The organism is Shewanella sp. M-Br, from assembly GCF_036245925.1.
Classification (GTDB): Bacteria; Pseudomonadota; Gammaproteobacteria; order Enterobacterales; family Shewanellaceae; genus Shewanella; species Shewanella oncorhynchi.
In genome coordinates this window covers 1-57,671 of record NZ_BJBV01000023.1, presented here as the reverse complement: position 1 = coordinate 57,671, position 57,671 = coordinate 1, and the positions used below count along the sequence as shown (strand labels likewise).

Annotated in this window: 45 protein-coding genes, 2 pseudogenes and 1 riboswitch; of the genes and pseudogenes, 17 read left to right on the top strand and 30 right to left on the bottom strand. The window is 41.5% G+C overall.

Annotation, left to right across the window (positions count from 1 at the left end):
• Window positions 1-203 precede the first annotated feature (203 nt).
• Window positions 204-800, bottom strand: coding sequence for a thymidine kinase (locus AAA952_RS17835; RefSeq protein WP_028761119.1), 597 nt, complete (start codon window positions 798-800; stop codon window positions 204-206).
• A 541-nt stretch (window positions 801-1,341) separates the two neighbouring features.
• Between AAA952_RS17835 and AAA952_RS17830 the strand changes: the two genes are divergently transcribed.
• Both AAA952_RS17830 and AAA952_RS17825 read left to right on the top strand, forming a co-directional pair.
• Window positions 1,342-3,423: a multiheme c-type cytochrome gene (locus tag AAA952_RS17830; protein ID WP_338258729.1), complete on the top strand. Its 2,082-nt coding sequence runs from the start codon at window positions 1,342-1,344 to the stop codon at window positions 3,421-3,423.
• Window positions 3,424-3,627: 204 nt separating this feature from the next.
• The gene (locus AAA952_RS17825) at window positions 3,628-5,778 is read left to right on the top strand and encodes a M3 family metallopeptidase (protein ID WP_338258728.1); all 2,151 of its coding nucleotides are present in this window, start codon (window positions 3,628-3,630) and stop codon (window positions 5,776-5,778) included.
• Window positions 5,779-5,921: 143 nt separating this feature from the next.
• Here AAA952_RS17825 and AAA952_RS17820 read toward each other — a convergent pair whose 3' ends face one another.
• The 3 genes from AAA952_RS17820 to AAA952_RS17810 form a co-directional block, all read right to left on the bottom strand.
• Entirely contained in the window at window positions 5,922-7,490 is a 1,569-nt protein-coding gene (locus AAA952_RS17820; protein ID WP_028761122.1) for a Na+/H+ antiporter NhaC family protein, read from the bottom strand.
• A 79-nt stretch (window positions 7,491-7,569) separates the two neighbouring features.
• Window positions 7,570-7,766: riboswitch (Lysine riboswitch) on the bottom strand.
• 95 nt (window positions 7,767-7,861) lie between these two features.
• Window positions 7,862-8,788 carry an electron transfer flavoprotein subunit alpha/FixB family protein gene (locus tag AAA952_RS17815; protein ID WP_028761123.1) on the bottom strand — a complete coding sequence of 309 codons (927 nt, stop codon included), beginning with the start codon at window positions 8,786-8,788 and terminating at the stop codon, window positions 7,862-7,864.
• Window positions 8,789-9,538 carry an electron transfer flavoprotein subunit beta/FixA family protein gene (locus AAA952_RS17810; protein ID WP_028761124.1) on the bottom strand — a complete coding sequence of 250 codons (750 nt, stop codon included), beginning with the start codon at window positions 9,536-9,538 and terminating at the stop codon, window positions 8,789-8,791. It abuts the gene before it with no gap.
• 310 nt (window positions 9,539-9,848) lie between these two features.
• Here AAA952_RS17810 and AAA952_RS17805 point away from each other — a divergent pair, with 310 nt between their 5' ends.
• From AAA952_RS17805 to AAA952_RS17775, 7 genes are all read left to right on the top strand, one after another.
• Window positions 9,849-10,241 (top strand): H-NS histone family protein, encoded by a 393-nt coding sequence (locus tag AAA952_RS17805; RefSeq protein ID WP_028761125.1) that lies wholly within the window; start codon window positions 9,849-9,851, stop codon window positions 10,239-10,241.
• Window positions 10,242-10,457: 216 nt separating this feature from the next.
• A complete protein-coding gene (locus AAA952_RS17800; RefSeq protein ID WP_263202364.1) occupies window positions 10,458-13,547 on the top strand; it encodes an amidohydrolase family protein in 3,090 nt (1,029 codons plus the stop codon).
• A complete protein-coding gene (locus AAA952_RS17795; protein WP_338258727.1) occupies window positions 13,547-14,893 on the top strand; it encodes an amidohydrolase family protein in 1,347 nt (448 codons plus the stop codon). Before AAA952_RS17800 ends, AAA952_RS17795 begins: the two co-directional genes overlap by 1 nt.
• A 78-nt stretch (window positions 14,894-14,971) precedes the next feature.
• Window positions 14,972-15,352 (top strand): Rcs stress response system protein RcsF, encoded by a 381-nt coding sequence (gene rcsF / locus AAA952_RS17790; protein WP_263173654.1) that lies wholly within the window; start codon window positions 14,972-14,974, stop codon window positions 15,350-15,352.
• 192 nt (window positions 15,353-15,544) lie between these two features.
• Window positions 15,545-16,279, top strand: a complete 735-nt coding sequence (gene tsaA, locus AAA952_RS17785) for a tRNA (N6-threonylcarbamoyladenosine(37)-N6)-methyltransferase TrmO (RefSeq protein ID WP_338258726.1) — start codon at window positions 15,545-15,547, stop codon at window positions 16,277-16,279.
• Entirely contained in the window at window positions 16,280-16,909 is a 630-nt protein-coding gene (locus AAA952_RS17780; RefSeq protein ID WP_338258725.1) for an acyltransferase, read from the top strand.
• Window positions 16,910-17,136: 227 nt separating this feature from the next.
• A complete protein-coding gene (locus AAA952_RS17775) occupies window positions 17,137-18,852 on the top strand; it encodes a proline--tRNA ligase (RefSeq protein ID WP_263148502.1) in 1,716 nt (571 codons plus the stop codon).
• A gap of 140 nt (window positions 18,853-18,992) precedes the next feature.
• Here AAA952_RS17775 and AAA952_RS17770 read toward each other — a convergent pair whose 3' ends face one another.
• Window positions 18,993-19,874: an AraC family transcriptional regulator gene (locus AAA952_RS17770; protein ID WP_219250975.1), complete on the bottom strand. Its 882-nt coding sequence runs from the start codon at window positions 19,872-19,874 to the stop codon at window positions 18,993-18,995.
• 187 nt (window positions 19,875-20,061) lie between these two features.
• On the opposite strand from AAA952_RS17770, the gene panB reads away from it, so the two are divergent.
• The 6 genes from panB to AAA952_RS17740 all read left to right on the top strand — a co-directional run bounded on the left by panB (window position 20,062) and on the right by AAA952_RS17740 (window position 26,602).
• Window positions 20,062-20,904 carry a 3-methyl-2-oxobutanoate hydroxymethyltransferase gene (panB, locus tag AAA952_RS17765; protein ID WP_219250903.1) on the top strand — a complete coding sequence of 281 codons (843 nt, stop codon included), beginning with the start codon at window positions 20,062-20,064 and terminating at the stop codon, window positions 20,902-20,904.
• 136 nt (window positions 20,905-21,040) lie between these two features.
• A complete protein-coding gene (locus AAA952_RS17760) occupies window positions 21,041-22,165 on the top strand; it encodes a patatin-like phospholipase family protein (RefSeq protein ID WP_028761134.1) in 1,125 nt (374 codons plus the stop codon).
• Between the two features lie 194 nt (window positions 22,166-22,359).
• The gene (locus AAA952_RS17755) at window positions 22,360-22,608 is read left to right on the top strand and encodes a hypothetical protein (protein ID WP_113940973.1); all 249 of its coding nucleotides are present in this window, start codon (window positions 22,360-22,362) and stop codon (window positions 22,606-22,608) included.
• Between the two features lie 142 nt (window positions 22,609-22,750).
• Complete coding sequence (locus AAA952_RS17750) at window positions 22,751-23,458, top strand: YjbF family lipoprotein (RefSeq protein ID WP_113940972.1); 708 nt, start codon at window positions 22,751-22,753, stop codon at window positions 23,456-23,458.
• A 10-nt stretch (window positions 23,459-23,468) separates the two neighbouring features.
• On the top strand, window positions 23,469-24,254 hold the full coding sequence (locus AAA952_RS17745) for a capsule biosynthesis GfcC family protein (RefSeq protein ID WP_113940971.1): 786 nt from the start codon (window positions 23,469-23,471) through the stop codon (window positions 24,252-24,254).
• Window positions 24,254-26,602, top strand: a complete 2,349-nt coding sequence (locus AAA952_RS17740) for a YjbH domain-containing protein (protein WP_330148320.1) — start codon at window positions 24,254-24,256, stop codon at window positions 26,600-26,602. The genes AAA952_RS17745 and AAA952_RS17740 overlap by 1 nt, the downstream gene beginning before the upstream one ends.
• Window positions 26,603-26,749: 147 nt before the next feature.
• On the opposite strand, the gene rfbC is transcribed toward AAA952_RS17740, so the two are convergent.
• The 4 genes from rfbC to AAA952_RS17720 all read right to left on the bottom strand — a co-directional run bounded on the left by rfbC (window position 26,750) and on the right by AAA952_RS17720 (window position 31,291).
• The gene (gene rfbC / locus AAA952_RS17735; RefSeq protein WP_338258724.1) at window positions 26,750-27,289 is read right to left on the bottom strand and encodes a dTDP-4-dehydrorhamnose 3,5-epimerase; all 540 of its coding nucleotides are present in this window, start codon (window positions 27,287-27,289) and stop codon (window positions 26,750-26,752) included.
• A complete protein-coding gene (gene rfbA / locus AAA952_RS17730) occupies window positions 27,279-28,166 on the bottom strand; it encodes a glucose-1-phosphate thymidylyltransferase RfbA (RefSeq protein WP_338258723.1) in 888 nt (295 codons plus the stop codon). Before rfbA ends, rfbC begins: the two co-directional genes overlap by 11 nt.
• Window positions 28,167-28,382: 216 nt before the next feature.
• The gene (locus tag AAA952_RS17725) at window positions 28,383-29,753 is read right to left on the bottom strand and encodes a GAF domain-containing sensor histidine kinase (protein WP_338258722.1); all 1,371 of its coding nucleotides are present in this window, start codon (window positions 29,751-29,753) and stop codon (window positions 28,383-28,385) included.
• On the bottom strand, window positions 29,750-31,291 hold the full coding sequence (locus tag AAA952_RS17720) for a DUF3369 domain-containing protein (RefSeq protein WP_263139279.1): 1,542 nt from the start codon (window positions 31,289-31,291) through the stop codon (window positions 29,750-29,752). The genes AAA952_RS17725 and AAA952_RS17720 overlap by 4 nt, the downstream gene beginning before the upstream one ends.
• Before the next feature lie 259 nt (window positions 31,292-31,550).
• Here AAA952_RS17720 and AAA952_RS17715 point away from each other — a divergent pair, with 259 nt between their 5' ends.
• Both AAA952_RS17715 and AAA952_RS17710 read left to right on the top strand, forming a co-directional pair.
• Window positions 31,551-32,003, top strand: coding sequence for a copper resistance protein NlpE (locus AAA952_RS17715; protein WP_113940966.1), 453 nt, complete (start codon window positions 31,551-31,553; stop codon window positions 32,001-32,003).
• Between the two features lie 198 nt (window positions 32,004-32,201).
• On the top strand, window positions 32,202-32,909 hold the full coding sequence (locus tag AAA952_RS17710; RefSeq protein WP_338258721.1) for a HutD/Ves family protein: 708 nt from the start codon (window positions 32,202-32,204) through the stop codon (window positions 32,907-32,909).
• A 26-nt stretch (window positions 32,910-32,935) separates the two neighbouring features.
• Here the strand turns inward: AAA952_RS17710 and rfbB are convergent, their stop codons facing one another.
• The 21 genes and pseudogenes from rfbB to AAA952_RS17605 form a co-directional block, all read right to left on the bottom strand.
• Window positions 32,936-33,967 carry a dTDP-glucose 4,6-dehydratase gene (gene rfbB / locus AAA952_RS17705; RefSeq protein ID WP_113940965.1) on the bottom strand — a complete coding sequence of 344 codons (1,032 nt, stop codon included), beginning with the start codon at window positions 33,965-33,967 and terminating at the stop codon, window positions 32,936-32,938.
• Between the two features lie 129 nt (window positions 33,968-34,096).
• Window positions 34,097-34,645, bottom strand: a pseudogene (gene glmM, locus AAA952_RS17700) (phosphoglucosamine mutase); the annotation flags it as partial.
• A gap of 114 nt (window positions 34,646-34,759) precedes the next feature.
• Window positions 34,760-36,700: a nucleoside-diphosphate sugar epimerase/dehydratase gene (locus AAA952_RS17695; protein ID WP_338258745.1), complete on the bottom strand. Its 1,941-nt coding sequence runs from the start codon at window positions 36,698-36,700 to the stop codon at window positions 34,760-34,762.
• A 376-nt stretch (window positions 36,701-37,076) separates the two neighbouring features.
• Window positions 37,077-38,243 carry a nucleotide sugar dehydrogenase gene (locus tag AAA952_RS17690; RefSeq protein WP_113940963.1) on the bottom strand — a complete coding sequence of 389 codons (1,167 nt, stop codon included), beginning with the start codon at window positions 38,241-38,243 and terminating at the stop codon, window positions 37,077-37,079.
• Between the two features lie 2 nt (window positions 38,244-38,245).
• Entirely contained in the window at window positions 38,246-38,842 is a 597-nt protein-coding gene (locus tag AAA952_RS17685) for a sugar transferase (RefSeq protein ID WP_113940962.1), read from the bottom strand.
• Window positions 38,835-39,995 (bottom strand): DegT/DnrJ/EryC1/StrS family aminotransferase, encoded by a 1,161-nt coding sequence (locus AAA952_RS17680; protein WP_113940961.1) that lies wholly within the window; start codon window positions 39,993-39,995, stop codon window positions 38,835-38,837. The genes AAA952_RS17685 and AAA952_RS17680 overlap by 8 nt, the downstream gene beginning before the upstream one ends.
• Window positions 39,996-40,008: 13 nt before the next feature.
• On the bottom strand, window positions 40,009-40,761 hold the full coding sequence (locus AAA952_RS17675; RefSeq protein WP_338258720.1) for a glycosyltransferase family 2 protein: 753 nt from the start codon (window positions 40,759-40,761) through the stop codon (window positions 40,009-40,011).
• A gap of 16 nt (window positions 40,762-40,777) precedes the next feature.
• Entirely contained in the window at window positions 40,778-41,824 is a 1,047-nt protein-coding gene (locus tag AAA952_RS17670; RefSeq protein WP_330148313.1) for an EpsG family protein, read from the bottom strand.
• A gap of 16 nt (window positions 41,825-41,840) precedes the next feature.
• The gene (locus tag AAA952_RS17665) at window positions 41,841-43,046 is read right to left on the bottom strand and encodes an oligosaccharide flippase family protein (protein ID WP_113940958.1); all 1,206 of its coding nucleotides are present in this window, start codon (window positions 43,044-43,046) and stop codon (window positions 41,841-41,843) included.
• Between the two features lie 16 nt (window positions 43,047-43,062).
• A complete protein-coding gene (locus tag AAA952_RS17660; RefSeq protein ID WP_338258719.1) occupies window positions 43,063-44,385 on the bottom strand; it encodes a hypothetical protein in 1,323 nt (440 codons plus the stop codon).
• A 62-nt stretch (window positions 44,386-44,447) separates the two neighbouring features.
• Window positions 44,448-45,194, bottom strand: a complete 747-nt coding sequence (hisF, locus tag AAA952_RS17655) for an imidazole glycerol phosphate synthase subunit HisF (protein WP_113940956.1) — start codon at window positions 45,192-45,194, stop codon at window positions 44,448-44,450.
• Window positions 45,188-45,802: an imidazole glycerol phosphate synthase subunit HisH gene (hisH, locus tag AAA952_RS17650; protein WP_113940955.1), complete on the bottom strand. Its 615-nt coding sequence runs from the start codon at window positions 45,800-45,802 to the stop codon at window positions 45,188-45,190. Before hisH ends, hisF begins: the two co-directional genes overlap by 7 nt.
• A 4-nt stretch (window positions 45,803-45,806) precedes the next feature.
• On the bottom strand, window positions 45,807-46,949 hold the full coding sequence (locus tag AAA952_RS17645) for an N-acetyl sugar amidotransferase (protein WP_113940954.1): 1,143 nt from the start codon (window positions 46,947-46,949) through the stop codon (window positions 45,807-45,809).
• Window positions 46,950-46,978: 29 nt separating this feature from the next.
• Window positions 46,979-48,034: a pseudaminic acid synthase gene (pseI, locus tag AAA952_RS17640; protein WP_113940953.1), complete on the bottom strand. Its 1,056-nt coding sequence runs from the start codon at window positions 48,032-48,034 to the stop codon at window positions 46,979-46,981.
• Window positions 48,035-48,041: 7 nt separating this feature from the next.
• Entirely contained in the window at window positions 48,042-49,544 is a 1,503-nt protein-coding gene (gene pseG / locus AAA952_RS17635; RefSeq protein ID WP_330148311.1) for a UDP-2,4-diacetamido-2,4,6-trideoxy-beta-L-altropyranose hydrolase, read from the bottom strand.
• Between the two features lie 24 nt (window positions 49,545-49,568).
• On the bottom strand, window positions 49,569-50,261 hold the full coding sequence (pseF, locus tag AAA952_RS17630) for a pseudaminic acid cytidylyltransferase (protein ID WP_113940951.1): 693 nt from the start codon (window positions 50,259-50,261) through the stop codon (window positions 49,569-49,571).
• 1 nt (window position 50,262) lies between these two features.
• The gene (pseC, locus tag AAA952_RS17625; protein WP_113940950.1) at window positions 50,263-51,423 is read right to left on the bottom strand and encodes a UDP-4-amino-4,6-dideoxy-N-acetyl-beta-L-altrosamine transaminase; all 1,161 of its coding nucleotides are present in this window, start codon (window positions 51,421-51,423) and stop codon (window positions 50,263-50,265) included.
• A 22-nt stretch (window positions 51,424-51,445) separates the two neighbouring features.
• Window positions 51,446-52,459: a UDP-N-acetylglucosamine 4,6-dehydratase (inverting) gene (gene pseB, locus AAA952_RS17620; RefSeq protein ID WP_113940949.1), complete on the bottom strand. Its 1,014-nt coding sequence runs from the start codon at window positions 52,457-52,459 to the stop codon at window positions 51,446-51,448.
• Window positions 52,460-52,643: 184 nt separating this feature from the next.
• Window positions 52,644-53,615, bottom strand: coding sequence for a Wzz/FepE/Etk N-terminal domain-containing protein (locus AAA952_RS17615; RefSeq protein ID WP_113940948.1), 972 nt, complete (start codon window positions 53,613-53,615; stop codon window positions 52,644-52,646).
• A 137-nt stretch (window positions 53,616-53,752) separates the two neighbouring features.
• A pseudogene (locus AAA952_RS17610) lies at window positions 53,753-54,253 on the bottom strand (four helix bundle protein).
• A gap of 198 nt (window positions 54,254-54,451) precedes the next feature.
• Window positions 54,452-57,190: an SLBB domain-containing protein gene (locus AAA952_RS17605; RefSeq protein WP_113940947.1), complete on the bottom strand. Its 2,739-nt coding sequence runs from the start codon at window positions 57,188-57,190 to the stop codon at window positions 54,452-54,454.
• Between the last annotated feature and the right edge of the window lie 481 nt (window positions 57,191-57,671).

Here is a 57,671-nt window from a genome sequence, read left to right as displayed (position 1 = left end):
AAAGAAGGGTGCCTGTGACCCACAACCGCCACTAATCAATACTAATGTTAAGCTGATAGTACATTTTGCCAAATATTAATTTGTTGATATCAAGGTATTTTCAGCGATTAAGGCAACAGACAGTATGACTTAAAAACAAAACGAGCTAATTTAAGTCGCACAAAAAGAATGAGTCGCTCAATAATCACACTATTAACGAAGCCTCATCCCACATATTCATGCGCATCCCAGATAAATTCACGAAAATGTTTGCGACAGACAGACTCGTAACTTTCATTACCACCAATCGCCACTTGCTCACCCTCGCGCATCACCTTGCCTTCACCATCAAGACGCACCACCATGTTAGCCTTACGTCCACAATGGCAAATAGTCTTCAACTCAACTAATTTATCGGCCCAAGCTAATAAATAATGACTGCCGCTAAAAAGTTCGCCTTGAAAGTCCGTTCTTAGGCCATAGCAGAGTACAGGAATATCAATATTATCGACCACATGCGTCAGCTGCTTAACCTGTTCTTTACTCAAAAACTGACACTCATCCACTAGCACACAGCTTAATGGCGTGGCTTGATGCACATCGCTAATCATTTGAGTCAAATCATCTTGGCTACTAAATACCTGTGCTTCGGTTTCAATGCCAATACGTGAGGCCACTTTACCTTTGCCATATCTGTCGTCTATGGAGGCTGTCATGACCAAAGTATTCATACCGCGTTCACGGTAGTTATAGGATGACTGTAATAGGGAAGTGGATTTACCCGCGTTCATTGCCGAATAATAAAAATACAATTGAGCCAAGACTTATACCCTTTAAAAACGTTAGCGCTTACGCGTCTGCTACCAGAGCCAAATTGAGCGCTAGTCTAACATTGCGCTTCACATCAGAACACTAGCAGCCGCTAAGCTTTTATCATGAAATTCTGCAATGACACCAACTTATCAATCATTTTAATCCCCAATCGCCTCCTGAAATATTTCGAGTCCACTTCATTTAATACTCTTCCCTGCAAAAAACATAAAAAACGCCCCGATGCCGTTCAATTGTTAATGAAAGCTTAACTGAAACTTAAATGTTGTTTCATAAGGAAAAATTAGTAAAAGTTAAATTTAAAAAGTGCGATCTACCTCCAAAGTAATAGGTATAAATGGGCTTGCGCTCAAAAAATAAACATAGCGTTAACAGTAATATTTCATTCGAGACAAAACGTGCTCAATTAAAAAAAGAAAAGTATTCGATAGCTTGCAAATTGAGACCAACGGTCAAAGCACTAATCTACCCTGCAAACTTTAGTGCTCCACTCCGTCCTTTATTCGCATATTGGATCAAATGGAGATTATGATGAGAATTTTCACCTCTAGAAAACTGGCATATTTAGTTGCCTTAGCACTAACTGGCGCCCTTGTTGGCTGTGGCGATGATGGTAAAGATGGTGTAGATGGAGCACCAGGAACGCCCGGTATCCCTGGAACACCCGGTGAGCCAGGAACACCGCCCCCTGTCACCAGTTCTACTATGACTAACGTCAAAGTGATCAACTATAGCTTTGGCGAAGGCAGTATCACTTACGAATTTGAAATTACAGATGAAAACAATAACCTAATCAACGGACTGTTAAATGCTCAAGCCAAAGTGGCGGCACTAACAGATAAAGGCTTCATCACTAACCGCACCGAAGCTGATAAAAATGGTGTTGCAGATAACGTCCATATTGGCGGTGAAGCAACTCAAGCAACCGTCGGCGCTGAATTGACCGCTTTAGCTGATGGTCATTACCAATTTAAAGTACCAATGAAAGGGGTTAATCCAAGCACTGAAGGTATCGTTTGGTTACGTGTCGGTGGTAATAATGGTATTGCGACCTCTAAACCTCTGGTCGTTAACAAACCTGAAGGCACCCATTCAACTACAACTGATAGTTGTTACTCTTGCCATATCGACTACTCAACAAGCCCTCGTCGTCATGCAAGCTATGTCGCTACTGGCATGGACAGCGAAGTCACCTTCGTGGAAGGCTGTTTAGTGTGTCACGGTTCAGTCAGCCGCGCAGTTGTCAATGCTGAAGGTTTCTCTACGGGTGGCTATGCGACAAACACCCTATCTAAAATTGGTCATATCAATCACCAAGATTTTACTAAAGACTTTTCAGTACAAAACTGTACATCTTGTCACGTTGAAGCACCTAAAAACATCAACGTAGCTGGACCCGGTTGTATTGATTGCCATGACAGTGGTGGCGTACCTGGGGCTATTATCCCAAGTAATGGTGCGGATCTGCGCATTATGCACGAAAGCAAAGCGGGTATAACCGAACGCCAAGCGATTCGCGCTAAGTATAAATTGAGTCTATCAACACCTGTTAAAGTAGATGATATTTCTACCAAGACAGACCACTATGCGCCAACAGGTGCTGCGGCTGCAGTAACCGCCCCAGGCTGGTGTACAACGCTGACAGTGAAAGACACCGATGGTAACGTCTTTAGCATTAAAGACAACTTTAACTATTCTAGCCCGCTAGTATATGACGCTAAGAAACCCGTAGTTTATGCGGGCGCTTATTTACATTCCTATGAAAATGGCAGCTTAGTGGGTCGCCCAGGTAACCGTACTAACTACTACTATGGTTACAACACTGACGGCACTAAAAATATCTGTCATTTACTGACAGATATCAGCGCAGTGAATGCTAACTATGTTTATTCTGCCCGCGTGACATTCAGTACCGCTGGTTGGATGGAATATGATGGCAATCAACGTTACCAAAGTAATGGTAGCCTAAGAGCGACAGGTTATGATGGTTCTATGGGCATATCCTTTACGGCTTACTCAGATGTCGTTAACCCTGTCACCACTCAAAAGGTCTCTGGCTTCGAACGTCGTGAGATAGCGAGTACTAACAGCTGTACTACTTGTCACAACGATGCCACTGCGTTCCACAAAAATGGTGCCTTCGATGAAGGTGGTAATGCTTGTATCGCCTGTCATGACAACGGCATGGCACGTACATCAGCAGCCTTAGGCGCTGGTTTTGGTCCTATGGTACACAGCTGGCACTGGGGTAATGGCGCTAAAGTCGGTGAAGTTAAAGCTGATGGAACTCAAGCGCAAACCGCAAACGGTGCAGGCGCAATTGAAGCCTCTACTAGCTGTGTTGCCTGTCACGAAAAAGCGATTGATTTAGGCAAAGTGCCCAATCAATACATTCTTGAGCCAGGTAACAAAATGACCAGTCCTGTCACCGCTAACTGTTATGCCTGCCACACTAGCGATTCTGCTAAGGCGCATATGGCAAGCAACGGTGGTGAAATCAGCGTACCAAGTGTGGCTGATTGGTTTAAACAACCGACCTCTGAATCTTGTGCAGTATGTCATGACACTGGTAGAAGTTCTGGTATTGATAAATACCACAAGTTTACTCGCTAATTAATCATCTCATCATCGCGTGATTAAGAAGTAAGTAAAAAGCGGTACCTATTTTCCCTGCAAGGAAATAGCCAAAGGAGTCTCGCTAATGCGAGGCTCCTTTTTTACTTATACATTACCCGATAACAAGCCATTTTCAGTCCTATTTAAGTTACTAACGTTACAGTCCTAAAAAAACAACAATTCAAAGGAAGTCACTCAATTATGCGTAAAAGTTTTATTGCCATCGCCATCGGCGCCACTCTCACCGCCGGATTCATGGCAGGTTGCAGCAGCACAGAAACTAAAGCACCTAACGTTATCTCGGTACAAACCCAAAACCCGCTGTTCCAAGCCAGTAACCTGCAATATCAAGCCCCTGATTTTAGCCTCATCAAGAATGAGCACTTCGCGCCAGCCCTAGAGCAAGGCATGGCTGAGCAGTATCAAGAAATTCTCGCAATAGCCAATAATCCGGCAGCAGCAACCTTCGATAATACGATTGTCGCTATGGAGAAAAGCGGCGCCCTACTCAACCGTGCATCAAGCGTGTTTTATAATTTAGCAGGGTCGAATAGCAATCCAGAACTGCGTAAAATCCAAGGCGAAATGGCGCCCAAAATGGCGGCCCACTCAGATAATATCAACTTAAACCCAGCGCTATTTGCCCGTATCGAAGCCATCTATAACGACCGCACTAACTTAGGGTTAACTCCAGAAGCCGTACGTTTGGTTAAGGTATATCACCAACGCTTTATCATGGCTGGCGCTAAACTTACCGATGAACAAAAAGTTAAAATCCGCGCGTTAAATGAAGAACAATCAACACTAACGAATGAGTTCTCTCAGCGTTTATTACGCTTAACCAAAGAAATCGCCGTTGTGGTGGATTCAAAAAGTGAACTTGCTGGATTAACCGACGGTGAAATAGCTTCAGCCGCGAACGATGCCAAAGCGGCAGGTCACGATGGAAAGTATCTGATTAACATCACCAACACCACTCGCCAACCTGTGTTGGCATCACTGGAAAACCGTGAGCTACGCCAGCGTATTTGGGAAGCCTCAGCGAACCGTGGCTTAACTGGTGAAAACGAAACTGCGTCACTCGTATCTCGTTTAGCGAAACTCAGAGCCGAGCGCGCAACACTATTAGGCTATGAAAACTGGGCAAGTTATCGATTAGCACCGCAAATGGCCAAAACACCCGAAGCGGTTTACAGCATGTTTGGCTCAATGGTGCCTGCGGTAGTTGCTAACACAGAGAAAGAAGCGGCCGACATTCAAGCCATGATCACTAAAACCGGTGGGAAATTTGAACTGGCACCGTGGGACTGGGAGTTTTACGCAGAAAAAGTCCGCCAAGAAAAATACGCCCTCGATGCAAATAGCATTCGCCCATACTTCGAGTTTAACCGCGTTCTCGAAGACGGCGTATTCTACACACTCAAAGAACTCTATGGCGTCACCTTAAAACCACGCCCAGATTTACCGGTTTACCATCCCGATGTGAAAGCCTACGAAATGTTTGATGCCGATGGCTCAAGCATGGCCATTTTCTACGCCGACTATTTTGCCCGTGAAGGTAAACGTGGTGGCGCTTGGATGAGTTCGTTCGTCGGTCAATCCTTCCTCGAAGGCACTAAACCTGTGGTCGTCAACGTGATGAACATAAAGAAAGCGCCCGAAGGTCAACCCACCTTCGTCAGCTATAACGAAGTCACTACTATGTTCCATGAAATGGGTCACGGCACCCACGGCATGTTCTCTAAAGTGACTTATCCAAGTCTGGCGGGCACCTCGGTTTCACGCGACTTTGTCGAATTCCCATCGACGTTTGAAGAAGATTGGGCCGCCCATCCAAAAGTGTTAGCGAACTACGCGAAACACTACGAAACGGGCAAACCCATTCCCGATGAACTGCTGCAAAAACTGCTGAAATCTGGCAGCTTCAACCAAGGCTTTGACACTCTGGAATACATGGCCGCCGCATTAGTAGACATGGAATGGCATTCATTAAGCCCAGATACGCCGTTGCAAGATGTACCAACCTTTGAAGCCAATGCCTTGAAAAAGCACGGCTTAAACATTAGTGCCGTACCTCCGCGTTATAAGTCGACCTATTTTGCCCACGCCTTCCCCGGCGGTTACTCGGCAAGTTATTACGCTTATATGTGGAGTGAGATTTTAGCGGCGGATGCGTTTGCCTATGTACAAACCCAAGGCGGGCTCAATCGTGAAATCGGCATGAAGTACCGCAAAACGATCCGTGAAGTGGGTAATAGCATAGCGCCAATGGACGCCTACAAAAACTTCCGCGGACAAGAACCAACCACAGAAGGCTTACTTAAACGCCGCGGTCTAGATCAAGCACGCTAAGCTAAGAGTTGATAGCCTTAATGCGATAGGCTAGAGATAAAGACAAACTCAGCCTTAACCAAAAAATCAGCCAGCATAATGCTGGCTGATTTATTTTGACTTATTTGTCGTGAACGTTTGCAGTGAAAGGTTTCAATTAACGTCTAGCTAATTGCGCCTTTCGATTTGATTTTAAGTACGATAATACTGATCACAAATGCCACACTACAAGCCACTAAACCCGCGACAACAGACTCGGTAAATCCAAGTGCCACATAACCCACTAAGCTAATAAACGCCGCAATGAGTGCATAAGGTAGTTGAGTCACCACATGGTCGATGTGGTGGCAACTAGCACCCGTAGACGACAAGATAGTCGTGTCGGAAATTGGCGAGCAGTGATCGCCAAATACAGCCCCCGCCAGCACAGAGGCAAGCATAGGCAACATCATGCCAGTGTGGCTTCCCATCGCCATATCAGCAGCAATCGGCAACATGATCCCGAACGTACCCCAGCTAGTACCAGTTGAGAACGCGGTAATACCTGCTAGCACAAACATTAAGGCGGGTAAAAACGCGAACGGAATATTTCCTGTTGCTAAACTCGCCATAAACTTACCGGTTTCGAGTTGACCAATCACACCTGCGATTGTCCAAGCAAATAACAGGATGTAAATCGCCGGCAGCATAGAGCGAGCGCCCTGCACTATACCTTTGACTATCATCAATTTCTCAACGCCTTGCACTAAATTCAATATCAGCGAAACCGCTAGACCAATTAATGCACCAAAGAAAAGTGATGAACTGACATCGGTTTTCTCAAAAGCAGAAATAATATTAAATTCAATCCCTTCCGCCGCGAGTACTTGAGCGCCACTGTTAATCATGAAATAGAGGGTTGCAAATACCAACACGGTAATCGGCAGGAACAAACCTAAAATCTTACCGGTTTCGGCTTCAGGTAAATCCGCGTTCGCCCCAGGCGGTAATCCTTTAGACTCATCGTATAAATTACCACGTTGGGCATTGAGCTCATGCTCACGCATTGGCCCAACATCTAGTCCCATAAAGACAACAAAAAGTAATAATAACAAGGAGAAGATTGCGTAAAAGTTCATCGGGATCATTTGAATAAAAATACTCAAATGACCCGTATCAGCAAAACCATGGGCAGTTAATATCCCGCCAATGAGTGCGATAATATAAGCGCCCCAGCTCGAAACTGGAGATATAACGCACACAGGCGCCGCAGTAGAATCTAATAAATAAGCTAACTTAGCGCGGGAAACATAATAACGATCGGTAACAGGTCGAGCGACCGAACCAACAACTAAACTATTGAAATAATCATCAATAAAAACTACGCAACCTAAAAACATAGTCAATAGTTTAGCGTCACGTTTATTACGTATATGTAAACGAGCCCAATCGGCAAAAGCCCGCGCGCTGCCACTTACGGTAATTAACGCTGTGATCATTCCCAGTACAATTAAGAAACCGAGAATATATAAGTTCCACGAATTTAGACCTTTATCAGTCCAAAAAAGCCCTTTAACGCCATTAAATACAAACTCACCCGTTGCTAAAGGTGAAAATTGATTGAGCAATAAAGCACCAATTAAAATACCTAACCCCAAAGAAAGCAGTACACGGCGAGTCAAGATCGCCAACACGATAGCCACCGCAGGCGGCAACAAGGAAAGTGCCGAATCGGCATAATTCATAACAGTCATTGATTATTATCTTCGTTAAATACGAATGGAGGGCGACTGAACTGGTGGGAAAAGGCAATAGATACCCAAGGTCACCTGTCCTATCAGTAGCGCTCCATAGTAACTATTCCCAATATCCATATCGGAAAATACTATGGCAGTGCTGCACCTATTAGGTACAACCCCAGCAGTCGATCGTGATAAATCGAACCACTTCGGCACCAAATCCTTTCGCAATCGATCAACGGAATCACCCTACTGATCACTACTAATATTTGGCGCGCCTCTACTTCTAAGAACGCCCTTGCACGGGCGTGAGGCACATAAAAACATAAGCGGCTTAGCAGATGCTACCGCAAAGCCACTTAATGTGACCTAGATCACGGATAAAATCAACTGAGACTTGTAATCAGCTCAGGAACCGCCTCAAACAGATCTGCAACGAGTCCATAATCGGCAACTTGAAAAATCGGCGCTTCAGGATCTTTGTTGATTGCAACGATGACTTTAGCGTCTTTCATGCCGGCTAAATGTTGAATCGCGCCAGAAATACCGACGGCAATATACAAGTTTGGCGCAACGATTTTACCAGTTTGACCCACTTGTAAATCGTTAGGCACAAAACCTGCGTCAACGGCTGCGCGTGATGCGCCAACGGCTGCGCCGAGCTTATCAGCAAGTTGCTCCAACATGCCGAAGTTTTCACCACTGCCCATGCCTCGGCCGCCAGATACAATAATGCCAGCATTGCCTAACTCTGGACGGGCAGAAACTGTCAGCGATTGGGAAACAAACTGAGTTCTCGCTTCAAACACTTTATCGAGTGTCGTCACAGCTGCACTGTTACCTTCTGGCGCAGCGTCAAATGCACTAGCGCGCACTGTCATCACTTTAATGGCATCATGGCTTTGCACTGTCGCTAAGGCATTACCCGCATACACAGGGCGCACAAAGGTGTCCGCATTGACGACGGTAATAACTTCTGAGATTTGCGCGACATCTAATAAAGCAGCCACGCGCGGAAGCGTATCCTTACCTAAACTTGAAGCCGAGGCCAGAATGTGACCATAGTTTGGCGCTAAGTCCACCAGCAATTTGGCAAAATTTTCCGCTAAATGCGCTTCATACACGCTGGCATCGGCAACGAGTACTTGGCTAACGCCTTGTAGTGCCTGTGCTGCTTGGACAACCGCGCCACATTGGTGACCCGCAACTAAGACATGTACTTCATCGCCTATGGCACGGGCAGCGGTAACAATTTTTGCCGTATCGAGTTTCAGTGCTGCATTATCATGTTCAGCTAATACTAAAATGGCCATTTAGATCACCTTCGCTTCATTTTTTAACTTTTCAACTAGCTCAGCTACCGACGCTACCATGATGCCCGCTTTACGTTCAGCTGGCGGAGTGACCTTCACAATCGTTTGGTGACTCTTTAACGTCACGCCTAAGTCTGCCACAGTAAATACTTCTAATGGCTTACGCTTGGCTTTCATTATGTTAGGCAGTGAAGCGTAACGGGGTTCGTTCAAACGTAAATCGGCGGTCACAACAGCAGGTAAAGGCAGTTTAAGAGTTTGCATGCCGCCGTCAATTTCACGGGTGACTTGTAATGTATTCGCTTCTAATTTGATTTCTGAAGCAAAGGTCGCCTGTGGCATATCCATTAACGCGGCAAACATTTGGCCAGTTTGGTTATTATCACCATCGATGGATTGCTTACCAAAAATCACCAGCTCTGCTTGTTCTTTGTCTTGTACCGCTTTGAGCAATTTGGCGATAGACACTGGCACGAGCTCTTCTTCAGTATCGATATGAATTGCACGATCTGCGCCTAATGCAAGCGCGGTACGCAGTTGTTCTTGCACGGCTTTATTACCAATACTGACAACAACCACTTCAGTAGCGCTACCCGCTTCTTTTAAACGAACCGCTTCTTCTACTGCGATTTCACAAAAAGGGTTCAACGCCATTTTTAGGTTTGCAGTGTCAACACTTGTATTGTCAGCTTTGACCCTGACCTTCACATTGGCATCAACAACGCGCTTAACGGGCACCAATACTTTCATAGGGTTTCCTTCCTACACTTTCATGTACATGGACAAAACATTGGTTAATACCAATGCAGGATAGAACAACTTTACGTCCTGTTAACGTTAACGTCAACCAAAGTCAAACGCCTGTTTGTATTTTTTAATCCGCTGCAACGGCCACTTTTTTGGACACTTATTTGAGGGAATAAGAAAAGTTCAAAAAATAAATAATATTTAATTTCCTTAAAACGCATAATTTTATTTGATTCGAGCTATATTAGTTTCTATCATTTAGGTGTTGTTCACCATTATCCTGTATTAAAAATAGAGTGGGACGAAAATAGATATGAGCGAATTTTTAGAGATATTAACTCACGGCCGTCGTTTTAAAGCTGCAGTAAAAGAACTTAGCGTTGAAGAGTTACGTGATTTAGCCGACAAATTAGATAAAATTTTAGTAGAACGCGAGTCTATGGCTGAGGAAGAAGAACAAGCCATGGCAGCTCGTAATGCTAAGATTGAAGAAATCCGTCAACAAATGGAAGCCGTTGGTTTATCAATTGATGACTTAGGTGGCGTAGCTGTTAAAGCTGCTGCGAAGAAACGCGCTCCTCGTCCAGCCAAATACCAAATTGAAGTTGACGGTGAAATGGTTCAATGGACTGGCCAAGGCCGTATGCCTACCGTATTTAAGAACGAGATCAACAAAGGTCGTTCTATGGAAGATTTCTTAATCTAATCCAACCAAGTGTGATGGCGCTAATTTGCCAACACAAGTTTGCATAAAAGCTCGCATTAATTGCGAGCTTTTTTATATCCATCAATCGTTTCAAACTTAAACGACAGCCGTTAATTCCGCACCTCACTCCCGCTCAAATTACGTTACAATTCAGCCTTAGTATTTACATCTGCTTTCAGTTACTCTTTGTTCACCCTCACTCGATTGAATAAAATAATGCAGATAAACAATAAGATAATGATAAGCTGCAGCATAATCGCTAGCTTAGTATCACAAACAACATTTGCCCAGCTCAATACTGGAACAACATCCAGTAAACTCACTGCATTTACCCATGCTGAATTAATTATTGCCCCGGGAAAACGTTTAAGCGATGCCACTTTATTAATTGAAAATAATCGAATTAAAGCCATTATTGAGCACAACGACATTCCCGCTGGCGCATTTAGAATCGATTTGAGTGGTTATACAATTTATCCCGGATTTATCGATCCTTTTACTGATTATGGGATTGAGTTCGAATATCCCAAACTTAAGCTCACTCGCCCCGTCTATGATATAAAGCGTATAGGTGGTAATGCGGAAAATGGTGCAATTCATTCTGAAAAAGAATGGTTTAATTACGTTTACCCCAATAAAGAACGCGCAAAAGAGTGGATTAATAATGGTTTCACCAGTGTGCAAAGTAGCAAACTCGACGGTATCTTCCGTGGGACGGGTGTCAGCCTTTCATTAGCAGACAAAACGGCTAATGAAGTGATTTATCGCGCCCGCAGTCAACCTTTTATGGCATTTGATAAAGGTTCGTCTGAACAAGATTATCCCTCATCATTAATGGGCAGCATTGCACTTATTAGGCAAACCTTTGCCGATGCAAATTGGTATAACCAAAATAAAAACAAACCTGCCAATGGCGCAATAAACAATCAAGTCGAATTTAATATTGCCTTTGAGCGTTTAGATAATTTAGCCGATAAGCAAATTATCTTTGAAACCAAAAATCTCAACGACCAATTACGTGCAGCCCATTTACTCAAAGAACATAAACTGCCAGCCAACCTACTTGGTAATGGTCAAGAATACTCACGCATCAATGAGTTAAAGGCGCTGAACTATCCGTTGATCTTGCCTTTAAACTATCCGCAGGCACCCGATGTCGGCACAGATGACGCTGATCGTGAAGTATCACTGGCGGATTTAAGACAGTGGGAACGTGCACCAACCAACCCTGCAGCGGTAGCTAACGCGGGTATCCCCTTTGCGTTAACGCAGTTTGGGATTAAGACAGATGCCTTCTGGCCGCGCCTACGCCAAGCCATTGCCCAAGGTTTAAGTGAAGAAAAAGCTCTCGCGGCACTCACCACCCAAGCCGCAGAGATGACAGGCACCGCCGACTTTACCGGTAAACTCGCGCCCGGTTATATGGCTGACTTTGTTATCACTAAAGGCAATATCTTTAAAGATGGCCAGATCTACAGTGTTTGGTTGCAAGGTCAGGAGCAAAGTCTGCGCTCACTTCCCCAAGCACGATTACTGGGAGATTACCAATTAAGCCTCAATAACCTCACGCTAGATTTATCGCTACATGATGAAAGTAAAAGTGATAAACCCAACATCCAAGGCAATTTAAGCAGTGGCGAACAAAGTATCTCACTCACTCAACTTAAGTTAGATGATAACGGAAGATTGAGCTTTACTGCCAATTTGAGCGCCGCAGGCATTAACGGCCTTAGCCGCTTTACGCTGTGGATGGCCGATGACGGCATTCAAGGTCGTATGGTCGATGCAAAAAGTCGCACTACAAATGTTGCCGGTGTCGCTATGACTCAAACTGCAAAGCTCAAAAATGCAGACCAAGCAAACAATCAAGCTCCCAAGAATGAAGCCAACACGAGCCTAGTGAGTCACCTCACCTTCCCTAACGTCGCTTACGGACTGAGAGAAGCCCCTAATGTTGAGAAGCTACACATCAAGAATGCCACCCTGTGGACATCGGATAAGCAAGGCATTCTCGAACATGCTGATCTCTTGATGGCCAATGGCCGCATCGAAAAAATTGGCCAACAATTAAGTACACCATCAGGTTATCAAGTCCTCGATGCAACAGGTAAACACCTCACCGCCGGCATAGTCGATGAACACTCGCATATCGCCATTAATGGCGGTACTAACGAAGGAACAGACGCAGTTACCTCTGAAGTACGCATTGGCGATATTATTAATCCCGACGATATTTCAATCTATCGCGCCTTAGCGGGCGGCGTCACCAGCGCGCAATTACTCCACGGTAGCGCCAACCCTATCGGTGGCCAATCACAACTGATCAAAATGAAATGGGGCGAGCCAGCCGAACAACTCAAATTTGTTAACGCGTCCGCCAGTATCAAATTTGCTTTAGGTGAAAACGTCAAACAGAGTAACTGGGGTGAGAAATTTGTTCAGCGCTTCCCCCAGACTCGCATGGGAGTAAAAGCGTTATTTGAAGAAACCTTCGACGCTGCTATCGCCTATGAAAAGGCGTTAAAAACCTATGATAATCTGCGCTCCAGCGATAAAAAGAAAACCGTCGCCCCGCGTCCAAGTTATCGTCTGCAGGCGGTCGCCGAAGTATTAAACCAGCAACGCGACGTACATATTCATTCCTATGTACAGTCAGAAATCCTGATGTTTATCCGCTTAGCCGAGGCTTATCACTTTAAAGTGCAAACCTTTACCCATGTGCTCGAAGGTTACAAAGTGGCGAGTGAACTGGCCGCCCATGGCGCTGGCGCTTCGACGTTTGCCGATTGGTGGGCCTATAAGTTTGAGGTGTACGACGCGATTCCACAAAATGCGTGTTTGATGCAAAACAAAGGTGTGACCACCAGCATTAACTCTGACGATTATGAAATGCAGCGCAGACTCAACCAAGAAGCGGCTAAGTCTATGATGTATTGTAATATGTCGAAGGAAGACGCTTGGAATATGGTCACTATCAATCCAGCCAAACAATTAAGAGTCGATGAGTTTGTGGGTTCACTCACCCCAGGCAAAATGGCCGATATCGTACTCTGGAACGCAGAGCCTCTGTCTATTTACGCCAAAGTGACGCAGGCATGGGTTGAAGGAAAACGCTATTTTGACCGCGACCAAGACCAAATTGCCCAGCAAGCTGTGGTGAACGAGCGCGCCGCACTTATCCAAAAAATTCTCAGCAGTGATGACCAAACTAAAGCGGGTGAAAAAGTTACGCCACTCAACGAGCCACAGTGGCACTGCGACACTCACTATCAGGCATGGGGCCACGCTCATGAGGGAGCCAAATAATGCAACATTTATCTAAAACCGTTTTGTTTGTGGCGCTACTCGGCGCAATTTGCACCACGCAGGCCCCAGTTATGGCCAATGATATCGTACCTACGCCTAAACAAAGCCGCAGCGTACTGATTAAAAACGCCACTGTGCACACAGTCACTCAAGGCGTGCTCAGCAACACAGACGTCTTAATTGAAAATGGCAAGATCACGGCCGTTGGGCCTCAACTGACCAGCCAAATCAACAATGCAACCGCAGAAACCAGTGACACTCAAATCATCGATGCCAGCGGTAAACACTTATATCCGGGCTTAATTGCCCTCGATACCAGCTTAGGTTTGGTTGAAATTGAAATGAGCCGCCCAACGGTTGATAACGCCGAGGTAGGTTATATCAATCCGCAGATCAGCACGGCCACAGCTTACAATCCGGATTCGGAGCTCATCCCGACCATACGTTACAACGGCATTACCCACGCGCAAATCGTCCCAAGCGGTGATGGGTTAGCTGGACAATCGGTACTGGTGGATCTCGATGCATGGACGATTGAAGATGCGCTGACGCCAAGTGCTGGACAGTTCCATGTCTATTGGCCGCAAATCAAACGCATGCCAGAAGATGAAAAAGAGAAAGCCAAGGCCATCGAGAAAAATCAGCTGGCGATCGACAAGCTCAATATCGCCTTTGAAAATGGCTATCGCTATTTCTTAAGTGATAAGGCCAACGGTAAAGACAAAAACCAGGATGAAGATCCGCAGTCCGCGACCAACAACCTGCGCTGGCAGGCCATGTTGCCACTATACCAAGGCAAAGCGACACTGTTTGCCCATGCCGACAGTGTTGGCCAAATTGAGCAAGTGATCGCCTTGACGAAAAAATACCAATTCAAACTGGTAATTGTCGGCGGATACGATGCATGGCGTTTGGACTCAAGCCTAAGGGAAGTTAAGGCTGGAGTCATTTACCCTCATACCTTGAGTCTGCCTAAACGTAAAGATGAGCCAGTCGATTTACCCTTTAAGATCCCATCTTTACTCGCCAATGCAGGCATTCCCTTCGCCCTTGGGTTCTCATCGGACTGGAATAGCCGTAACCTCCCCTACGCCGCAGGTTACAGCGCCGCCTATGGTTTAACACCTGAACAAGCACTTAAGTCCATCACCTTAGATGCCGCAAAACTGTTAGGTGTGGAGGATTTAGGTGCGATAGCGGTGGGATACCAAGGCAGTGTCGTGCTGTCCGAAGGGGACATTCTCGACCCTATGACCAATAAAATTGAGGCTATCTGGATTGAAGGGCGGCAGATAGATCTGAATAATCGCCATCAGCAGCTTTATCAAAAGTACCTTAAGCGGTAGAATTTACTCAGATAATAATATCGCATCGGCGCAGCCTACCAAGGCTGCGCAGTTTTCTCCTCAACCTCAGGTCAAACCATGAAAATTATCCTCTCAAGTGCATTAGTGCTCCTACTCAGTGCCTGTGCAAGCGACTACAGTTTTAACAGTAATTTGGACAGTGAGGCGATTAATGACTATTTCAAGGCATCCGATGTCGTCCTTTATGAAGGTGATACCTTGCCTAAAGGTCATTATGAGTTAAAAGGATTGGTCGAAGGTGAGTCCTGTCAGGCCGATGCTAACGGTGCGCCTGCGTCACTTGCCGATGCCAGAACCGAAGCCCGTCGCAATGCGGCAGATAAAGGGGCTAACGGCATTATCATCAAGCAATGTGTCATATTTGAAGAAGCTGCCCAAGGTTGTATCAGCCGCGCATTATGCGTTGGTCAAGCAGTAAAAACGGCTACAACAGAGTAAGCCTCACGCATATTAAGCATACTGCTCGCGGCGTGATCCTATAGTGTTATAAGATTGCCCCTATCAACCGCTTAATGGCTAACGCTTCATGACCAACGCTGCATTATTAGCACACAAAGATGGGCCTTAATGATTAGCTTAGAATGATGAGCTTAGGCGGTTGTTATACTTACCCTTTAGGTAATTTTTTGCATGACATTTACCAACCAAATTATCGCAGTGGCAACATGCCGCACGCCCTATAAACAAAAATTTGGCATTCCAAGACAACCCGGACTTGTTGAAGCGCGTGGTTATGTCGAACTCGAACCCCATGTGAATCATATCGATGCGGTGCGTGGCATAGAGCAATATTCACATCTCTGGTTACTGTTTTGCTTCCATGAGAATCTTGCCCAAGGTTGGAAAACCACAGTGCGCCCGCCGCGTTTAGGCGGCAATGAAAAACTCGGAGTGTTCGCCACTCGCTCCACTTTTCGCCCCAATGGTATAGGCCAATCTGTGGTGAAACTGCACGGCGTAGTGCAGCGCAAGGGCAAAGTGTGCCTCGAAATTTCTGGTATGGATCTGCTCGATGGCACGCCGATTATCGATATTAAGCCATACATTCCTTTCTCAGATTCGATTACCGATGCTGTAGGCGGCATTGCCCAAGACGCCCCTAAACTGATTTCAGTGGTGTATTCTGACCATGCCAAGACGCAGATTGAGCGTTACACCCTGCAGGAAACCTACACAGATTTAGCTCTGCTTATCCGCGGTGTGCTGGGGCAAGATCCGCGCCCCGCCTACAAAAAAGCCAAGGACGATCCTAAGTTATATCAAGTCGCCCTCTATGATTTAGATGTGTTCTGGCAAATGGCGGTCGATGACAATGACCAAGAATACATCTTGGTACTAGAACTCAAACCGGGGAAATCTGGCTAAATGTCCGCGCCAACGCCTACATCAAAACCTGATTATCAAAGCCAGCATAAAAAGCGGCTCTCTTGGATGCCGTGGCTGTATTTTTCTTTAAAAGAGAAACATTTAATCTGGGCCAAACCTTGGCAAGACGATATTCAAGCAAAACTTTGTGCCCTCGAAACCATCAACATCGGCGAGCAATGCTTTATCGCCCCCGAGGCGCAGTTATTTGCCGAACCCAATCGTGATATCCGCATGGGTAATCGCTGCATGATCGCCGCCGACTGTTTCTTACATGGGCCTATCACACTAGGGGACGAAGTGGCGATTAATCATGGCTGCTCCTTCGATGGCGGTAGAGTGGGTATTCAAATTGGTAGCCAGACCCGCATCGCCAATAATGTCACCCTTTACGCCTTCAACCATGGCATGGCGCCAGATACGCCCATCTATCAACAAGCTGCCAACTCCAAAGGCATTGTTATTGGCCAAGATGTTTGGATTGGCGCTCAGGCAGGTATAGTCGATGGTGTGACCATTGGCGATCACGCTGTTGTGGGTATGGGCAGCATAGTGACTAAGGATGTACCCGACTGGGCGATAGTGGCAGGCAACCCCGCCAAAGTGATTGGTGATAGACGGGATAAGTAAGCAGTAAGGATAATCTTGATACTAGCAGTGACGAAGTCACGCTCTAACAGCACAGCGCTCTTCCTTGTGTTATCCGTTATCCGTTATCCGTTATCCGTTATCCGTTATCCAGCATCAAAAAATGCTATTTATCTCCCAGCTAGTTGAATTTAACCTAAATCCCTAGGTGACATCACCAAAGCAGGTGATAAAATGGCGACCATTCAACTCAAATTTGGACATCGGTAATGCGCGTCAGCAAGTACCTACTATCAACACAGAAAGAAACTCCTGCCAACGCAGAGGTCATTAGTCATCAATTAATGTTACGTGCGGGCATGATCCGTCGTAATGCGTCGGGCCTTTACAGCTACCTCCCCACGGGCTTACGCGTATTGCGTAAAGTCGAAGCCATTGTTCGTGAAGAAATGAACAAAGCCGGTGCAATTGAAATTCTAATGCCTATGGTGCAACCGGCAGACTTGTGGGTAGAAACAGGTCGTTGGGAAAAATTTGGTCCCGAGCTGTTACGCTTTAAAGATCGTCACAATCGCGACTTCGTACTGGGGCCAACCCATGAAGAAGTGATCACGGATCTCATTCGTAAAGAAGTCAGCTCATATAAGCAATTACCACTGAACCTTTACCAAATTCAAACCAAATTCCGTGACGAAGTTCGTCCACGTTTTGGCATGATGCGCTCACGCGAATTCTTGATGAAAGACGCCTACTCTTTCCACCTTGACGTCGATACCATGAATGAAACCTATGAGGCTATGTACACAGCCTATAGCAACATTCTATCGCGCATGGGCTTAGCTTTCCGCCCAGTTTTAGCTGATACGGGTTCAATCGGTGGCAGCATGTCACACGAGTTCCACGTGCTAGCGCAAAGCGGTGAAGATTTAATTGCTTACTCAACGGGTAGCGATTATGCGGCTAACATTGAGAAAGCCGAATCACCTATGCCAACTGAGCCACGCGGCGCAGCCACTGAAGCATTGCGTTTAGTCGATACCCCAAATGCGAAGACCATTGCGGAATTAGTTGAGCAGTTTGGTTTGGATATCACTAAAACGGTCAAAACCTTGATCGTAGTCGGTGCAACCGAAGCCGCTCCGCTAGTGGCGTTAATCGTTCGTGGCGACCATGAACTCAACGAAGTCAAAGCCGACAAGTTAGACTTAGTCGCATCACCATTGGAAATGGCGCCAGAAGCCCTAATCCGTGACGCCATTGGCGCAGGTCCTGGTTCACTTGGCCCTATCGGTCTTAAAATTCCTATCGTTATCGATCACAGCGTTAGCGTCATGAGCGATTTTGCCGCCGGTGCTAACGTTGATGATAAACATTATTTTGGTATCAACTGGGAACGCGATCTGCCGACAGCGCAAGTTGCCGATATCCGTAACGTAGTCGAAGGCGAACCAACACCTGATGGTTCCGGCACTTATGCTATGGCACGCGGTATCGAAGTGGGCCATATTTTCCAACTGGGCACTAACTACTCTAAATCGATGAACGCGACTGTACTTGACGAAAATGGCAAGTCACAGGTGCTACTGATGGGTTGTTACGGTGTCGGCGTGAGCCGTATCGTGGCAGCAGCCATCGAACAAAACTTCGATGAACGTGGCATCATTTGGCCAGAAGCGATTGCGCCATTTAGCGTGGGTATTCTGCCAATGAACATGCACAAGTCGCACCGCGTCACCGATATCGCCGAGCAGTTATACAAAGACTTAAACGAAGCGGGTATCGAAGTGTTATTGGATGATCGTAAAGAGCGTCCAGGCGTGATGTTCGCCGATATGGAACTGATTGGTATCCCACATACAGTGGTGATTGGCGATCGCAATATTGATGCTGGCGTATTTGAATACAAAAACCGCCGCACAGGTGAAAAACAAGATATTCCATTCGATCAACTGCTCGACTTCCTGAAAAACGCAGTTAAAGGCTAAACCTCAACGCGAAATGTAGACAAGCTGAAGATCAAAAACGAAACGCACTTGAGCCCAGCTTAAGTGCGTTTTTTATTGGACTTTTTATTGACCTTCATCGTTCACATTGGCTCGCAACATGACTTTTTATATGCGGCTGTTTACCGCTGTATTTTGGGCAAGGTATTTTGCGCTAACAGGTACTGACTCGGAGCGACGCCCATCAACTGCCTAAACATATAACCAAAGGCTGAACCCGAGGCATAACCTAAGGATAACGCTGTAGTGAGCACAGATTCACCTCGGCTGAGCATTTGAATCGCCACCTGCAATCTAAGCCTTTGCAACCATTGGCTATAACTCAGCCCTGTTTGCTGTTTAAATAATCTCGCTAACGTGCGGGCCGAGGCACCGACCTCCCGCTGCCAATCAACCAAAGTACGTTGCTCACTTGGATCGGCAAGCAAAGCCTCGGTAATACGCAGTAATTTTTTATCCCTAGGATAAGGTAAATCCAAGGCGACCTTAGGGGCGAGTACCATAAAATCACGGATCACCATCAAGAGCCGCATGACGCTATCCTTAAAATCGGGATCAATTAGCCCAGCCTCACTCTTCACTAAGGCATTAGCCTCTTGCAGTAATAACTGCAAAACAGGCTTCACACTCAAACAAGTACAGTCGGGTGGAAACCCGCCTATCCGGGTTTCATCCAAATACAGACTACTCAATTGCACCTGACCTAGCGCGATAACCTCATGATCGACAAAGGGAGGCACCCACACCGCTTGCTCAGGCGGCACAATGTAACGCCCCGCAGGCGTGATCACACTCAACACGCCTTGACTGGCATAAATGACCTGTCCCCAGGAATGACTATGGCGCTGCACATGTTCAAACGGCTTGAGTGTTCGCTTAAGCAACATGATGGAGGCACTTAGCCCTGCGGCGGCTAAACGTGAAGGTGCGACCTGCGTGTGCTGAGTAATATGCTGCTGGGATAAATACGTGTCAGTGACTTGATTCAAGGTGTTATAGCCCAAGGTGATTTTTATATCGAAGCTTCTTTTCGTATTATCGAGCCTCTTCCGTATAGAAGCGCCTCTTTGTTTAGAAGTACCTTTATGCAAAGAAGTGTCTTTATATCTAGACATTAAGTCAATCTATCGAGCTAAAGCCAAAGCTGCAAACGCTAACATGTCATATCAGACTGAATAAATTGGAGATGACATGAGTATCCACATGGATAAAAATCGCGTAACGCCCGTTACATTACAAAAAATGAAAGGTAAAACCCCCATAGTTGCTCTAACCGCCTATGAAAAGCCGATGGCAGAAATTATCGATCCCCATGTGGATATGATTATCGTCGGCGACTCCGTCGGCATGGTGGTTTATGGGCAAGACTCTACACTCGGGGTCACCTTAGAAATGATGATTAATCATGGTCTTGCTGTCACTCGCGGCGCAGCACATGCCTGCGTTATTATCGATATGCCCTTTGGGAGTTATCAAGAATCGCCTCAGCAAGCCTTCAAACATGCCAGCCAAGTATTAATACGCACAGGCGCGCAGGCGGTAAAACTCGAGGGTGGCGCAGAGATGCTCGACACCACTCGTTTTTTAACCCAGCGAGGGATCCCTGTAATGCCACACATAGGATTAATGCCGCAACACGTGAATCAATTGGGTGGATTTAAAACCCAAGCAAGGGATGCTGCCGCCATCGAAGCCCTCGTTAGTTTAGCGAAAGACTTTGAGCAAGCAGGCGCTTTTAGCATACTGATTGAAGGCACATCCGAGCTCGCGGCGCGCACAGTGACCGCAGGAGTCTCAATCCCAGTCATAGGCATTGGTGCCTCACCCGCCTGTGATGGTCAAGTGCTCGTGACTGAGGATATCTTAGGCTTATTTTCTGACTACACGCCTAAATTTGCTAAACGCTATATCGACTTAGGACCATTGATCACTAAGGCCTGCGCACAATATGCCCAAGAAGTGAGAACGGGTGAATTTCCAACATCGGAGCATTGCTTTGGCCTCAGTAAAACGACCAAGGTTACTGCGGATTAATTGTCTAAAGCGAAATGTTCCAGCAATCGAATAAATGATAAATCGAAATTTACAACTAATTGAGTCTACCGACTTGCTTTTTATAGGGGGGCGTTGCTTTAATAAAACTATTAAAACAATAAATTGAGTCTGAAGATTGCCTACATCAACTGCATTAGTCTTAGGCGGTGGCGGCGCTAGGGCCGCCTACCAAGTCGGCGTGCTAAAAGCACTGGTCCAGCTTTATCCACGCAATCATGGTATTCCCTTTAAAATTATTTGCGGAACCTCTGCGGGTGCCATCAATGGCACAGCTATCGCTACCCATGCCTCTTGCTTTCACCTTGGTGTCAGAAAACTCGAATGGGTTTGGCGTCATTTTGAAACCCGAAAAGTCTACCGAGCTTCGATCACCGGTGTTCTCAGCCATCTAACGAAAATGGCCCTCAAAGGCATGCAAGATGATAAGGTCAATACCGATGCAGGCAGTCTGCTCGATAATGATCCGCTAAGAGGCTTACTCAATGAGCTCATCGACTTTAAACGTATCGACCGTAATATCCGTAATGGCTCACTGACGGCGCTAAGTGTAGATGCCTCTTGTTATAATAACTCTCGCTCAGTGACCTTTTTTCAAGCCGCGAAAGAAATCGAAAACTGGACCCGTGCCCGTCGCAGTGGCGAACGTATCATGCTCAATACCGAGCACCTACTCGCCAGTTCGGCAATCCCTATGGTATTTCCATCCATTAAACTCAACCAAGCCTATTATGGTGATGGTTCAGTCCATCAGCTAGCACCGCTCTCAAGCCCTATTCATTTAGGCGCAGAAAAACTCTTAGTCATTAACTTAGAGAGCCCACACAAGCACTTTCCGATGGAACTCGAATATCACCCAAAAACAGCGACAATAGCGGGTCATCTGCTCGATACCATCTTTTCAGATACCTTAAATAGCGACCTTGAGAGACTAGAAAGGATCAATAACACTTTAAGCCTGATTCCTGAGTCAAGTCGTAACAAACTCGCCTTGCATCCGATTAAAGCCCTAGTCATCAAACCTAGCGAAGATCTCAGCAAAATTGCTGCCCGCTTCTATGATGACATGCCATGGGCCGTCAAAACCTTACTCGGCTTCATCGGCATAGACAGGCAATCAGACTCAAGTATTGTGTCCTACCTACTCTTCGAAAAAACGTATACCAGCGCTTTAATCGACTTAGGCTATAAAGATGCCATGGAAAAAATCGATGAACTTAAAGATTTCTTTTGTTTAAAATAAGCTAACGACTTAATCAGTTTCTTCACTAAAAATCATGCCAAATGGATAGATATAGCTTGAATATTAGTGCCGAAATTCAAACTTTCGCATGAGCAAGAAGATGGATTTAACATTGATAATTTTGTTTGCATCGCTTACTATGCTGTACTAGATTATCAAAAAATCATGCACATTTTTTCAAAAAGGGAATCACGATGAAAAAAACTTCACTAGCACTTATCGTTGCAATGACAGCATTCAGCTCTATGGCTGCAAATGCAGTTGAAGGCCAAGCTGCCGGTACTGGTACTGCTGCAAGCACTAGTACTGGTGTTATCGTTGCTGGTAGCGTAGCTGCTGCTGCTGCAATTGCTGGCGCAGTTGTTATCTCTAACAGTTCAGACGGTAATCCAATTACTAGTACTGGTACTGGTACTGGTACAACAACTGGCACTGGTAACTAAGCTATTGTTAGTATGCGTCTAAACAGCCGCCTTATGGGCGGTTGTTTTTTTTAGTGTTTACAAAGTTAATTTCATAACTTGCAATCTGTCTGGTACCTCTTTAAATTCGCTATTTAATCCTAATTGAGAATAAGCAACTCGGATGCGTATACATAAAAAATTACTGTCACTACTGACAATCTCGATTGTGTTAGTAAACACAACCGCTTGTAGCCAAAGAATCAGCGCACTTAACGATACTTTGAAGTTAGCCTTTATCGGTGACAAAGATACTCAATTGTCGGAACAGCAAGTTAATAATATCCCCTATGCCAGTATCTATGCTCGAATCGATGGTATTCCTCAAGCGTTTATTGTACTTGCACTTGCAGAGCCTAAGTTCACCTTAACGCTACCACCGACTCCTGCAATAACAGAGTTTAAATGGCTCTCTGCAGATAAAGCCATGTTAGTAACAATAAATGGACGATTGGTTAGGACAAGCAATCTATTAACAGGTGATTTAATTGCAGTAGAAAGCAATGATCCAGATCCTATACTCTTAGGCTTACATTTAGACAGCACCCCCAAAACATGGACTCGAACGATTGATTGGCAACCCGGATATCACTTTGGCTACCGCGTAAACTCACATTTTAGTTTTATCGCTAAAGAAAATATTCTCATCAACGAGACTCCAACCCAAGCGCTACATTACCTTGAATCAGTTTCGGTAGATAATCTCAATATTCAGTATCAAAATGAATTTTGGCTCACACCAGAAACAGGTCATGTGATTAAGAGTCGTCAAAAAATTGCCCCTAATCAGCCTTTTATCGAAATTACATTACTCAAGCCATTTGCGTCTTAGTGGAGTCCCAATGAGATCCTATTTAATGCCCTTAGCACTACTGCTCAGTTCTGTTTTAGCGGCAGTAGCTCAGGCTGAAACCCAATTGTTAGTTACAACGTCGTCAAACCAAGATGCACAAGTAGAATTACTTTATCCAACATCGATTCGTCTTGATAAAGTAGTACTGGACGGCTTACAACAACTTCAAATACATAATAAAAACAATCATAAAGAGATAACCCCCATTTATTGGTTGGGTGCAGCACTACTCGATATCCAAAACACTGCCGCTTTAGAAGCTAAGCGCAAAGAAACTCTGTCCCAACTAGCACAAATGGGTCAAGCTGCAGATGACAGCATCTATACAGCAAAGCTTGCTAAACTTGCGCAGTTTTTACGACAAATCAAGCTTGGACTGCGCGTAATGCAGCCATTACATCTTGATTTAATCAGGATAAATGACTCATACAACCCTCTAATTGATGGCCGTTTCGAACTTATCTTACCTCAGAGACCTACGACAGTACTTGTCATGGGTGCGGTAGCTAAAGCGGGAAGTTTTGAATGGCAAGTCAATAAGAATAGTAAAGACTATTTAGCGAAAGCAATTCCATTAGAAAACGCTGATAATAGCTTCATATGGATAATTCAACCAGATGGTAAAGCACTAAAACAACCAATAGCCTATTGGAATGCTCAAGCGCAAGATATTGCACCAGGAGCTGTGCTTTATGTTGAATTTTCAGACTTAATAGAAGACTACAGCACATTGAACGCCAATATTATTGAATTACTAAGGAATCGGGCTCTGTAATGAATAACGCTACCCATTCTAATCTTACGTTAAGTAAACTTTCAGCTATTGCTCTGGCTCTTTTCCCTTTATTCCATGTCCAAGCCGATGAATTTAGCTATCCTCCACTCTTAGCCTCGCAATCGGATTTTGGCGGTGTAGGATTAATGCAAATGCCTACAGGACGTATGGCTCCTGAGGGTGAGTTTAATTTTGCAACGTCTTATAACTCTGAATATCAGCATTTTTCAGCTTCTGTACAGCTTTTCTCTTGGTTTGAAACTACAGTACGATATACACAAGTACAAGATATACCCTACAGTAGTGACCCCAGTTTTAGCGGTAATAGCAAATATACAGATAAGGGGATCGACTTTAAAATCCGTCTACTTGATGAAAGCTACTGGTTACCAGAAACTTCTATTGGTATCAGAGATTTTGGTGGTACAGGCTTATTTGATGGCGAGTTTATTGCGGCCACTAAACGTGTTGGACCAGTCGACTTTACCTTAGGGATAGGCTGGGGCTATATCGGCAATAGCAGCAATTTAACCAACAAAAATGGTAGTGATAACTGCGATAGAGATACCGCCTACGGTGGCAAAGGCGGCACAGTTGATTATCAACGTTGGTTTAAAGGCTGCTCCGCTCTCTATGGTGGAGTCGAATACCAAACTCCGTGGGAACCTCTGCGAATAAAAATTGAGTACGATGGTAACGACTATTTAGCTGATATACCTGTTGTAAGAGGTAGTAAAGATATGCCACAGGACAGTAAGTTCAACTATGGTTTACTATATCGATTTGGTAACTGGGGTGATCTGCATTTAAGTTATGAACGAGGCAATACGTTAGCACTCGGTTTTAGCCTACAAACCAACTTTACTGATGTAACCCAAATTAAACGCGATCCTGCTGCAGCGAAATATAAGCCAATTCCTGCGGCACCGTTAACACATGTGCAAACAACCAATACGCCATTAGATAGTGTTAATTCTTCTGAACAAACGCCTACAATAGCCAGCGCCACCTCAGATACCACAATAGAAATCGCTGACGTTCATTTAATACAGCCACAAGAGGGCATGTTAGAAACAGCAATTAACTGGTCGAAAGTAGCACAGGATCTACAATCCATTGCGGGCTATAACAATCCTAAAATTTACCTCGACTCTGACAGCATCACTGTCGTTGGTGAGCAAACTAAGTTTCGAGATAGAAATGAAGCCCATCAAAGAGCGGCAACTATACTCGCCAACAATAGCGATCTAACTCAAATCAAAGAGTATCGCTTGATTGAAACTCATTATAACCAGCCAATTACCGAAACCCGTATTGATGCGGAAAAATTTGCGCAAGTTGCTAATTGGGGTTATCGGAATGCGAAGGTAACAGATGCAAGTCAAGTAAGTGTTCCTTCATTACCTAAAGGTCAGCTAGTCACAAACTCAGATAAAAATTGGTTAGATAAACTCAGCTTTGATGTTTCCCCCACTATGGCGCAATCATTCGGTGGCTCGGAAGGTTTTTACATGTTTAATATCGGCGTTACAGGTAGTGCAAGTTATAAATTTACCGATAACTTCGAATTTAATGGCTCTCTCTATCTTAATTTATATGATAACTACGATAAGTTTTTATACGACGTGCCACCAGATGGCACTGACTTAAAACGCGTAAGAACCTTAATCCGTCAATATGTGCACGATAACTCAATGAGAGTTAATAACCTGCAATTCACTTGGATGAACAATCTTAGCGATAATATTTCCTATCAAGCCTATGGTGGTTATTTAGAGATGATGTATGGCGGTGTTGGTACTGAGTTCTTATATCGCCCTTTAAATAGCCAATGGGCCTTTGGGTTCGATGTTAACTATGCCAAGCAGCGAGATCCCGATAGCATGTTTGGGTTCTTTAAGGACGAAAATCAATTTGACCCTCTCACCAATAGTGCGTACCGGGTTCAAACTGGAGTAATGACTGGACATGCCACTGTATACTACCAACCTGAGTGGTTACCTAATACTTTACTTAGGGTCAGTGCAGGACAATATCTTACCGAAGATAAAGGCGTAACAGTTGATTTCTCGAAACAGTTTGATAGTGGTGTTATTGTCGGCGCATTTGCGACAAAAACTAATTTGTCAGCAGAAGAATACGGTGAAGGTAGTTTTACCAAGGGATTCTATATTTCAATCCCATTCGATCTAATGACAGTTAAGTCGACGCATAGTCGTGCTTTCCTGTCTTGGATACCACTAACCCGTGACGGCGGCCAAATGCTTGGTCGTAAATATAACTTATTTGATATGACTGATGCGCGGTCACCTTGGTATACCAGACCCAGTGTAGACCCCATTAAATAGTTGGTACGCAGTTAAACCTCAAAACGGGCAAGATAATTCTTGCCCGTTTTATTTTCTGCCATTAGGACTAACTTATAATAGTAAAATTTGCACTGCCAAATTAACTCACGACTTAATAATTCCTTTTAGTACAAGCAGTGATTGGCTTTATGAGGGTGTGCTGGCGTTGCTATCTCTGGTGGATAAAATCGGTGCAGCAATTAATGGCCAATCAATGGCAAACTCAGCACTGTTCCAAGCTAAAACGATTTCATCTTCAGGATCATAATATTGGGTACATTGATAAATAACATCAGCATAATCACTAAGAACATAAAAACCGTGCGCAAAGCTGGGTGGGATCCACATTTGCAGATGATTCTCTGCCGATAGCACTCGCCCAACCCATTTTCCATAGGTGGCCGAGTCAGCCCGAATATCGACGGCAACATCAAAAATGCTCCCTGCACAGACCCGCACCAATTTACCCTGCGGTTTTTGCCGTTGAAAATGCAAGCCTCGCAGAACATTGTATTGCGAACGACTCTGGTTTTCCTGCACAAATACGGGAGGCTCAAGTCCTCTTGCAGTAAAACAAGCATCAAAATAGGATTGCCTGAACGTTTCCTTAAAAAAACCACGCTCATCACCAAATACTTGAGGTTCAAACACCAATACTTCGGCTAATTCAGTTTCATTACATTTCATCAAATACCTGCTTATCGAGTAAACCGAGCAAATACTCACCATAGCCACTCTTGAGTAAAGGCTGAGCCAATTGCGCTAACTGCTGCCCATTGATCCAACCGCAGCGAAATGCAATCTCTTCAGGACAATTGATTTTTAGCCCTTGTCGTTTCTCAATGGCAGCAACAAATTGTGTCGCCTCGGCCATGGCATCAGGCGTACCAGTATCTAACCAAGCCGTCCCACGCCCTAGAATATCGACCCGTAACTCTCCCAAAGCTAAGTAACGAGTGATAACATCGACAATCTCTAACTCGCCCCTTGCCGAAGGTAAAACCGTTTTTGCAAATGTTGCAGCTCTGCCGTCAAAAAAGTACAAGCCAGGCATAGCGTAACGTGAACGAGGCTGCAGAGGTTTCTCTTCGATAGAAAGCACTTTACCCGTGTCATCGAACTCAACAACACCATAAGCGTTAGGGTTCGCCACATGGTAACCAAAAACGGTCGCCCCAGATTGGCCTTTCCAAGCATGTTGCAAATTTACCGTTAAGTGCTGACCATAGAATAGGTTATCCCCTAGAATAAGCGCACAGGCATCACCCGCTAAAAATGGCTCGGCGATAATGAGTGCTTCAGCCAATCCCTTCGGAGAGGCTTGTTCGGCATATTGCAGCTTAAGTCCCCAATGACTACCATCACCGAGTAATGCATAAAACAGTGGTAAATCGTGGGGAGTACAAATGATCAAAATATGCCGTATATCAGCCTGCATCAAGGTGACAAGTGGGTAATAAATCATTGGTTTATCATAAATGGGCAGTAATTGCTTACAGACAACCTGCGTCATAGGATAAAGACGCGAGCCAGTACCGCCCGCCAGTAAAATGCCTTTTCTCATTGAAATATTTAGGATTGATAAGCCATGTTGAAGTGCCAAGATTGTAGCATACAAAATGTCGCGAGCAGGAAGAACAGATAACAGGGCTGTTGGCTGTTAATGCAAGAAAAACAACGCAACAGAATAGTAAACCGCAAAAGCTAAATACCATTTTGGCTCAGTAAGATTTAAATTCGTTTTTTACTTAATAAACATATAAGAAGACGCTAACCTATCTCAACCCTTACTACTTTCAGGGATCAGCATCTCAATACGTAACCCCTGATTAGGCGCTGAGAAGAGTGACACATTACCATTCAGTTTTTGTGTGATCAGATTATAAATAATCGACATCCCCAAACCTGTTCCACCACTCTGCCTTGCGGTGGTAAAAAAGGGCTCGAATGCTTTGGCTTTCACTTCATCTGACATGCCTACACCATTATCTTCATAAATCAACTTGATCTGCGAAGCCATTTTTTCAACTACTATCACAATTTGCTTATCACCGACAAAATCATCGGGAAAAGCATGACGAAAACTGTTCGCGACTAAGTTAGTGAAAATTTGTGCGATCGCACCGGGGTAAGAATCAATAAAAATATTATCGTCAAGTTCAACTTTTAAAGTGATATTTTTCTTACGCATCAAGGGTTTTAATGAACTAAATATTTGAAAAATATAATTCTTCAGATTAAAGCGCTCGCATTCAAGTATCGATTGGTCTGCAGCAGTACGCTTAAAGTTATGCACCAGTTCTGCAGCACGGGAAAGATTACGCTCAATTAAGCATAAACCATCCTGCATTGTATTGATAAAGCTGACAAATTTATCCTCATCAAGCTCGTTTTTCTCAAAGAGTCCTTTCAATAGGGATAACTCATCCAAACAATGGGTCACGGATGTGACAGCTATGCCAAGGGGGGTGTTCACTTCATGGGCAACACCAGCAACTAAGCTGCCTAAGGCCGCCATTTTTTCATTTTCAATTAAGTGCTTTTGGGTTGATTTTAAAGTCGATAATGCCGTTTCAAGCTCTGCGGTACGCAGCTCAACTTGATGCTCAAGATCGGTATTAATGAGCTTGAGCTGTTGTTGATATTCAATAATCTCTTTAGCACTCATGGCTCGACCAAAAAGGTCGGCCAGTGCCGAGGCAAAGGCCTTCTCATCCCGAGTCCATTCCCTCGCCTCGCCCTGATGTTCAGAACAAATAATCCCCACCATTTTGCCGTGGTGACGAATAGGACTATCCAACAAAGAGCTGATCTGATTCGGTTTCAGATAGGTTTCGACAAATTCTTTAGTGGCGGGATCCGTTTGCGCCTTATTGGCGACAATTGTGCGCTCATTGTCGAGCAGGCTAAAGTAATGGGGAAACTGTGCGCGAGTGAGCACTAACGCTTCTTGTGGCTGCTGATTGTCGAGTGAATAATAACAAGCGATGCTCTGATTATCCGGACTCAACAACCAAATGCCCGCCCGAGAGATCAGTAATCCCTTACAAATTGAGCTCACGATAAGTTGTGATGCTTGAATGAGATCACCCTCATCAATAACCTGAGACTTACTGACATCAAATAAAATTCGATCAAGCATTCGGGTCATAGTGGCTCATCCGGAATATGAATATGTAGGGAGGCAAACACATCTAACAAATCAAGGCTGGCTTCACATAACACAGGATCAAACTGTTTACCCGATTGCGCTAAGATGTACTCGCGCACCGCCTCAACAGACCAAGCCTCTTTGTAACTTCGCTTGGAAAGCAAAGCATCAATCACATCAACAATCGCCATCAGGCGGCCTTCAATAGGAATGTCTTCCTGCGATAGCCCACGGGGATAACCTTGCCCATCCCAACGTTCATGGTGAGTATAAGCAATTCTAGCGCCCATTTTGGCAATGATACGATTTGAGCCAACCAACAGGTTATAACCCTTCTCTGCGTGGGTTTGCATAATCGCCCATTCCTCGGCATCGAGTTTACCGGGCTTATGCAAAATACTCTCAGGGATACCAATTTTGCCTACATCATGAAGAGGCGCCGCATAACGAATAGTTTCGATAAAGTCTGCCTTCATACCAATGGCAATCGCGAGCATTTCTGTCATGCGGGCTACGCGGCGCACATGGGCTCCAGTCTCCTTACTGCGCTGCTCAATGGCATCTCCAATGATTAAAATTAGCTCCCTTTGTGTCTGCTGCACATTTTCGCGGCCCGATAAGTTCTCAAAGGTTAAGCTCACATTTGCCGCAAATAGCTCAAGAATGCTGACTTGAAAATCCGTTAACTTAGTGTTGTGTTGTAAATAGAGAATACTGGTGACATGTCCACTAAGCTCATAAAATCCAACATAAATATTGTCACGGATCAGCGAAGTTTTTAGTGCTATCGCTTCAATAATATGTTCCCGCACATCCCCTGGCAGAGTCTCAACGCTTCCACCTTCAAAGTAACTGATCATATCTCCCGTGGCGGCCAGCAGATTCATTTGAGTATCGAGGTAAAGGTCTTGATGATAACTCGTGAGATAAAGAGCCGAGCTTTCAAGATTGAGCAGTTGCAAGGTCTGTTCGAGCACTGCACTACCAAAGTTATGCAATGTATGGCTCTTAAGTACAGAGGTGGAAGCAGCAATCACTTTCTCCATCCCCTTTTGGCTTTGCTCGATAATTTTTATATCGCGATAGGAGCGCAATGAGGTGTACACACAAGACTTAAGCCGAGCCGCGGTGAGCTCTGTTTTAGCTTTATAATCATTAATGTCAAAATCCCGAATAACTTGCTCTTCAGGTGCTTGCCCCGGCTGACCCGTACGTAAAATGATGCGGGTACTGTGGTTATTTAATTCAGTGCGAATTTTTTGGACTAGCTCTAAGCCTGCATGATCGGTTTCCATGACGACATCAATAAAGGCCAAGGCGATATCTGATTCCGTTTGAAATAATGTCAAACCTTCAGCAGCGCTGTAACAGGAGTAGAACTGCAAGACTCGATTATCTAAGGTCAGATTTTTTAACGCAAATCGAGTGACATCATGGATCCCAGGTTCATCATCAATAATGGCCACCTTCCAAATGCCTTGTTTAGGCTTATGGGATGTATCTTCGATAACATCAGCACTTTTCTTAAATAACGCCACAAAACCACCATTAACCATGAATAGTTACGTTTTAGTATAGATTCAATCTTAAAAGTGACTAGTTTCAAAGGATAAATTATCATCCCATTAATTACCGCTTAGGACAAACAACTAACATACTGGCCACTTAAAATCCACACAAACACAACTTAAGTTATTGTTATAAAAATAGAAATGGCAAATATTAGCCTAACCTAGTCTTGGCGGGTATGATGAGTGCACTTAATGCATAATTCCCAAAATTTCTATTGGAGCTACTATGAAAAAATCACTATGTTACATCGCACTGCTGGCTTTATTCACCACGGCTTGCTCAGAAGCCCCAAAAGAAGAAACGGCAGTCAATACAGCCCAAGCTCAAACAGAAGCGGCAAAATCCGTCCCAGTAGGTGATACCAGCCAGAACTCGCTCGATTGGGCAGGTAGTTATGAAGGCGTATTGCCTTGCGCCAGTTGTGAAGGAATGCAAACCCTAATCACTTTGCAAGCTGATAATAGCTTTGTTCAAGAAACAGTTTATTTAGGTAAAGATGAAAAGATTTTAAAACTGATGGGCAAAGTGACATGGGACGAACTGGGCCAGAAAATCACCCTAGAAGATGGTACACAATATTTGGTCGGTGAAAATCAGTTGATCATGTTAGACACTGAAGGCAAACGGATCACCGGCGAACTTGCTGCAAATTATGTGTTGAAAAAGAAAGGTCTATAAAAGCAGAGCTGGCAGCTAGCACTCAGCTGCGGTATTAGATTATGAATAACGGCGGCTTTGTACTTAACGTAAGAGCAAAGCCTCCGTACCGTTATCCATAAGTCACACAGAAATGTTCTGCAATCGCAAAGCCATGCTTTAGAAGTTGTGAAGCTAAGAAAGGCGAATCAAACCTTCTTAACCAATAAAGAGGTGATTTTGAATAACAGCATACAACTGATCCGCTATCAAGATTGCCCATCAACGCCATGGAAAAATGGTGGTGGAAGCACAAAACAGCTACTCATTTCCCCCATCAATGCCGAACTTACTGAATTTGATTATCGGATCAGCATTGCAAGTATTAGCAGCAACGGACCTTTTTCATCATTTATCGACATAGACAGGCAACTGCTCATTCTGGAAGGTGATGGTGTTGAACTCAGCATCAATAGTCATGAAGGGACAAAACAGAGAAATGGCCTTGGAGCTGGAGAAAAGATACCGAGAGATACAGATATAACTGAATATAAGCGACTCACGCCCGCTGATAACCCATTCTGCTTTGCTGGTGAAACCTCAATAACAAGTCAATTATTAGGCAGTAATGTTATTGATTTCAATGTCATGACCAAACGCGGCGCATTTAAAGCGCATACGCAAAGGCTTAGCTTTGATGACATATTTATCGAAGAACAGATTGCAACCTCAAACAACGATCCAAATGAACTGCAAAAAACTGAAGCTTACGTCCCTATCATCCAAATACTCTGCTGCTTAGATACCATGACATGGGAGCACAATGGCAAGCTTATCAAGATCATGCCCTATGATATTCTCGTTTTCCAACAAGGCGATGGTATAAGGTTAAAATCAACAAGACCAAGTCGACTACTTAAAGTGTCTATTACTGCCAGTTCTCTATAACAGTATTTGCAGGTTAAGTTCCAATATTACTCAATTGACGCGTTAAAATACCGAGCTACTATCCACTCGACAGTTTTTCTGAGCCCAGAATCGAAGGACTCTAATGGTTGCCAACCAAGTTCTCGCTGGATCTTGCTCGCATCAATGGCATAACGCACATCATGCCCAGGTCTGTCTGTAACATGTTCTATCAAACCTCGAAAACCAATACCATTAATAACAAAAGCTTGCGGATGAGTGGGTACTAACTCTTCGAGTAAATCGCAAATTTGGTAAACAACCGCTAGATTGCTACGCTCATTAGCCCCTCCAATATTATAGGTCTCCCCGACTCTGCCCTGTGTTATAACAAGAAACAAGGCACGCACATGATCATCTACATATAACCAATCACGTACTTGCTGACCATTACCATAGACAGGTAACGGTTTTCCGGCCAATGCATTATTAACCATCAAAGGGATCAATTTTTCAGGGTATTGAAAAGGCCCATAATTATTGGAGCAGTTAGTGATAACTATCGGTAAACCGTAGGTGCGATGCCATGCCAGAACAAGATGATCCGCCGATGCCTTGCTGGCTGAGTAAGGAGAGCTAGGATCATAGGCTGTAGTCTCAGAAAAGAATCCTGTAGCCCCTAAGGAACCGTAAACCTCGTCGGTGGAAATATGATGGAATCTAAAAACTTTTTGCTTATCCGCATTCAAACTTTGGAAATAGCAGCGGCACGCCTCAAGCAATGTATAAGTACCCACTATATTGTTTTGGATAAATTCAGCAGGCCCATCAATTGAGCGATCAACATGGCTTTCGGCCGCTAAATGCATCACCACATCTGGACGATAATCCTGAAATACGGCATCTAATTTCGCTCTATCGCAAATATCAGCCTGAATAAAATGATAGCGCTCACTACCGGCAATTTCGGCCAAAGCATCAGAATGACTGGCATAGGTTAACTTATCGAAATTGATCACTACACACGTCGTTTGCTCAATCAGCATACGGACCAAGGCAGAACCGATAAAGCCAGCCCCACCCGTAATCAATATTCGCATATCACTCACCCAAAAAAGTAAAAGGTTAGAAAAACAAAAGCCAGAAAGTATACAAATTTCTGGCTTGAAAATTCAGCATATTAAGATCTGAATGGACACTAGCGCCATTAGGCTTTACAGACTCCAGATCTAAGTAGCTCGGACCGCATCTGCGATATATTCAGCTTGAGTCTGCGTCATAATCTTATCGGTAGATTCGACCATTACGCGAATAAGCGGCTCTGTACCAGATTTGCGCAACAACACACGCCCTTGGTCACCTAAGAGCCCTTCAACCTTAATCACGGCTTGCTGAACGCTACTTGCCGCTAAAATGCTATCAGCATTAGCGGTGGCTAAACGTACATTAATTAACACTTGAGGAAGTTTAGTCATGCCAGCTTTTATCTCAGACAAACTCTTCTGGGACTCTAATATAGCTTTAAGTACCTGTAAGGACGCAACAATGCCGTCTCCTATTGAAGCATGTTGTAAGCTCAAAATATGTCCAGAACCCTCTCCGCCAAGTTGCCAACCTGTATATTTAAGTTGCTCAACAACATAGCGGTCGCCCACTTTAGCGCGAACAAAAGGGATATCCATCTGCTTAAGCCCAAGCTCTAAACCAAGATTTGACATTAAGGTACCAACCACGCCACCAGTCATTTCGCCTTTTTTGTGGGTGGCATGCATGAGCAAGGATGAATAAAAGTAATGAGAAATTACTCGCCTTGCTTCGAACACAGTCGGATACCAAAAACTTATTGGCATACAACTCCCTTAAAACCGTGCTTTTTAAATACCACAAGAAAACTAAGAAACTAGCGGAACAACTTTATTTTGCCCATCAACAGCACTTAATTTTTTCTTTTGCTGCCACACTAAATCACATATCCCGTCTGTTGGGTTAAAACCTGTTGGTGCTGACAGTAAGATTTCTCGTATAGCTTCATGGTTAAACTCATGACAAGCTTTATCTAAGCGATTAAGAATAACTTCTAGCTCTTTCCAAGAAAGATAGCTTTCATTGGCAGTCATAATACGTTCATGCTCAGTGCCAGTTACATCATCACCAATTAGTAATTCTTCGTATAATTTTTCACCAGGACGTAATCCACTAAACTCAATGGCAATATCACCATCAGGATTGAGTTCATCCTTCACTTCAAAACCGCTGAGACGAATCATTTTTGCCGCTAAATCGACAATTTTGACGGATTTCCCCATGTCCAGCACAAACACATCACCACCTTTACCCATGGCCCCCGCTTGGATAACTAACTGAGAAGCTTCCGGAATTGTCATAAAGAAACGGGTAATTTCACGGTGAGTAACAGTAACAGGTCCCCCATTGGCAATTTGCTTACGAAATAAGGGCACCACAGATCCAGAAGATCCTAATACATTACCAAAGCGAACCATGCAAAAACGGGTTTGATGTGTTTCTTTAGATAACGCTTGAAGTGCCAACTCTGCCATACGCTTAGTCGTGCCCATGATATTAGTTGGTCGTACAGCTTTATCCGTCGAAATTAATACAAAAGTTTCAACCTTAGCTGCAATCGCTGCACGAGCAGTATATAAAGTACCAAAGATGTTATTACGCACACCTTCAACGACATTGTGCTCCACCAATGGCACATGCTTATAGGCTGCAGCGTGATACACAGTTTGGACTCTAAACGATTGCATTACTGCTTGAACACGATTTTCCCGTTGTACCGAGCCCATGATCGGTAAAATTTTAACATCAAGTTCTAACTCAAAAGCTGTCGCTGAAAGTTCGCGCTCAATCGTATACAAGGCAAACTCAGATAACTCAAATAGCACTAATTTTTTAGGTGACTGTTTTAATATCTGTCGACATAACTCAGAGCCAATCGAGCCGCCAGCTCCCGTGACCATCACTACTTTATTGCGGATATTGGCAACCATTAAATCGCAACGGGGAGTAACTGCATCACGACCTAACAAATCATCGATTTCGACTTCTTTAATATCGCTATAAAGCTTATTACCACTCACCAGATCAGCCATTGCAGGTAAGGTTAATACTTGTACAGCCAAAGGTTCAAGCTTGACTAAAATCTCTTGGCGACGAGAGCGAGAAGCACTTGGCATAGCCAGCAATACCTTTGTAGCAGCTTTTTGTGTGATGAGTTTTTTTATAATAGAAGGCGAATGAACATTCACACCTTGAATTACAGTGCCATGCAGGGTTGCATCGTCATCAACAAAGGCAAAGGGATAATACTCATGGCTTTGAACAAGTGAAGTTACCAATTGTCGACCACTCACACCAGCACCATAAATAATCACAGGTTCACCAACGCGCTTTAGGCCAGACCCCACTAACGAGCGTACCATAGCGCGAGTTCCACCAACAAATACCAAGGCAAAAGCAGCGTAAATAATTGGTACAGTACGGGGTAAATTAGCCTCAGAGTAATATGCAATTATCAGTAGGCAAATTGTAGAGGCAAAGACGCCAAACAATATTGCACTTAAGGCTTGCAGCCCCATATAGCGTAATACTGCTCGATATAAACCTAATTTAACAAAGCAAATAATACTCAAAGGAACAACGACTGCTAGCAATGCCCAGTAAGACCCATTAGCAATTACGCTAACATCATCTACTCGGACCAATATTGCAGCCCAGAAAGCAAAACACAAGAAAACCGAGTCAACAACAACACCTACCATACGTTTGTGAGTACGTTTTAAGCGGAACAAGCCTTGCAAAAACTCCATTTTCGCTCCCCCAAATAATTTTCGACAACCTAAAAAATGAACACCCCAAAGCGTCCTATGTGCAAAGATTTTTCGGAATATCACAATAGGATACTTACCAGTATCACTATTCATTAGCCCAAGTAAGATTACACAAGTTTGAGCATTATAGCATCCCAATAACAACAACCAAACTCAAGTAACCAACAGACCGTTTCCATAAGTAAAAAATCACCCATTAACCTTAGCATGATGATAAATCCGTCAAGACAATTCTCTCAGGAAAATCAACTAATGAGAACGAACTGCAAAATACTAATAAAATACTCAAAGCGCTAGTAAGATGTTTAAATGGATAAATTTATTCACATAAAATCATCTATAAAAGGAATTCATTTTAATCTGACCCAAACAAATCTCGCGTATAAACTTTATCGGCAACATCGCGAATTTCATCAACCATTCTGTTGGACACAATAACATCGCAGCTGGATTTAAACTCATCTAGCGACCTAATCACTTTAGAGTGAAAAAACTCATTCTCTTTCAACACAGGCTCATATACAACAACCTCAATTCCTTTTGCCTTTAAGCGCTTCATAATACCTTGGACACTCGATGCTCTAAAATTATCTGAACCCGATTTCATAATTAATCGATAAACACCAACACACTTAGGATTGCGCTTAAGAATTGAATCTGCGATAAAATTTTTACGAGTTGTATTTGATTCAACAATCGCATTGATGATATTATTCGGTACATCAGCATAATTAGCTCGCAGTTGTTTAGTATCTTTAGGTAAACAATAACCACCATATCCAAATGAAGGGTTATTATAGTGGTTACCAATACGAGGGTCTAAGCCAACACCTTCAATAATTTGACGTGAATCTAAACCATGAGATTCAGCATAAGAATCTAGCTCATTAAAGTAAGATACTCGCAGAGCTAAATAAGTATTAGAAAATAGTTTAACGGCTTCAGCTTCCGTTGAATCTGTAAATAGTACATCAATGTTATTTTTAATTGCACCTTCAACTAATAGGTTAGCGAATACTTTACCACGTTCAGACCGTTCACCAACGATAATGCGTGACGGATGCAAATTATCATACAGCGCTCGACCTTCACGTAGAAACTCCGGAGAAAATATTAGATTATCGATTTTTAGTTCTCGTTTAATACGGTCAGTATAACCAACTGGAACAGTCGACTTAATTACCATTACAGCATTAGGATTAATCGACATAACTTCTCGAATTACCGCTTCTACCGAAGAAGTATTGAAATAATTGGTCTTAACATCGTAGTCTGTTGGTGTAGCTATAACGACATAATCAGCATCTTTGAACGCTAATTCTTTATCTAAAGTTGCTGTAAAATCAAGATTTTTATTAGCTAAGAACTCCTCAATCTCCACGTCAACAATTGGTGATATCCCGTTATTAAGCATCTCAACTTTTTCAGGAATAATGTCAACAGCTACAACTTTATTATACTGCGCTAATAACATAGCGTTTGATAAACCGACATAACCTGTTCCGGCAACCGCAATTTTCATATTCATTTCCGATTAATAATTTTTAAAAAGGTATCAAGTATAATTTTGAAATCAGAAAAAATGCCATTTTTATTTACGTAATCAATATAAAACTTTTGCTTAATAGGCAATATATGTTCAACATATGCAATTTTAGGATCATCATAACTAGCCAAAATATCATTTTCATCTACCATTTCAATAGATGCTCTATCTGTAATCCCAGGTCTTACAGATAGAATAATTTTTTTTTCTGCTTCAGGATAACAATCTATAAACTCTTGGACCTCAGGTCTAGGGCCAACTAAACTCATAGTCCCAATGATAACATCGATAAGCTGAGGCAACTCATCAATTTTAAACTTTCGTAAAAAAATGCCTGAACGAGTCACTCGCGCATCATTCCCTATCGTCAAACGACCGACAGATTCTGAATTCACCACCATAGTTCTAAATTTATGAATACGAAATGGTACTTCATTTCTTCCAACTCTGATCTGGCGAAAAAACACAGGCCCCTTTGAATCAAATTTGATCCATATTGCAACAATTAAGAACAAAGGAAGAAGCAAAAAAAGCCCAAAAGATGCACATACCAAATCAAAAAATCTCTTAGTCATTTATGAGTACCTGCCTAACCGCTGCAACAACTCGTAGTAAATCATCATCTGTCATCTTTGTGTATAAAGGCAGAGTGACTTCGGATTCAAAAATACACTGTGCTACAGGATACATCTCGGGTGTCAAATTATAAGTATCGCGCCAATAAGGATGGAGATGTAAAGGGATAAAATGCACAGAACAGCCAATTCCTAACTCCGCCATTTTCTCAATAAAGTGGTCCCTGGATACTAGGACTTCATCTTTAAGTCTAATAGGGAACAAATGCCAGGCATGAGAGCAACCTTGTATTGGCAATGCTGGCAAATCTATTGGTAAATCTTTAAGCGCTTCATAATAGTACTCAGCCATTCTCTGCCGTTTAACCTGAAAAACTGGAAGCTTCAAAAGCTGGTGTATACCAATTGCCGCTGAAATATCCGGCATATTATACTTATAACCTGGTGCAATAACCTCATAAGACCATGCTGGTTTAGTTGAAGTATAACGGTCAAAAGCGTCACGACTAATACCGTGCAAACGCATTACCTTACAACGTTTGGCAATTTCTTGATTTGTGGTAACAACCATACCACCTTCACCTGTTGTCATTGTTTTATTTGCGTAAAAACTAAACACAACCACATCACTATCCAAAGTCCCAATAAGTTTACCTTTGTAAATAGTTGGCAAAGCATGTGCAGCATCTTCAATTACTCTAATCCCATGCTTTTTTGCAACCTGAATAATTGGATCCATATCACACGCTAAACCAGCAAAATGAACAGGCACAACAGCCTTTGTTTTATGTGTTATTGCTCTTTCAAAATGTGCTGCAGTCATATTGAAAGTGTGTTCATCTACATCAACCATTACAGGAGTCGCCCCCAAATAACGCACAATCTCAGCGGTTGCAGTAAATGTATAGGTCGGAACAATAACTTCATCACCAGGACCAACACCTACAGCTTCAAGTGCTAAATGCAATCCTGAAGTAGCAGAATTAACTGAAATAGACTCAATTCCATTACCACCCAAAAATGAAGTAAAAGCTTCTTCAAAACGCTTAGCTTTAGGCCCTGTTGTAACCCAGCCAGAACGTAATGAATCGACAACTTCGTTGATCTCTTCATCACCAATTTCCGGCAAAGCAAAAGGTAAAAAATCCATCATAAACCTCTATTTCCTATTTATTTAGTCTTTTAAGTACGCCATTAAATGCATAATACATAAAATTAATAAGTCGATTATACCAAGAGATAGAATCTACACTCCAATACAGCTTGAAAGTACGCCAAGCGATCTTGAATTTATTGCCACTGATCTGGCCATTTCTTATACGATAATATACTAAAATCTCATCAATTCCCTCAGAAAAAAAACCTCGTTCTAAAAGGGTCAACCAAAGCTTAGTATCTTGTCTCGTTCTCATAGAGTTAAACTGAATATTACCGACAAGTCTTCGGTTAATCAAAGACGTAGACATGCCAATTTCAGTGTTGCGCATGTAAGATCCCAAATCAACAATAGGGCTTACGTTCATTTTCCCTGCGATACGATTACCTGCCTCATCGATAAATGCATAACTTGTATGAATTATTGCACTATTATTCATGGTCATATGTGCTATTTGTATTGATAACTTTGTAGGTAACCAAATATCGTCAGCATCAAGGAACGCAATTTTCTCAGCCAAAGCTTCTTTAAGACCGCGATTACGGGTAACTCCAGCACCTGAATTCGTTTGATTTGTGAATATTTTTATATTAGGCAGACTCCCATACTTTCTCTGCAAATATTGAAACGTTCCATCAGAAGAACAATCATCAACTACGATTAATTCCCAATTGGTATAAGTTTGATTTATGACGGATTCAATCGTCTCGTCAACAAAACTCTTTGCATTATATACGGGTAAAACTATTGAAACCTCTGGCATCATATTCTCATATAATTTAGTGGTGATTAAGTGCTCTTGCTGCTGCTTCTGCTTGTAAAGTAGATGGAGACGTTTCAAGCAGACTACGTGCATTATGAAAAATCAGAGTAGGTGCCGTTACAGCAAAAATGAACAATACTCTAACCAATACTTTCTGCTTAAATCTTGTCTCAATAAGCAAGGTAAGAGGAACTAAAGATAATAATAATGATAACATTCCGACACGTTTACTTTGTGCCCCACCTAATATAAAGACAGACAAAAAGATCAAAAAAAGAAAATAAAACATCATATATAAATAACTTGCATACTTAGAAGCATATTCTTTTAAATTGAAATTAAATCTAGTAATAACAACATAAATAACAACAACCAACAAATAAATAGTCAAATATAAATACGGAGGCAAGTCTCCAGTATTTGAATCAGACTTTGTGCCAGCAGCTATTGGCAGCAATAAAAACACACCAAAGCACGACACTAAAAAAAACAAATTAAACTTTTTTTGGTTTTGACTAATAAAAACCAAAGGCGAAAACAACAAAGAAACATTATGAGTCAGCGTCGCAAGCAATAAAACAAAAAAACGATACCTATACTTCGCCCCTGTAAAAGCCAAGGATAGTAATAAAATCAAAAAACCACTGGCAATAAATTGTCTAAATACATTTTGCATACCTAAAACAGTAGGAAAAAATAAAAAGAAAACAAAAGGAAAATACCTAGGCAGATTAAGTTTACCACAAGAAATCAGTAACAAACCTATAAATATAAGATCATAGAAAATAAAGACAAAAAATTCTGAACCCGTTAATTTAAACAAATAACGCGAACCAAGCCAATAAATAGGCTCTTTCAAATAGTATATTGAAAAACTATCGACTTTCAAGAATTCAGAATAATTCCCAATATCAGCATCAAAGCCAGCCAACCTTACTACTACAGAATATGATATTAATAAAAAAAAAGAAATTAAAAAGTACAAGACCTTATTTAACTTAATTAAGCTCAATACGAGAGCAAATAAGAACAATAGCAAAAACAAAAACATTTCCAAAGTCATAATTCACCAAATAAAATCAACTTCTATGACTAAATTGTCGGCTATAAAAATAAAGAACCAAAACTAAAACAGAATTCGATATTAACATAGAATGAGAAACACTTAAGAGTGATTTAGAGCTTGAGTAAAACAACCAGAGAACATAAACGAATGAGGCAATGACACTCATAGTTGCTATAACTTTAGTTTTGCCATGATAAAAAAGATAATTAACTAAAGCCAAATAAGGGATCAACAATATGAACCCAGAAGAGAAAATAGGGATGAAAACTCTAGCTTCTTCGAACTCAGTACCTAACAGCCATCCAAGGAAACCAATTGGAACTAACTTAATTAAAAAAAAGTATGTTACTGGCAAAAGAGATAATGAATAAATGACAAACTTATTTAAATGCGAAAAATTAACCCTCTTATTTTTTAATGCACTAAAATAATAAGGAACAATTGCTTTATTCAAAGCCATAAGAATAACAAAAATCACAGATGAAACTTGATAAGCAACTGCATACTTCCCCAAAACATCAGATGAATATGAATTATAAACAACGAACCGGTCAAATTGACCCTTTACTAAAATACTTAATTGATGAATTATAAGCGGTATGCCAAACGAAATTAAATAAAAAAACAACTTCGTAGTCACTTTAAATTTAAAGCCAGAGCTAGTTATCTTTTTAAGTGTATAAATTGAGGAAATAAACACAGAAAAAAGAGAGCATAATATTAAAGAAAATAACACTGTTCTTATTGAAACATCCCAAAACTCAAACAGCAAATAAGTAAATAAGAAATACGAGAAACTATATATAAACTGCAATATAAAATATTCTTTTGCATCTTTTTTGCATTGTCTAATGGTAAGTTGAACCGTAAAAACAAATTGCAAAAAACTAATCAGGGCACAAACAGCTAAAAGTAAATAATTAAATGCAATGGATATTACTAAAAAAAATATAAGTATAAAAAAAGAAAATATATAACTTGTAAAAACTAAAGAATCTAAATTTCTAGTACCATATCTAAAATAATATCTAGAAATAGCACCCTCTTGGCTGAAACCAATAAAGATGACAAAAATGGATATATAAAGTTGATATATTGATAACTCACCAAAACCTGAAGACTCCAATTTTCGAGTTAAATATGGAAGCATCATGAATGGTATTGATTTTGATATCAACTCCCCCAATAGATATATTGCACTATCCTTAATTATCTTCATAAACCAAAATACTTATTCATAATTCACTACTAGAGGATAACAAAATACTATTAACTTCAGCAATTTTTTTTAAAACAACTACAGAATCCTCTCCAATTAATTGATCAAAGTATTTAGCATTTAATTGTAATTTTTTCAATGAATTTGAATAATCACACTCACAATAACTAAAGCAACTAATATCAATGGCTATATCATTCTCTACAAAGTCGAAAAAATCAATTGTATCTGGTTCTATATAAAGTAAAGGCAACACATTATTCCGAAGTGCATCAAGTACAATACCAGAAGAAACAGTTATCAAATATCTTGATCTAGATAAAAAGTCAAAAATATTGTTGCTAGAATCAGAAATTAAAACACCCATTATTTTACAAAGATTCAAAATTTGTTTCCTGTTTGTCTGTTGACGATGAAGACGAATATAAAAAACACAATCGACAGGAAATTTATTTTTTGCACTTAAAATTAATTCTTTTAAACCATCAATACTTAAGGTGTCATTAATAGCAATATTTACTCTATTTTCAATCACCCTCATCTGATTATGCTCTTTTAAATTAACCAATCTGATTGCGCCAGTAATATAAGGAGTACATTCTTGTAATGGTGAAATAGAGTTATAAACATCTAAAGACTGCTTTCCATCTAAAAAAGCAATATCAAAAACATTGATATCGGGAAAGAACTTACTAACAGAGCTATGTTGAATATAAGCTGTCTTAATATTAAACTCTTTAGCTGCCAATATTATAGATCTAATTTCAGGACTATGATCATTAGCAACAAATATTAATCCAGGTCTATTTTTCAAAAAAAAACAATAGAACTTTACATAATAAAATAATGCTAAAATCATTTTATCCCCTGATGAAGAAAATAGTTTTTTAGTTGTTAAAAAACCAACATCAAAAATAGAGATAACAAATAAATATATATATATAAAAGGTAAAGCCATAGAGGACTTCCACAAATTTAAAGTGGAGAAGTAGTCTGCATCAAGTCCTTTAGTCAATGTTACACTAAGTATTTTATTACCATCACTAACGGCATCTATAGATTTTTTTTGATTTAGAGTTGAATATATCGACAAAATAGAACCGTCATCCACACATTTAAGCTCTTGCATTTTAGATGCAAGAAATGAATTTTTTATAATATAACGTATAGGCAACAATGATCTTAAAAAGACACTATAGAAAAATTGTTTTTTCGCTATAGTGCATTGAAAAGCTAATTCACCACTATTATTGCATGTTAATATTTGATTACTGCTTTTAGATATATAATAATACTTCAAAATAAAACAGAAAAAATTTTTAAATAATTTAATTTTCATTCTAAGAAATCACATTAAGTAAGCAATATTATATAATATTGCTTTTAAATAACTCTTAAACACTACCTGACAGGTATTAATTTAGCTTTCAGAGCATTCCGACAATCATCTGGAGTGTAATCAGTAAAATGAAATATACTTGCTATACCGATACCAGAAATTTTAGTTTCAGCAACTAATGCTGCATCAATTGGGCTACTTACACCTCCTGCATAAATAACAGGTATAAATACAGAATCGGAAACCAATTCAGCAAGATGAATATTTGCACCAATCATAGTTCCGTCACGACTAACATTATTTACTAATATTTCACCTGCACCAAGTTTTTCTACCATTTGAATCCATTCAATTAAATCAAGATCCCTTAGAATTACACCTTTATTGTAGATGTAAAAATTACCACCATCCTCAATAACATCAATAGATACAACTACGCATTGCGCGCCAAAAATATCCGATGCTTCTTTTATAAAATCAGGATTTTCTAAAGCATAACTATTAATAGATATTTTATCCGCACCTTTAGCAAGTAAATCTCGAATATCTTTTATGGTTCTAATGCCACCACCAACAGTAAGCGGCATAAAGCACTCTTGTGCAATTTCAGCAATTGTAAATTTATCAATCGACCGCCCTTGCTTTGATGCATCAATATCCAACAAAACCAACTCATCGACATTACGGGTATTATATGTTTTGGCTACTGTTATAGGACTACCTAAGTTACGTCTAACATTAAAATTAATTGTTTTTAAAACTGAAAAACCATCAAGTAAAACAATTGGTATTATTCTCTTTCTCAACATAATTCGATAAAATTCCGTAAAAATTGAATGCCCACTTGCTGACTTTTTTCTGGATGGAATTGTGCTCCATGTATATGTTCTTTATTAACGTAGGCTACAATATTTTCTCCATAGTTAGTATAAGCTATTTTAACATTTTCATTCTCTGATATTCTCATCGCGTAACTATGAACAAAATAAAAACAGCTGTTGTCATTAATATTTTGAAAAATTGGTATATTATTAGAGTAAACGTCATTCCAGCCCATATGTGGGATAATTAATGTTCCATTTAAATTATCGATACGCTCGACTGTAGCATTAATAAATCCAAGTCCCATTGTACTTCCACCTTCAACGCCTAAGGTAGCCAATAATTGCATGCCTACACAAATCCCGAGTACTGGTACTTTATTTATTAATACATGCTCATTTAAAGCTTCCGCAAAACCTGATTTATGCATTTTTTGGGCCGCGGCAGAAAAACTGCCGACCCCTGGAAGAATAATTTTACTGGCACCAATTAGTTGCTCTGGTAATGTAATTAATTCAAAATCAACTCCAATATGCTTAATAACTTTAATTACACTACCAATATTGCCAACTTCTAGATCAACAATTTTAAGCATTTAATTATCCTGGGAAGTATTTTCTGATTAAATTTCCATGAGAATCTTTACAGAGCTCGCCAGTATCTTCATTCCGTTCAAATATCATTTTATTTGTAAATCTATCTAAATTACTTAAAAACTCAGCTTCTGTTATATCTAAATAGGTTAAAAAGTCAGGAACATATTTCCATGGAATAGTTCCTTCAGAAGACTCTTTCAAAGCTTTTATACCTTCTTCACGAGTCATTCTTCCAGCTCTTATTTCGATACAGATTTGATCTGTTGCTCTACCATAACCATATTTAATAAATTTCATATAATCATGTAGACCACCTATCCATTTACAATCTAGATTTTCAATATCGTTAAAAGCACCTTCAATTGGACCGTCAGGATTTTTATTCCAGCCTAAGCTACAACATAAATCGACATTACGTTTTGAATCCCACTTTTCAAAATAACCCAAAAATAGGCCTGTTACGCCTACACGGTTTACATCTTCATCACTTGGATATAGCAGCGTTTGAATATTTTTCAATTCAACACCATCATGGACTACATCAGATAATCGATGCCCGCTCATTTGGAATTGTTCAAGCCAATTACGGTCTAAAAAGTTATTTTCTTTTTTAGTAGCGGGCCCGCCATATTCAAATTGCGAATTTTCACCCCAAATCAGTAATGGAATATTATAATTAACAGCAACACGAACTGGTGCAGTAAAAATGCCGATATGCTCAGGCCAACAACAATCACCTAGTTTGAAAAAACCGATTCTAACTAACTCTTTATAATGTTTTCTATTACCAGAAATTTGTATTAGATCAAAACCTTGGTCACGTAAAAAGTTTAAATTTTGAATGCCAACTGGAGTTAATTCACAAGGAGTATGAGTAACGCATAATGGATTCATTCCATACTTATCTCGCATGGTGATCGCCTGATAACAGCTATCTTTTCCACCACTAACTGGAATAATACAATCGTATTCACTTCCATCTTTGCTTCGATATTTATCTAATATTGCTTTAAACTCTTCATCACGCTTAGACCAATCGATTGTTACATGTTTGTCTACAGCGGAATGGCAAGCGTCGCAAACACCATCAGTAAATACTTGCTCAGGTCTAGTAGCTGGCATAATACATTTTTTACAATATTGCATATCTTTCCTTAAAACGATTCAACTATAAATTAATTTTTGGCGATAAATTCAGCTTGAAGTGCTGTACCTTTTTCGACGAACCTGGATGCTTTTTTACCTAAAATATCCTCTAAAAATTTCGGCGCCATACCAAACCCAGGACGAATACTACGTACGTTATTCATTGTAAAGGCTTCACCCACATTAATGTCTTTAACAACATAAAGCGAACGACGAAATTTCACGTTACCTTTTTCAGCTTCGGTACGTTCATAGTTAACTTGCCCCATAGCCTGCCATGCTGTTTTAGCATCTTTGCATAATTGAGCTAATTCAAGTGGCTCTAATGAGAAACTATCATCTGCACCACCACCGTTACGGTCCATAGTCACATGTTTTTCGATCAGACAAGCACCTAATGCAACAGAGGCTACTGCCGTTGCATTATCAATAGTATGATCTGATAAACCTGATAACACTTCAAATCGCTGGGCAATGTCTGCAATTGTTTTTAGATTATATTGGTCTGCTGGAGCGGGATAGCCACTAACACAATGCAATACAACTAACTCTTTACATCCGTTATCACGAGCAGTTTTAATCGCTTCAGCAATCTCTTCTTTATTGGCCATGCCAGTAGACATGATCATCGGTTTACCGGTTTGCGCCACGCGCTTAATTAATGGCAAATCAATCAATTCAAAAGAAGCAATTTTATATGCTGGTGCATTGAGATCTTCTAATAACTCCACCGCAGTAAAATCAAACGGCGAACTAAATATAGTAATGCCTAATTCTTTAGCTTTTTCAAATAGAGGTTGATGCCATTCCCATGGCATATGAGCGCCTTTATATAGTGCATACAGACTTTGCCCATCCCATAAACCACCACGAATTTGAAATTCTTCTGAATCGCAGTCCATGGTAATTGTTTCATGGGTGTAAGTTTGTAACTTTATAGCATTTGCACCAGCCTTTTTCGCCTCTTCCATAATTTGAAAAGCACGGTTTATGTCACCATTATGGTTAGCTGATAATTCAGCGATGATATAAGGTGGATAATCGGGCCCAATCTTACGGCCGTCGATAGTGATATACGGGTTCATAATAATCCTATTTCATTCGGTGGCGAATAAATTCTTGTTGGGAAATTCGTTGATAATTCGCTTTTTCAAATAAAAGCTGTGATGGTTTATTTTGCTCTAATACCGTTGCGTGTAAAGTAACATTCGGATGAATTAAATCTGCTAACATTAATGCTGCTTTAGCAACACCTTTACCATAATGTTCTGGTGCAATAAATATAGATACCAGATAATGTGAATCTTGTTGTTTATCTAAACGTAACACACCGACGGCTTGACCTGATAAATTGCATCTTACTACATAGAAAAAATCATCAAGACTCATTAATTTATTTGCCATCCATGATGCATGTTCTTCCCAGGACGGTGCCGAAGTAGTTAATGCATATTGTCTAGTATTTGGATGACATTGCCACTTATATACAAGTGTAATATCAGCTGAAGTTGCTAGTGTAAGTTGATATCTTTCGAATGGCTCAGCTAAAATCATCTGCTGGAGATTCAACACAACACGTTGTGTTCCTTTTCCATCACAAAGTATTAAATTATTTTGATGGTATGTTTTCCAATCATTAATTAAAGTTTCAAAAGATTTTACTAAATCGTGCTCTATATTATTTAACGTTACTGCAATAGCAGCTTTATGTTTAACAAGCTGAGCGGTGATTGTTGTTTGATTGTCAGCTAAAGGAATAATAATACTAGGAAGACCTAAGCAAGCACGTTCCCAACTTGTCGTACCTGGTGCCCCTATTGCTATATCATGTTCTGACATCAACAAAGCCATATTATTACTAAAATCGCAATGGATAATTTCATTGTGACCACCGCACCATTCTACAACTTCTTTGTAGTGTGGAGCTCGTGGACTTAACAATACTGTAATATTACCTTGAATTTTACCAACTAAGCACTTCAAAACCTTTAATGTTGCATTAGGAGCGTCAACTCCCCCCATTGAAAGCAAAATTTTTGGAGTACTACTTGGTGGTACTTTGGCAAACGCCTTAGCTCGAAATGAACTAAATGTCGAAGTTAACAAGGCATAATTAGTACCCGCTAGGATATTAGTTTTCGTTTTATATTCTTCTGCTTTTCGACCTAAAGTTTGGTCAATAATACAATCGGCACAATGTTCTCGGACAAGGTCGTCAATAGCAATAATCTTACAAATAAGCGCTGCTTTGACTTTTTTTTGCCACTCCAAGCCAATGGCGTAATGGTCAGTTATAACAATATCAGCGCTGTCAACTTTCGTTATAAAATCATCCGCATCTAGATTTATGCTACGTTGAAGCCAACCAAGGTAATCAGCACCATCAACCGGAGTTATCGGCGATAAAACAGAAGTAAGCTTAATAACGTGAAAGCCTCTTTCTTTAATGTAAGCAATCATATCGCCCTGTTGAGGCAAGCATGCAAAGCTAACATTAGAAGCAATTTTTTTTAATGCATCTGCCAGAACAAGACACCTCATAACATGCCCGCTGCCGATCCAAGTAGATGCGTCAACACGAAATACAACTTTCATTAATAAACTCGAAGTAGGTAAGGTCTAAACACGTTGATCAAGTAAGCTATAAAGTGCTTCAGCAAAAAGCCAATCTTCTGGTGTATCGATATCTTGCACTCTAGTTCTAGGCAGTATAACCACACGAGAATGAGGAGCAAATATTGATTTTCGCTCTAAAAAAGCTTCTGTACGTCCCCAATAAAATTGCCCTGCATCATGATAAGCTTCATCTAAATCTTGCGAGCGAACTTGCTCTTGGCTAGCATCAAACATTGATACGGCCCCATGATTTGAAAGCTTGATAGCACGCTGAATTGGGAAAGAAAATGCTGCGGCACTAAAAGTAAATTCAACATTGCACTGCTGTAACTTTTGATAACCTTCAATAAGGTATTCTGGTGTCACAAAAGGTGCTGTCGCATACAAACAACATACCGCTTTAATATCCCAACCTTGCTGTACAAACCATTCAATAGCATGTTGCATTACATCCATAGTCGTTGCGTGGTCATCAGAAATATTAACAGGCCGTAAAAATGGTACTTCAGCTCCATATTGTTTTGCTACCGCAGCAATTTCCATATCATCTGTAGAAACTATAACTTTATCGAAACAAGCAGATGCCAAAGCAGCCTCAATCGAGTAAGCAATCATCGGCTTACCATGGAAAAGTTTAATATTTTTACGCGGAATACGCTTGCTACCACCACGAGCGGGGATAATTGCTACTTTCATATTACTCTTTTAGTATTAGGGTCAATACACGTACAACTTCATTTTGCTGTTCTTCACTCATCGAGTGGAACATAGGCAGTGAAATTGCTTCTGTGTAATACGCTTCCGCTACTGGAAAGTCACCAATTTTAAACCCCATGCTTTGATAATAGGGTTGCATATGAACAGGTATATAATGCAGATTAACACCAATACCATTATCACGTAATGCTTCAAAAACTTCTTTATGCGACTTTGATATTGCGTCCAATTGCAAACGAATTACATATAGATGTAAACCAGAATAAGTACCTTCCAACTGATAAGGTAAAGTTATCGGTAAATTATCCAGTAATTGATTATACCGTTCAGCAAGACGATGACGAATAGTCACGAAATCATCCAAACGCTGCATTTGTGAAACACCAAGAGCTGCTTGCAATTCTGTCATACGGTAATTAAAACCTAGATCAATTTGCTCGTAATACCAGCTACCATGAGATTCGCTGTTCATTTTATCAGCATCACGAGTAATACCATGACTTCGATAAAGCGCCATTTTTTCACTTAGCTCTTGACTATTTGTCATAACCGCCCCACCTTCTGCAGTGGTAATAATTTTGACAGGATGAAAGCTAAACACAGTAATATCTGAATAATCACATCGGCCAATTGGCGTATTGAGATAACTACCACCAATTGCGTGAGAAGCATCTTCAATTATTTTAAACCCATATTCAATCGCTAATGCATGGATTTTTTCCATATCGCATGCTTGCCCACACAAATGAACAGGTACAACTATTTTAGGTAAAGCGTTATCTGCCTTAGCCAGGATAAGTTTAGCTTCTAATGCACTCACACTCATATTGTAAGTGTGAGGATCAATATCCACAAAGTCGACACTTGCGCCACAATATAAGCCACAATTAGCTGACGCAACAAACGTCACAGGTGTAGTCCATAGTCTATCCCCTCGCCCCAAACCCAGCGCTAAGCAAGCAATATGCAAAGCAGAGGTAGCACTATTAACAGCAAGTGCAAATTGAGCACCAGTATGAACTTTAAGTGCAGCTTCAAATGCAGGAACCTGTGGGCCTTGAGTTAAAAAATCTGATTGTAAAACATCAATCACAGCATCAATATCTTGCTGCGAAATATCTTGTTTACCATAAGGGATCATAATATATCTCTTCCTTTAAATACTAAGCCGTAAAGTTAGGATCAACATGTTCAACAATCAGTTTACGCAGTCCTTCAACGGTTTCCCATTCTGTATTAGTGCCCGAGTTATATTTAAAACCGAACGGAACTTTTTCAGCCTTATGATGCAACATGTATTCTGCTTCAGTATACGTGAACGAAACTGAAGGTAATATTGCGTAATATTTACCTAAATCGATTGTATTTAGCGAGTCGGTATCTGTAATCATCTCTTCGTGTAATTTTTCTCCTGGGCGAATACCCACCACTTTAGTTTCACACTCAGGGGCTATAGCCTTTGCTATGTCAAGAATTTTATAAGAAGGAATTTTAGGTATGAATATTTCACCTCCTAAATGATTTTCTAGGGCATACATGACCATATTTACGCCATCTTGCAAAGAGATGTTAAATCGAGTCATCTCTTCGTGAGTAATTGGTAATACGCCTTCCTCTTTCTTATTCATAAAAAATGGAATAACAGATCCACGTGAACCCATTACGTTTCCATAACGAACCACACTAAAACGAATATCTTTCGAACCCTTGATATTATTAGCAGCAGCAAAAAGTTTATCTGAAGCCAGTTTGGTAGCACCATACAAGTTAATTGGTGCACACGCTTTATCAGTTGACAGTGCAACAACATCATGAACGCCGCATTGAAGAGCGGCTTGAATAACATTCTCTGCGCCGTCAATATTTGTACGAATACATTCCGTTGGATTGTATTCTGCAGTATCAACCTGTTTAATAGCGGCAGCATGAATAATTACATCTACACCTTCACACGCTTGCTTGAGACGATTTTGGTCTCTCACGTCACCAATAAAAAAACGCAGTTGAGGAAAGTCTTTTTGAGGATAATTTTGGCGAATTTCAAATTGTTTTAGCTCATCTCGAGAGTATATTACAATTTTTTTAACATCTTTATACTGCTCTAATATAGTTTTAATGAACTGCTTACCAAATGAACCTGTACCACCGGTAATCAAAACAGTTTTATTATTTAGCATTGTTTATTCCATATTTATTTAATATCAAAATTTAAATATTCTTAATCTCAGTTTTTAAAGCCATCTAAAATGCTTTTTCATTTTCATACTCTATCATTTTACTGTTTACAGCACATCACAGAGTAACTAACTTGCGGGTACCAAACTAGAAATGAAAGAACAGAAGTAAACTGTTATTAAGTTCTTAGTCTTTTCTTATAAAATGCCGAACCAACACAAACATCACGCCTAACATACCACCAAGCAGTGTAACTAATACGCAAATTAGAGCGCGTTTAGGCTTTGCTTTTTCTTCTGGTACTAGTGCTGGATCTATCGTCTTAAATACATATTCATCACGCACTTCGGCAAACATGATAGTTTTCGCTTGTTCTTCTACTAGCTTATACAAAATGGTTCGAATATCTGCCACATTAGTTAAAGCAATTTGTTTATTTAAAAACTCACTGCTACGATTCGCCTCAGCAACGTCGCGGTCTTTCATCACTTTGTTAATATCTTGGATTAACCAAGCAACCCACTGCTGTGCAACAGCTGGTGATAAATGCTCAACTGAAATAGTGACCATTCCAGTTTCTTTGGCTTTATTAACAGCAATCATTTTGCTAAAGACTTTATAGGCCTCCTGCATTGATGGTTCTGATTTAAATGGCGCTTTAGCTTCACGTACCCAAGTTTTGGTTTGTCCATTGTAAAGTTCAGGATCATAAATTAATTTATCAGTATCCCTATCCCATTTTTCGACTGCCATTAAATCAGCGAGGATATTGTGTCTTTGAATAAAATCACTGGTAAATTGGCGAGACTTTAATACCTCAATGGCCAATTCGGTTTTATCTGTGCCGCCTTTACTACCAAGATTCACACCAGCAAGGCTTGCTAGCCCACCAAACTGTGAGGCTAATGCACTTAAACCACCGCCTTGCTCTTCAGATGCAGGGGCTAATAAAGCTTCGGATTTATAGATATTGGGTTGTTTTATGGCAAAAATAACCGCACCAATAGCGAATACAGCTGTAATCGCAATAATCAACCATTTACCTTGCCAGATGACAGAGAATAATTCACGAAGATCAATTTCGTCATCGCTTGTGGTTTGAGGGAATTGCGCGTCTGTTTTATATGTATTTGGATTTTGAGTAATTTGTGTGTTCATTGGTTCTTCAGATTCTAGATTCTAGTACGCTGCGCGGCGAGAGCGCTGCGCTTCTATAAAGGCAAAAGCTAAAAGCAAAGTAGGCTGCGCATTGACAAAGCGCTACGCTTCTAGATTCTAGAGCGAGCGCGAGCATCCTAGTAGTTGCGAAGCAACGTTCTAGAGGCTGAAGGCCGTCCTAGAGACACGCAGTGGCGTCCTTCTTTGCTTTTACTCTTACTTTGCTTTTGTTTGATAATTGCACCTAAGATTTTGGCTAATTCTTTTGCCTCTTGGACCATAAGTAATGCGGGTTCCCTTGCCAAATATCCAACTTCAATACCTATATAGAGTTGAGTGACTAACTCACCTAAAGAGCCTTTGGCGTAGTACAAAAAGCGAATTTGCTCTTTTAGTGTTTCACGCTCTTCACCTTATTCGGTACATCCATGTACCTCACCTCTTCGAGGCCGATGAAAAAAATCACATCGTTCAAAAGTTGCTCCTGCACTTTTGTCAGCAATATTTGAAGGGACAGATAACCCTGAACGAGTTATTTGATCTTTAAAACCCCAATTACTTACTGATTCTGTCACTTGATATATTTGACAAGATAATCGCGAGGCTCTTTTCCAAACATCCAGTTGTTCGAATCGCATGAGAGCTCCTTAAAAAGCAGAGCGGGCTTCGCCCTGCGAGAAAAAACAGAGCGTTGCTGCGCACCTTCTAGAGTCTAGATTCTAGAGCCTAGAGCGAGCCTGCGAGCGCTCTAGTTTCTAGCAGCAGCGATTTTTGCTGCGTTCTCGCAGTTGCGAAGCAACGTTCTAGAGGCCGAAGGCGCTCCTAGATTCCAAGTTCTACAGCCCTGCGATAACGGATACAGCGACGGCGGTGTTATAGATAATACCCGTGATCTGTGTCCAGAGACTTAGGTTATCTTTATATTCCGTATCTAATGGCACAATAATGGTATCACCCGGTTGTAACTGGTCTTCACTAGTAAACCAACTCGAACGGCCAGGCATGAGTACAGAACCATTTGCTTGGATAACGTAAGTGCGGTCTTCATCAGCACGTTTACGCGCACCACCGGACATAGCTAAATATTGGTCTAAAGTTAAGCCATCTTTAAATCTGTGAGTTGCTGGGTGCTGAACCTCTCCCATCACTGCAATGGTTTGTTTAGTCGATGGAACATAGAGGATATCGGCATCTTCAAGCTGTATATTCGCTTGTTCAATTCCTAATGAAATTGCCGCTAAATCGACAACAAGACGTCCTACGGCTTTTATATTTTCTAAATCGGCCAACATCAATTGCGCATCAGCATAATTGACCATAGTGCCATCCTGCGATACACCTCGTGTGGCTATATCTCGACGCAATTGATCGGCTAACTTTTTAATCTCAATTTGCTCTTGCTTACGAACAGATTCGCGCACAAATACGGCTGATGGCAAATAAGCATATTCAGTAAATCCACCCACACGAGCGATTAAATCGTTTAGTGTTTCACCGCGGCGGATATTGTAGCGTCCAGGGAATTTTACTTCGCCTCGGATTTCAACAACTTTAGATTCTTGCCAATCAGGAGTCGTCATCACTGTTAGCATGTCACGCCCAGTTAAACGGATATTGGCACTTTCGATTCCTTGCAAAGCTTGTGTTAAATCAAGATTATTATGCTTAATTCTCGAGCCATTGATATCGGTTGAGGTAGTTGTTAATTCAGCTCTAGCGGTATAAGCACCTTCTTTTAAACCACCTGCAGCGATCACTAAATCATTCACCCGAGCACCCACAGTCAGTGGATATACTCCTGGCTCTCTTACCTGTCCATCAATAGCAACTATTTGAATACCGGAGCCTGCTCGCCCTTGGCTATTTAATTTAACCATTACTGGGTAGAGTAACTCTTGACGGCCCATCTGATTACTGAGTTTAAGCAGTTCTGTATCGTCAAATAAATTAGCCAACATTTTATTGACTACGCCTTTAACAACTTCAGCCTCTTCAGACTCTTTCTTATCTGTTAGTACTACACCAGCAAGATCGGTACGTTGCGATAACTTAGTTTTATCGAGTTGAACAAAACCGGCTTTAAATAAATCTGAACCTAAAAGATTACTTGTATTTAAAGAAGTGACTTTTTCAACACGCTCTTTTACTAATTTATTTAACTCATAGCGATTCTGTATATCATCTGAAAAATTAAACAGGATGATTTTATCACGCGCATTTAAGCTAAGATCTTGGCCACTTTCTTTAGCACTAATTGCTTTCCCTGGTGAGAATTGATGCACTTCAATATCACCGTATTGATTCACTTCACGGATCACAATTGCGTAATCGAGATCAGCAGAAGCAGCTAAGTCTCCCCACAGAGAAGGTAATACGTCACTCACTTTTTGACCAGCAAACCATTGATATTTACCCGGACGAACAACAGCCCCGGCTATAGTGATGGCACTTTCGTATTGCTCCGACGCACTTTTTACACGAACAATGTCACCTGCTTTGGCTGGTGTATTTCGACCTTGCTCAGAGGTTAAGTCTACGTTAACTATGGTTTTCAAAGATTTACTATTATAACGCTCTATTGAACTGCTTTTAGGATATGCTCCTGTATTTAACCCAGCGGCCATTGCGATAACGTCAGCCATGCTCTCATTGTGTTTTAGCTCGTAAATGGCTGGGCGTCTTACTTCGCCAGTTACGCTTACAAGGCCGCCGATAGAAGGAATAAACACCACATCACCAGAATGGAGTCTTAAATCCCCCGATGCATCACCTCGCATTAACAGGTCATAAAGATCTAAAGTACCAACTAGCTTGCCATTACGTTTCAGCTGTACATTACGTAATGAACCGATCTCGTTAACACCACCAGCGACAAACAGAGCCTGAGTGATAGTTGATAAACTTGAAACCGTATACGAACCAGGTTTATAGGCATCACCTGCCACAAAAATGCGTATCGAGCGCAACTCACCCATAGTGATGTTGGACTCAATACCTATCATTTGCTCACTAATACGCTGGGATAAAGAGTCTCTGAGCTCAGAGAAACTAAGCCCCATGACAGGTATTGGACCTAGCTCAGGGAACTGGATAACCCCCTCACGGTTAATGACGAGGTCATACTCTTTATTTTCTTTACCATAAAGCTGAACTTTAATGTTATCGCCTGGACCGACGAGGTACTCTCCCGGAACCGGTACATCTGACACAGGTGCAAATGTGCTTGGTTCACCAGCAAACATCTCATAACCGAAACGACGCAATTTTATTTTGCTGGGATCTTCAGAAAAATCTAACTCCGCTTTAGCCGCTTTTTTATCGGCATCTGAAACACGAGGATTGGTATCTCTTTCCCCTACGACTTCAGGATTTGTAACCTGAGTTTGGGCCTGAGAGCCTGAAAGCATATTAGGATCAATACCGTATTGCTTAGCAAGCCTTGCCTGTTCAGATTTCGGTAATTGCTTGAACTGCTCAATCATTTGTGGAGATGGCGTAACGGCATGAACCTGAGCGCCCATCAATATTGTGGCGCCAAGGCCTACTATGATGAATTGTTTGATTTGTTGTAACACCAGATATCTCCGATTGGGTTGAAAACAGGGTGTCGCAGAGCGACTTTTAGATTCTAAAGGCACCATAATACTATGGCTGCTAGGATCTAGAACGCTTCGCAGCGAAAGCCGACAAAGCAAGAACTGAAGTATTTACGGATAACGGAATGTTCGCGAGCTCACTTAACGCTAAGGATAAAGCTAAAAAGCAGAACGCCACCCAGTTAAAACGTCCATTACACAACTTTTATAATCTGAGATGCAGCAGTTTTTATTGCATCACAACAGGCCGCCCTAATTTCTAGCAATGAACCTGCGAGCGACCTACATAATTTTTTAATGTTGAGGTATGCAACTGGTGCGCACATCGTTGCGGGCCTAACGCCCTTCGGCGCTAACTTAACAAATGAAACTATTCATTCTTCAACTATATCCCTCTATAAATGCCAGTTCGGCATATATGGACCCATCCGGTTTGCAAGACATTCGATAGCGATTTTGT

Coding starts and splice junctions, on each gene's coding strand:
- pseB (WP_113940949.1), bottom strand. CDS start 52,459: ATGCTAAATAATAAAACTGTTTTGATTACCGGTGGTACAGGTTCATTT.
- pseF (WP_113940951.1), bottom strand. CDS start 50,261: ATGAAAGTAGCAATTATCCCCGCTCGTGGTGGTAGCAAGCGTATTCCG.
- AAA952_RS17825 (WP_338258728.1), top strand. CDS start 3,628: ATGCGTAAAAGTTTTATTGCCATCGCCATCGGCGCCACTCTCACCGCC.
- hisH (WP_113940955.1), bottom strand. CDS start 45,802: ATGCTTAAAATTGTTGATCTAGAAGTTGGCAATATTGGTAGTGTAATT.
- hisF (WP_113940956.1), bottom strand. CDS start 45,194: ATGTTGAGAAAGAGAATAATACCAATTGTTTTACTTGATGGTTTTTCA.
- AAA952_RS17725 (WP_338258722.1), bottom strand. CDS start 29,753: ATGACCCGAATGCTTGATCGAATTTTATTTGATGTCAGTAAGTCTCAG.
- rfbB (WP_113940965.1), bottom strand. CDS start 33,967: ATGCGAATATTGATTACGGGTGGGGCTGGCTTTATCGGTTCTGCCTTG.
- AAA952_RS17615 (WP_113940948.1), bottom strand. CDS start 53,615: ATGAACACACAAATTACTCAAAATCCAAATACATATAAAACAGACGCG.
- AAA952_RS17750 (WP_113940972.1), top strand. CDS start 22,751: ATGCGTATACATAAAAAATTACTGTCACTACTGACAATCTCGATTGTG.
- AAA952_RS17820 (WP_028761122.1), bottom strand. CDS start 7,490: ATGACTGTTATGAATTATGCCGATTCGGCACTTTCCTTGTTGCCGCCT.
- AAA952_RS17690 (WP_113940963.1), bottom strand. CDS start 38,243: ATGAAAATTGCGGTTGCCGGAACAGGTTATGTCGGTTTATCAAACGCT.
- AAA952_RS17815 (WP_028761123.1), bottom strand. CDS start 8,788: ATGGCCATTTTAGTATTAGCTGAACATGATAATGCAGCACTGAAACTC.
- AAA952_RS17695 (WP_338258745.1), bottom strand. CDS start 36,700: ATGGAGTTTTTGCAAGGCTTGTTCCGCTTAAAACGTACTCACAAACGT.
- AAA952_RS17665 (WP_113940958.1), bottom strand. CDS start 43,046: ATGAAGATAATTAAGGATAGTGCAATATATCTATTGGGGGAGTTGATA.
- AAA952_RS17685 (WP_113940962.1), bottom strand. CDS start 38,842: ATGACTAAGAGATTTTTTGATTTGGTATGTGCATCTTTTGGGCTTTTT.
- AAA952_RS17670 (WP_330148313.1), bottom strand. CDS start 41,824: ATGACTTTGGAAATGTTTTTGTTTTTGCTATTGTTCTTATTTGCTCTC.
- AAA952_RS17755 (WP_113940973.1), top strand. CDS start 22,360: ATGAAAAAAACTTCACTAGCACTTATCGTTGCAATGACAGCATTCAGC.
- AAA952_RS17675 (WP_338258720.1), bottom strand. CDS start 40,761: ATGCCAGAGGTTTCAATAGTTTTACCCGTATATAATGCAAAGAGTTTT.
- panB (WP_219250903.1), top strand. CDS start 20,062: ATGAGTATCCACATGGATAAAAATCGCGTAACGCCCGTTACATTACAA.
- AAA952_RS17810 (WP_028761124.1), bottom strand. CDS start 9,538: ATGAAAGTATTGGTGCCCGTTAAGCGCGTTGTTGATGCCAATGTGAAG.
- AAA952_RS17805 (WP_028761125.1), top strand. CDS start 9,849: ATGAGCGAATTTTTAGAGATATTAACTCACGGCCGTCGTTTTAAAGCT.
- AAA952_RS17775 (WP_263148502.1), top strand. CDS start 17,137: ATGCGCGTCAGCAAGTACCTACTATCAACACAGAAAGAAACTCCTGCC.
- AAA952_RS17800 (WP_263202364.1), top strand. CDS start 10,458: ATGCAGATAAACAATAAGATAATGATAAGCTGCAGCATAATCGCTAGC.
- AAA952_RS17645 (WP_113940954.1), bottom strand. CDS start 46,949: ATGCAATATTGTAAAAAATGTATTATGCCAGCTACTAGACCTGAGCAA.
- pseC (WP_113940950.1), bottom strand. CDS start 51,423: ATGATCCCTTATGGTAAACAAGATATTTCGCAGCAAGATATTGATGCT.
- AAA952_RS17830 (WP_338258729.1), top strand. CDS start 1,342: ATGAGAATTTTCACCTCTAGAAAACTGGCATATTTAGTTGCCTTAGCA.
- rcsF (WP_263173654.1), top strand. CDS start 14,972: ATGAAAATTATCCTCTCAAGTGCATTAGTGCTCCTACTCAGTGCCTGT.
- pseI (WP_113940953.1), bottom strand. CDS start 48,034: ATGAACCCGTATATCACTATCGACGGCCGTAAGATTGGGCCCGATTAT.
- AAA952_RS17680 (WP_113940961.1), bottom strand. CDS start 39,995: ATGATGGATTTTTTACCTTTTGCTTTGCCGGAAATTGGTGATGAAGAG.
- AAA952_RS17780 (WP_338258725.1), top strand. CDS start 16,280: ATGTCCGCGCCAACGCCTACATCAAAACCTGATTATCAAAGCCAGCAT.
- pseG (WP_330148311.1), bottom strand. CDS start 49,544: ATGAAAGTTGTATTTCGTGTTGACGCATCTACTTGGATCGGCAGCGGG.
- AAA952_RS17795 (WP_338258727.1), top strand. CDS start 13,547: ATGCAACATTTATCTAAAACCGTTTTGTTTGTGGCGCTACTCGGCGCA.
- AAA952_RS17660 (WP_338258719.1), bottom strand. CDS start 44,385: ATGAAAATTAAATTATTTAAAAATTTTTTCTGTTTTATTTTGAAGTAT.
- rfbA (WP_338258723.1), bottom strand. CDS start 28,166: ATGAGAAAAGGCATTTTACTGGCGGGCGGTACTGGCTCGCGTCTTTAT.
- AAA952_RS17745 (WP_113940971.1), top strand. CDS start 23,469: ATGAGATCCTATTTAATGCCCTTAGCACTACTGCTCAGTTCTGTTTTA.
- rfbC (WP_338258724.1), bottom strand. CDS start 27,289: ATGAAATGTAATGAAACTGAATTAGCCGAAGTATTGGTGTTTGAACCT.
- tsaA (WP_338258726.1), top strand. CDS start 15,545: ATGACATTTACCAACCAAATTATCGCAGTGGCAACATGCCGCACGCCC.
- AAA952_RS17740 (WP_330148320.1), top strand. CDS start 24,254: ATGAATAACGCTACCCATTCTAATCTTACGTTAAGTAAACTTTCAGCT.
- AAA952_RS17715 (WP_113940966.1), top strand. CDS start 31,551: ATGAAAAAATCACTATGTTACATCGCACTGCTGGCTTTATTCACCACG.